A 57,671-nucleotide genomic window follows, 5' to 3' on the forward strand; every position below is an offset into this window, starting at 1 on the left:
TTATAAAACGTTTTTCAGTAACCTGTAAAGCGCTTTCTTTAACTTTCCTTGCCGTCTTTTTCGTTTAACCTTTCAGCTAACGACCCGTTTGCCTTAACGAGGAGGCGCATTCTACAGCTTTGATTCTAACCGTCAACACCTTTTTTAGACTTTTCTAATAAAAGTTTTTCACTCTTCTTTTCAATAACTTAGAAACACTATAAATAAAGCCTTATAAGTTCTTTCTAGTCGTATTTCCCATAATGACAATGCATCAGATAACAGGCCCTTAACCCATGCAATAACAGCAGCCATGACAGATATATCCATATCAACAGGAACAGCAGCGCACTAAACGAACCATATAATGTACTGTATGTTTCATTTAACACGGTATATTGCACAAACATCCATTTAGCTACATGCCAGACCAGTGAAACAACAAATGAGACCTTCAATGCTATACGTACATTTATCTGCATATTTGGCGAGACTTTGAATAACACGAAAAACAGCATCCAGATCATAAAATACGACAAAATAGCAAACTCACCCAAAACCGAATGACCTTCACCTGTTATCTGCTGAATATAATCTGACAGGTAAAATGACACTCCGAGAGTCGCAGGCATCAGGAAAGCCAGTATCAGATAGGTTGCAATGCTATGCAGAAAACTGTGATTAGGCACCAGAAAGATTTTATTAACTACATACTGGTAATTTCGATAGAATAAAACAGATGCAAAAACGATATATACCAGCCCCATACTACCCATGCGCCCGGCATTACTCATAAACCCCTCAAGATAATTAGTAATGGTTTCCGCATGCGAGGGAATCAGACTCTCAACCAGGAAGACCTTAACCAGGTCAAAGTATTCCTGAAAAACTCCTAATTGATGCAATATAAAAAATAACACCCATAACATAGGAATTATTGACAACACACTATAAAAACTCAGGCTAGCTGCAAAGAAACTAATATCATCATCAAGAATTGAAAATAACTTACCTAACCAGTACTGTATTTTACTTCTCATATCACTATAGAATTTATGTCATTATTATTTTAAGTCACAGTATAGTCATAACTCAGCCAGCGGACACCACAGATTAGACATGAACAACCCTGATAATAACCTTCAAAATGAAACCAGCCCATACCTCCTGCAACATGCAGACAACCCTGTTAACTGGTATCCGTGGAATAATCACTCTCTTGAATTAGCCAAAAGCCAAAATAAACCCATTTTACTTTCTATTGGGTATTCCGCCTGCCACTGGTGCCATGTAATGGCACATGAATCATTTGAAGACACTAAAACTGCCCGCATAATGAATCAAAATTTCATTAATATAAAAGTGGACCGTGAAGAACGACCTGATCTGGATAAGATATACCAGACTGCACATTCACTACTCACTTCTCGTGCGGGAGGCTGGCCATTAACTGTTTTTTTATCCCCTCAAAACCAGATGCCTTTTTTTGCAGGCACTTACTTTCCTGATAAACCCCGCTACAACATGCCAGCGTTTAGCGAAATCATGCACATGGTTACTGACGCCTATAAAAACAAACAGGATGAAATACAAAAACAGGATATTTCAATTCAGGATATTTTAAAAAATTCTTCTACGTACGCATCTACAAACGTTGTATTAAATTCTCTCCCGTTAGATCTTGCACGTAAACAACTGGAAAGCGCCTTTGACACTGAAACGGGAGGGTTCAGTGACGCCCCCAAATTTCCTCACCCTGACATGCTTGAACATTGCCTACGATATTATCTATTTCTAAAGTCTCAGGGAAAAAATGATTCTAAATCATTACATATGCTCGCCCTCTCATTGGACAAAATGGCACTCGGTGGTTTTCAGGATCAAATTGGAGGTGGATTTTTTCGTTATTCAACCGATGAATACTGGATGGTTCCTCATTTTGAAAAAATGCTTTACGACAATGCCCAGTTACTTAATTTATATACACAGGCATATCTGGTTACACACAATACGTTATACAAACAAACAATAGAATCAACAGCCGACTGGATAATACGTGAAATACAAACCAGTGAAGGCGGTTATTGCTCAGCTCTGGATGCAGACACGGAAAAAGTTGAAGGCAAAACTTATTTATGGACACCCCAACAAATTAAAGACGCATTAACTGATGAAGAATTTAACGTTTTCGAGAAAAAATATAACCTGGCTGAAAAACCCAATTTAGAAGACAGCTGGCATTTACACAGCAATATTGAAGACAAAACTTTAGCTGATGCCTTAAACATGGAGAAAACAAAAGTAGAGTTAACCCTTCAATCTGCGAGACAAAAATTACTATCCATTAGAAATACACGCTCCCAGCCGGGAAGAGATGACAAGATTTTGTGTGCATGGAACGCACTTATGGTTCGCGGCATGGCACAGGCCGGAAGAAGACTAAACAACCCGTCATATATATCTTCTGCCTTTACTTCAGCTGAATTCATTTACAACACTTTATGGAAAGACAAAAGACTGCTTGTTAGCTATAAAGATGGCAAAGCACATTTAAATGCATACCTTGATGACTATGCTTATTTATTACAGGGCATTCTCGAGCTACTTCAATGCCAATGGAGCAACAAATATTATGAATGGGCGATTGAAATAGCCGATAGCCTGCTCACTTATTTTGAAGATAACGAACAGGGCGGCTTTTTCTTTACCAGTCACGATCATGAGCAATTACTTTATCGCAGCAAGACATTTTCTGATGACGCTATGCCAAATGGAAATGCGGTTGCCGCTAGCGCCCTAATACAATTAGGCCTGCTAAGCGGCAATACAAAATACCTGCAGGCTGCAGAGCAAACCATCCGCAGCTGTTACTCAGCTCTCAGCGAACAGGCTATTTCTCACTGCAGTTTATTACATGCTCTGGAGCTTTACTTGAAACCCGGGCTGATTATTGTTCTACGAGGCACTGAAACCGGCTTGAAAAAATGGCAACAAATAACAAACCGTCAATTTATTCCTCAACTAACCTGCGTTGCAATTAATAACGATATTGCACCAAGCAACTCATTGAACGATAAAAAACCCAACGGTGATATCTGCGCCTATATATGCGAAGGCACATCGTGTTTACCCGTTATCACTCATATTGGTGATTTTAAAAATTACATTCAAGGACTGTCATGAACTTAATCAGTCATTATAAGAATATAAAAGCATACGTAACCCGGGACGGTTCGGAAATTCGTGAACTTATGCACCCGGACACACAGGGAAATAAATTACAAAGCCTTGCGGAAGCTATTGTCAAACCAGGGGAAATCACTTTATTACACAAGCATATTAAAAGTGAGGAAATCTACTTTATTCTTCAGGGAGAAGGCAGCATGACTCTGGGCAATGAAACCATACAGGTTAATAACGGAGACAGTATCTGTATAACACCGGGTACAAAACACAATATCAGAAACACAGGTAATGAAGATTTAAAAATCCTGTGCTGCTGCTCACCTGCTTACTCACATGATGATACAGAAATCGCACAGGGTGCCATATAAAATCGAATATACTACTCAACACTCTATAAACACTTTATAACAACCATAAAAAAAACCCCGAAAAACGGGGCTTTTTTATTTCACTTAACATGTCCCGAATTAATCAGAACTAATCCGGACAATAAAAGCTACTGACTCATCACTGCCTGAACCGAACCAACCGTTCTAATCCATGGCTGCGTTTCAAGCCCCTGTAAACTTTCAAGAGCCTGCTCAGCTTCAGCTTTAGATCCATACACACCAGACATCAAAACAAACCACACTTTTCCGTCGACTGTAGTTTCTGCAACCCATTCATCAGAAAGCTGATTTTGCTGTGCAAAATAGTTTAACTGATCCATAGAACTTGAAGCAACGACCTGCACTGCAAACATACCTGCAGGCTGCTCTGCCAGACTACCACTTACTGCAACAGCCTCTGGCTCTTCTTCTATAATTTCCAGTTCAGGCTCAGCCATTGGTTCTTCCATTGGCTCCTCAACAACCGCCTCTGATTCAACCATCGCCGTGTCTTCTTCAGCAGCAACGAAACCTACGGGCTCAATTGTTTCTTCTTCCTGATACGCTGGCTCAATTTGATCAATTGCCAGAGGTTCCGGCTCAGCATTCTGCTCAGCTCTGCTATCCCAGGGTGATGATGACTCACTCCATGGAGATGGCTTTGATGAACAGGCAGCTAGTGCCACAGTGCCCGCAAGCACAAGGGTAATCGGTAATATTTTTTTGCTTATTAGAGTCAATGTCCTATCCTCTGTCATTTTTTGTTGTTGCAAACCAGATAAAGCCCTTAAGTCACTAAATTGCTATTTAGCGTCTTTATTTAAATTTTAGCCTTAAAATATAGCTGTATCACATTATTTTACATACGAATATTAGGGAGTCTAGCTCATAAATGCCCGTTAAAAAAGCCGATTAGTTCAAATACTTCATTAAAATTACATTTTATAAAAAAATCCTCGAGATAACCTACACTCAATACTCAGAAAATTTTTCCAGGAGAATATAAATGAGCACCCCCGAATGCCCTCAAAAAAGCCCTTATTTTGTTGAATTAGAACCCGGCACTTCCTACTGGTGGTGCTCCTGTGGAAAATCAAAATCACAGCCCTTTTGCGATGGCTCGCACAAAGGCAGTGAGTTCGTGCCGGTAGAAGTCACCGTTACAGAAAAGAAAACGGTCAGTCTTTGTGGCTGCAAACAGAGTAAAAATACACCAATCTGCGATGGCTCCCATAACAAGATAAGTTAATATCATCTAACTCATCCCTGATATATACCCCTCATTACTATAAAAACAGGGCATAAAAAAGCCCCTTTGTATTTCTACAAAGGGGCTTTTTAAGTAACAATCATGAAGATCTATTTAGCGAACCAACTTCTGCACCGAACCCACACTTCTAATCCATGGAGCATCCTTCAGACTAGGTGCAATCTCATCACGTGCTGCAACTGCAGATGAATGATCAGGGTAAATATCAAGCAATAACACATGCCAGATAACACCGTCTCTCTCTGTTGCTACTATATATTGTGTAGAAACATGATTTTCCTCGGCAAAGCGAATCACACGATCAATATCAACCGATGCCATTAACTGCATCGTATAATAACTGGCCGGCTGATCCATGATAGAACCTTCTTCTGATACAGCTTCTGCAACCGCTTCAACAGGCTCAGGTTCTGCCGCAGCTTCTGGCGCAAAACTTTCTACCGACTCCGTCTGATAACTTAATTCCACTTCACTTGCTGAATCAGCTGGCATTTCAAGATCTGCTTTATACGTTTCAGCCGCAGGCGCTTCAGGCTCAGCATTTCGTCGCTGATCCCAGACTGACTCACTCTTCGTCCAGGGAGCCGGCTCACTAGAGCAGGCATTTAACGCAAAAGCCACGCCGACAAGACCCAGTAATTTGAATAATGGATTAATTCGCTTAATTTTCACTGTAGATCCTCGTTTTTAGTATTTATTATTAATAATAAGTTTAGCTGATTATAGACCATTCTTAAAGTATTACATTAACATCGCCCACGAGAACCAACTAAACAGTATGTTTTATAAATTTCAAACTTTAATTTTTTACCACTAATGGAGATAACCCGGAAGGCATAATTTAATGACACAAAACTAAGAACCAGCAAAAAAAACATGAAGCTAAAAATCTTAAAAATTAATAAAATAGCCCATTAAAGTGACTTATCTTGTTTCTGCGATTAAGCGAAAGCCTGTTACTTCATAAGCAACACCCGGTTTATTAGCAGCACGATATCCGGGTCGTATTAAATGAACAGGACAGTGATAAGATCCACCACGTCGAACTTTGGACAGGCCAGTATCTGGCCCTTTTGAATTCCGGGCTGTATATTTTTCATATGCATCCGGCGCATACCAGTCATCAACCCACTCCCAGACATTACCCAGCATATCGTACACACCATATGCATTGGGCTTACGTGATGCTACCGGTTGCTGAACATCGCCTGAGTTATGAATAAACCATGCATAGTCTTCAAGCACATCAATTGATACCGGCCTTAGCTCGTTACTACCTGCTCTGGCTACATATTCCCATTCAACTTCAGAAGGCAGACGATAGCGATACTGCTTATCCAGCTTGTTAATTTCTTCTACAAAACGCTCAGCCATAAACCAGTTAACTGAAACCACAGGCAGGTTTTTCCAGTTATCCTGATTCCAGAACTTTTCTGGGCCGGGTCTGTTTTCCATAACAGATAACCACTGCTGCTGCGTCACTTCTGTTTGCGCCATATAAAAATCATCACTTATTTTTATATTATGTCGTGGCAACTCATCCTTTAACTCATTCTCTTTTGGTTCAGGCACTTCCATTAATGCTGATGCGAAGTCATCCAGCCCCATATAAAAGCTTCCCGCGGGAATTTTTACAAATGTCATTCCCCACTGATTTACCCGCGTTTCCAAAGCGACTGCATTTGCCTGAAAGAAGCACATCAAAATCGCACTGCACAACAACAAGAGTCTTTTACACGTCATCTTCTGTAAACACATTTATCTGTACCTGTTGAGAGTCACCAACCATTATACGAACATTAATGGGCCTACAACATACCTGACAGTCTTCTATATATTGCTGATTTTCACCACAGTCATCTATACCTATTTCAATTAGCTCCCAGCAATACGGACACTGAACTTCCATGTATTCAGGGGAGCGCATTAACCTTTTGAAACGCCATCTGTTTCCAGGTCTGGTAATGCATCATCCGGATCACCCATACTTAAACTAGGCATACTTTCTTCATCTTCACCCTCTTCTTCTGGTTTTTCTTTTTCCATTAAGGACAAACCACCAAAAGAGTCCTCTTCATTCTGTTTCACCCTTTCCTCGGATCCCTCACCAAGTTCAATTTTGAGGCGTAAATTATTTTCAGAATCCGCATTTTTTAATGCTTCATCCATAGAAATTTTGCCCTTTTTATGAAGCTCCAGCAATGCACTATCAAAAGTACACATTCCCATACCTTCTGATTTTTCCATTACTTCCTTAATTTCAGAAACCTCCCCCCTCTTAATCAGCTCTTCTATTCTGGGCGAGTTCAATAAAACTTCAATTGCCGCACAACGCTTATTATCAACCGTTGGTATCAGACGCTGAGATACAAAAGCCTTCAGGTTTAATGATAAATCCTGTAACAATTGTGCATGGCGCTCTTCAGGAAAAAAGTTAATAATTCTATCCAGTGCCTGATTGGCATTATTCGCATGTAATGTAGAAATAGCCAGATGCCCTGTTTCGGCAAAGGCCAGCGCATGCTCCATGGTCTCCTGATCTCGAACCTCACCAATCAATATGACATCGGGTGCCTGACGCAGGGTATTTTTTAATGCATCTTCAAAACTATCCGTATCCACACCCACTTCTCGCTGATTAACAATACAACCTTTATGTGAGTGCACATATTCAATCGGATCTTCGATTGTGATGATATGACCTTTACTATGGGTATTTCGATGATCAATAAGCGCCGCTAAAGAAGTCGATTTACCAGAGCCTGTTCCACCAACAAACAGAATGATACCCCGCTTGACCATAATCACTTTTTTCAATATGTCCGGTAAACCAAGATCTTCACAATTAGGGATTTCCGCATTGATATAGCGAATAACCATTGATACTTCATTACGCTGCTTGAAGATATTGACACGAAAGCGCCCAACACCCGATTCAGATATAGCCAGGTTCATTTCAGGCTTATGCTCAAACTCTGCCTGCTGCTCTTCAGACATAATTTCCATTGCCAGAGACTTCACCCAACCCGGTGGTGCGGCCTTCTTGGATAATGGTGTCATCACACCATTGAACTTGGCGCTAGGCAGGGCTCCGGTTGACAGGTAGAGGTCTGAGCCATCTTTTTCTGCTAACACTTTAAGGTAAGGGCTGATTTTCATTGATGGGGTGTCCTTGGTTTAATTACAACACCTATTGATAATAGTCGATCTATATCAAAATTCACGATGAAACCAGCCTAATAATTGAAGAGATTTCAATATACCAAAATTTATAAAATTAAATTCCTTAATTAAAATATAAAAACTTAATTACTCGCAGGCAAACCCTGCAAAACATTACCTTTTACAGGTGCAGATAAAAAAGTTTTTTTCAATAAAAAGAATGTGAATTCTTCATTTCGATTCCACGCCATCAATGACATGCAACGAGCAAGGAAACAATATTCAAACAAAACCATTGCAGCCGTTCCAATTAACTGCCACCAGTACACCCAGAACATAAACGGTAATTGGGCAATAATTAATAATGAAAAATAAGTTAATCTCACCTGTACAGGGAAAGCAACAAGGCTCTTTTCCCGTAAAATAAAATGCAAAACCTGAATAAAGTTTAAAACAATAACGACATATAAACTTTGTTGATTTCCTGATACAACACCCATTAATAAAAGTGTTGTTACAGCCCAATACCACCAGACGATATTATTAGAAAATTTCATATTATTCTCCTGTTACATCTTACGTCACACCTAAAATTCAGGCATGACGTAATAAACCTTAAAAAGAAAAGGTCTGTCGACCCGCTGTTTGCTCTAGCATGGCTACAGCCCCCATCAATTCTACCTGCTGTAAAATATTATCTTCCGTTAAACCATGTGTTTTGGCACACGGAGGGCAAACACCTATTTTTCCACCATTTTCAATATATGTTTCCAGTAGCTCACTCACGGGCGCAAAACTTTTAGGCACTAATGATCCTGCTGCCCCCTGCTTTGCCAGCTCAACACCTTCCATCGTTAACCAGATTAATACATCTTTTCCTGCAACCAGTGCGCTATTCGCCAAAACCAGCGGGGTCGCCACTCGATCTGTATCACTGCCAAAAGAAGTCAATGTAAACAGATAGTTATTTGATTGTGTATTTTGAGTCGTCATGATTTTATTCCTTTTAATGTATTAATTTATTTTTAAACTTCAGAAAAAATACTATCCGGTTTACGCGCCAGGACAGAAATGCTTTTAACACCATATGTCTCTGTCGCCCCCTGCGCATTATCGGAAATAAAATGATATTCAGGGTTATCTATAACTGTTTCTATAATTAAACCTGCAGATCGAATGGCATCCAGATAATTCTCAACCTGCAATGCACCTCCTATGCATGCTGCCCATAAAGTTGCATCACAGGTAATACCTTCTGGTAACTGCACTTCCGTTACAATGTCCGACAATGCCAGACGGCCACCCGGCTTTAACAGGCGATTAACTTCCATAAACACCTTGTTTTTATTAGGTGCAAGATTAACAACACCATTACTGATAACGACATCGAAACTTTCATCTTCACAGGGTGCAGCCTGTATATAACCTTTCAGATATTTAATATTTTTAAAACCGGATTCTGTTCTTAATGAGTCCGATTTTTTAAGCTGGGCATCTGTCATATCTATACCAACAACTTCACCGTTCTGCCCAACCTGAGTCGCGGCATAAAAAGTATCCATACCCGCTCCACTACCCAGGTCGACCACTTTTTCGCCTGCTTTTATATTCGCCAGGCCAAAGTAATAACCTACCCCAGCAAACGACTCTATCGCCGCTGAGGGAATCATACCCAGATACCTGGCCGGGTAACCCAGACGCTCTGCCATCTGATAGCCCATTTCAAAATGAAAATCACCCTGTGGATTTTCAGCCACATCCTGATACATTTGTTTTACTTTCATCTCAAGATCACTCGCATTAACGTCTGTATTATTTGCCAGGTCTAGTTTTTCTGCTATTGCACTCATTATTGAGTCCTCCATATTGATTTCAAAAATGAATCTACTTAAGACCCTTGTAAAAAATTAACTTACCGGGACCTGCTGTAGAGACTGAGTACAGAATAAGGTTGCAATGAATTTAAAACGCGGAACAAAAGGGAATAAAAAAAAGGACATATGTCCTTTTTTAAAAATCATACAAATAAAATTAATTACACCGTTGGTGTTATATTTAAATCTAGAATATTATCCAGATCCTATCTTTATTAACATCAACCCGTTCTGACATGTTTTCCTTTATGTTTATTACTAATATCTACACTACTTTGTTTTGGGTTCCATCTATATTCAACAAACTCTTCATCAAGAGGAATCTGAATAAGATTATTAGTTAAGTTACTGAATGTTTTTACGCATACCCCCAAAATAACTTCCAGTGCCTGCTCTGCTGTATAACCTGCCGATAAAAAATCCTGTAAATGATCTTTATTGATAACGCCTTTACTATTTGACAGTACACTTGAAAATGTCTGCAATGCTTCAAGTCGCACATCATTAATTCTATCTCTATCTCTAACCGCATTAATCGTATTGGTATCAACTCCCTGCATTTCTGCAAATGCACTATGACCTGCCACACAATAACTGCATTCATTTTCAACACTCACAGCGGCTTGTATAACCTCACGTTCGGTCGGAGTAAAATGTGTTTCACTCATTTGTGTATTAAGCTGCATAAATGCACGTAAAGCCGGTTCTGACTCCGCTAAAGTTGCAAACACATTGGGAACAAAACCCAACATATTTTCAACAGATAGAAGCAATTTGTCAGCGGGAAATTTTGCAGTTTCAGCGGTATAAAGTGGATATGGTTTCATAAGTCACCTGTTCTTTGTATTATTAATAAAAATGTCTTTGTTTTGCTGTAATCAATACTAAGAATTGATGGTATGTACCTCTACTGCAGGAGTTGTAGTGGAGCACTACATTTTATGTAGTAACTCACTAGCATTATTAGAGTTACTAATTTGTTATACTATAACTCCCCCCAAATAAGGAATGCCTTATGGAATATGGTCAGTTTTGCCCTATCGCCAAAGCAACTGAAGTATTAGGAGAGAAGTGGACTATTTTAATCGTTCGTGAAATTCTCATGGGTGGCACACGCTTTAATATGTTACAACGTGGCTTAAGCCTGATATCCCCTACCATGCTTTCAAAGCGACTGGATTCTCTGGAGGAAGCAGGTCTCATTTTAAAACGCAAGATTCCTAATCAGAAGGGTTATGAATACTTTCCAACCAAATCCTGTGAAGAATTGTTACCTATTATCAAAACATTAGGTGATTGGGGAATGCGCTGGGCCAGAGAGAACCTGCCCGACAAAGACTGCGATGTGGAGTTATTAATGCTGTATTTAAAACGCAGCATCAATATCGATAATCTGATAGGCAATCAAACGGTTATCCGGTTTAAATTCACCAACCTAACGGAACATGCCACCTGGTGGATTACAGTTGAAGGTGAAGAGGTTGATATTTGCGACACAGACCCAGGCAAAGATATTGATATTTATTTTACAACCGATGTCAGAACCATGGTAAAAATCTGGATGGGAGATACAACTTACAAACGTGAAATGAAAAACGACACCCTAAAAGTAGTAGGCCATACAGCCCTTGTAAACACCATCAGTTCGTGGATGGCGGATAGCATGTACGCAGATTTGCAACCTGCCAGTGAAATTTAATCCATTCAAGAGACTAACTTTTCAGCTCCAAAACATTATTTTAACTAACTCCATAAAGTGTAGTTAGTTACTACATTTTATGATGTATCCGTTCTATCCGTCTCACTGTATTATTTTTTTAAACAAACTAACGGAGAAATGATCATGAAAAAACTAATGGTTTTACTTTACGGCATCACAAACTACAATCTCGGCTCAGCATCACTTGTTTGCCTGATTGCCTTTCTATTTAATTTCATACCTGAAAACCCCTATCTGAATAGTATTGATTATGGTAATCCGGGTAATACGGCCACCACTATCATAGTTAATCTGTTACTGATCACCCTGTTTGGTTTACAACATAGCATCATGGCCAGACCAAACTTTAAAAAGAAACTGATAAAATTCATTCCCGAACCTGCTGAACGCAGTACATTTATGTTAGTAACTGCGATTGCTGTTTTCATTTTATGCATATTTTGGCAACCCATGACAGGTATTGTATGGCAGGTACAAAATGCTAATCTATATAATGCCATATTAATTACAGGGTTACTTGGGTGGGGCATGGTATTTTACGCCACATTTATTATTAATCATTTTGATTTATTTGGTTTACGTCAGGTCTGGTTATATTTTAAGGGGCAGGAGTACACTCACCTACCATTCACCCAAAGTTCATTGTACAAATATATACGCCACCCCATAATGAGTGGTGTTTTTATAGGTATCTGGCTCACCCCTACAATGACAACAGGTCACTTACTGTTCGCATTAGGTATGTCGGTTTATATTGTTATCGGGGTTTATCATGAAGAAAAAGATCTGGTTAAGATAATCGGCAATCGGTATTTACGTTATATTGATTCAACAGGAAAATTTTTCCCCAAAATGAATACCGATAAAAAAGACCTTACATATAAGCAAGAATTATAATTTCATTAGAACACCATAATTCGACTTAATATAATATCGGATTATGGTGTTAACTTTTTTCATAAAGCATTCTCAGGTGATTTCTATCAAGTAGTATTTGTTGAGGTAACAGTTTTTATCTCGCAAAGTCCGAGATATGATAATTTCATCACCAGGCGGCAGGTAAACTTCGCTCAATTATCATTTGTTTAGCCTGTTTACGAATATAACCACCTTTTTTCAGGTCTTGCATGATTCGACTCACCATCTTACTTGATGCACCGACACGACTAGCCAAATCATTATAGGTCACTGGTTGATCGATTAACCAAATACCATTTTCCTGCTCAACAGCCATTTCCATTAGCGTTCTTGCCACTCGTCCATATACATCCATTAACGCCAGACTGCGTACATTTTCACTTAATGCCCTACAGCGCTGAGTCAATCCCCTGATAATTGCCAATGAAATCTCAGGGTTATCTGTAATAGCCTTTATTAAATCTTTTTTTAATAAAACAGCAAACTGGCAATCTTCAAGTGCCAATACAGAAGCAGATCTTGGCCCATCATCAAAAAGTGATACCTCTCCAAAATACTCACCTTTTGACTGCGTATTTAAAACCACTTCTTTACCCGCATCGTCATTAAGATAAACCTTCACTCGACCTTCGAGAATGATATAGAGTGAATTAGTTTCATCGCCTTCATTTATTAAAATCGTATTCTTAGGATGACGACGAACTGTAAAATGCTTTCCCAGTGAATGAAGCTGCTCCGAGCTTAAAGCAGAAAACAACTGTATATTGTCAAATAAGTCCGTGTCCATTCTTATCCTATTAGTAAAAATTGAAGAAAGGCATATCAAGCAAATAATATTTTTATAGAATACTATGATTTATAATACGTGACACCCCCCTGATTAAAAATATGGATATATCGAGAATTTAAATGAAAAAATGGTTTTTAAACTTTGCCAATGCTGGTTGCCTTGAAACTGATACCGAATCAGAACGCCTTAAAAAGGCTATTCTGGTCACCATACCGACCGGTATTAGTATTGCTGCTATGCTCTGGTCTCTTGCTTATCTATACCTTGAGCGGCCTATTTCAGCGGCAATCCCTGGTGGTTATTCTCTTATCTCTATGATGAGCATTCTGTTATTCATCAAAACTAAATATTATTCTTTTTTTAGATTCAGCCAATTATTTCTTATTTTATGGTTACCGTTCTTATTGCAATGGAGTCTTGGCGGCTTTCATGCTGGAAGTTCGGTTATGGTGTGGGCAATTCTGTCACCCGTAGGTGCACTGATGTTTCACGGAGTTAGACCTGCTATTCCCTGGTTTATTGCTTATCTTTTGCTGACTGTTATCTCGGGTGTTTTTGATAGTTATTTCAAGACCTTAATTGAACCACTATCTACTACAATCATTACTACCTTTTATGTCATGAATCTGGGTACTGCTACATTATTAATGTATGCCGTTGTCAATTATTTTGTAATTGACAACAATCGAATCATTTCTGATGTTTCACGTGAAAAAGAAAAAGCGGAAAATTCAAAAGCAGTTATTGAAGAACAGGCGATAAAACTGATTGAAATGGATCAAATTCGAAGTCGATTCCTTGCTAATGTATCCCATGAATTTAGAACACCTCTTGCATTAACTATCGGCCCTTTGGAGGACGCATTAGAAGGACGCTTCGGTGAGTTCGACAAAATTTTGAATAAACAGTTACAGGTTATATTACGAAATAGTCGACGCTTACTAAGGCTGGTTAATCAGTTACTGGATATAAGTAAAGTTGAAGCCGGCGAAATGAAAGTTAATCTCCAGAACATTGATATCAATCATTTTATCAGGGAAATATCTTTAGCTTTTACACCTTATGCAGAAAGAAAAAACATAGGATTCACAACTGATTTAGGTAACCATCCTATAAATATAAAATTTGATCCGGATAAAATTGAAAAAGTAATCAATAATCTGTTATCTAATGCTGTTAAGTTTACACCCGACAATGGCCGTGTAAGGTTAACACTCAAAGAAAACAATGAAGGCATTGAGATTACACTACGCGACTCAGGCCCGGGCATCGCCAAAAAAGATATTTCTCACATCTTTGATAGATTCTATCAAGTTGACGGATCATCAACACGAGAGCATGAAGGCACTGGAATAGGACTCTCTCTGGTAAAAGAACTTATTGAACTACATCAGGGTACTACCGAAGTAACAAGTGAAACGGGCTTTGGTTCTGAATTTAAAATAACGCTACCATTTAACACAGGTCATAGTACATCAAGCCATAACCCAAATGATGACACTTATAATTTAGACATTGAAATGGCATCTATGGATATCGAATCCATGACAGACATTAAAGCCAATGCTAACCTGGATAAAAAATTAAAGGATACGTACAGCATATTAATTGTCGATGACAATAAAGACATTAGAGATTATTTAAACTCATGCCTTAAGAGCCAATACCATGTAGTTCAAGCTGAAGATGGCATTGAAGGGCTAAAAACGGCTAAACAGTATAATCCTGATTTAATTATCAGCGATATTATGATGCCACGAATGGACGGTTACGAATTCTGCAAATCAATTAAATCAGACATTCAACTAAACCATACTCCTCTTATATTTTTAACCGCTAAAGCATCTGAAGACATGAAAATACAGGGGCTGGAAGTCGGTGCCGATGATTACTTGTCGAAACCATTCAGCGCTAAAGAACTGTTAGCACGTGTCAGTAATCTAATTACCTTACGACAACAGGAAAAACAATTAAAACAGTTAAATCTTGAACTAGAAGGTAAAGTTAAAGATCAACTTGACGAACTAATAACTAACAAACGTCTAAACAGTTATTTTTCTGGAAAAATGCTTCAGCAACTACTTAACAATGAAGAAGCAGCTGCCTTAATTACACGCAGAAAAAAAGTCACTATATTGTTCAGTGACTTATGCAACTTCACTGATCTAACAGACCGCCTTGAATCGGAGCAGACAACTTTAATTCTTAATCAGTATCTAACAGAGATGACTGCATTAGTAGAAAAAAACGGGGGGACTGTAATACAGATAATAGGTGATGCTATTATGGCATTCTTTGGTGCCCCAGAAGAAATGGACGATAAAGTTCAGGCAATTAATGCAATGAATCTTGGAATAGACATGCAAGCTAAAATAAAAAACCTGTCTAACAACTGGTTGTCACAGGGCATTGAATATTCCGCAAATATTCGTATAGGTATTCACCAGGATTTTGTAACTGTAGGTAATTTTGGTTCCAGTCACTTTATGGAATACACAGCTGTAGGCAAGGGCGTCAACCTGGCTAGTCGTTTAGAGACCAGCTGTAACCCTGGAAAGATAAAAGTTAGTTACCCTGTTTACCTGCTCGCCAGAGATGATTTTTCTTTTGGTGAATTATCTGAAGAAATATTTAAAGGTTTCTCGCGAAAAATTAAAGTGTGTGAATACACCCCAAGCCTGATAAATTCATAATACTATCTCTATGCACAAAGCTTTTTTACTAACTCGTCAGGCCTACGACACAAAACACGGCATTCAATTAGAACTCTGGTTTAACTCTGATTCTGGTCCTGTTCAGGTTTTTATAAACCAACAACAAGCTGTCTTTTTTATACAACAATCAAACATTGATCGAGTAGCTCCGTTGCTTTCGAAAAACAGGGCTTATATAAAAAACATTAACCTGTTAGATTTTAAACGCCAACCCATGGCCGCTGTATATTGCAACTCCTTACAGTATTTTTATCGAATAAGAGACCAGCTAAAAGAAAATAACATCCCTGCATTTGAAACAGATATACGGCCGACTGAACGTTTTCTAACTGAACGTTTTATTACAGGGCCTGTAACGCTAAATAACCCGGACAAGTTATCAACACTTACCAACCCTGCAATCAAGGCTGATGACTACAACCCTGTACTGAAGCTAATGTCTTTAGATATTGAGACTTCATATGATACCGACGAATTATTTTCTATTGCTTATATTTGTGACAACATTAAAAAGGTTTTAATAGTCGGCAACAATCAACTCAATAACGATTTAATTCAAACCGTAACTGATGAAAAACAATTACTCACTTTATTCATTCAACATATACATAAATTTGACCCAGATGTATTTATTGGCTGGAATGTTATAAATTTTGATTTTCGCTTTCTACAGAAGAAGGCAGATCAACTTAATGTGCCTTTAAAAATAGGCCGTAATCACTCACTCGTAAAATGGCGCCAACATCATGCTGAAGCAAATCATTATTTCTTACATATCCCGGGAAGAGTGGTACTTGATGGCATAGACACATTAAAAAGTGCAACCTGGCAATTCTCAAGCTTTTCACTTGATAATGTTTCTAATGAATTATTAAACCGCGGAAAACTCATTCAACAACACAACAGTCATGACCCATTATTTAAAGCCAAAGAAATCAAACGTCAATTTTATAAAGACAAAACATCACTGGCAAAATATAACCTCGAAGATTGCCAGCTTGTACTCGATATTTTTAATAAAGCAGAATTAATTCATTTTGCTATTGAACGCGCCCGCTTAACCGGCCTCGAAATGGACAGAGTAGGTGGCTCTGTTGCTGCTTTTGATAATTTATACCTACCACGTTTACACAGAAAAGGTTTTACCGCACCTAACACAGGTGACTATGGGAGCGGCAATACCGCTCCTGGTGGTTACGTAATGAATTCTAAACCGGGGTTATTCAATAGCGTTCTTGTTCTAGATTATAAGAGTCTGTATCCGAGTATTATACGCACATTCAAAGTCGATCCTTATGCGCGAATTGCGGCTAAACAACAAATAGATGATGACATTATTCCCGGTTATGACGGTGCCAGCTTTTCCAAGCAAGAGCATATACTTCCTGAAATCATTGCTGATTTATGGCAGGCAAGAGACAAAGCTAAGCGTGAGAAAAACAAAGCTTTATCTCAGGCAATAAAAATCATTATGAATTCATTCTATGGCGTATTGGGAACTGCTGGTTGTCGCATTCATGATGCACGCCTTACCAGCTCAATCACCAAACGTAGTCACGACATTATTAAACAGTCTGTTAAGTTAATTAATACTCAGGGATATGAGGTTATCTACGGTGATACAGATTCAGTTTTTGTATCATTAGACAAAAGCGTAAAAAACAATGAAGCAAATAAGATTGGCCAGCATCTAATCGATATAATAAATAGCTATTGGAAACAACATTTAAATGAAGATTTCGGTATTGAATCATATCTTGAAATGGAATATGAAACACACTTCAAACGCTTTTTTATGCCGACAATCAGAGGTTCAGAAAAAGGAAGCAAAAAGCGTTATGCCGGTGTTATCAGTACAGATAATGGTGATAAGATTATTTTTAAAGGACTCGAAAATGTTCGCACTGACTGGACACAATTAGCCCGTGATTTTCAGCAGACATTATATTATAAAGTTTTTAATGACGAAGCATACGCTGACTTTATTCGACAAGTCGTCAAACAGTTATCTAATGGCGAATTAGACCATCAGCTCACATATAGAAAACGACTACGACAAAAACTTGATCTCTATCAGAAGAATATACCTCCACATGCTCGTGCGGCTATAAATTCTGAAGCTATATTTAAGCGGGAGGGGAAACCTTCACGTTACCAGAACAAGGGATGGATTGAGTATGTTATGACCTTAAACGGCCCGGAAACACTGGAATGCCAGTCTTCTAAATTAGACTATGAACATTATATTGAAAAACAGCTAACGCCAATAGCGGACAGTATTCTTGCTGCATTAAATGACTCAATGGATAACATACTCAATCGTCAATTTAATTTATTTTAATATTACTCACATCATCCATAAAAAAGGCCGACAACTAATTCGTTATCGGCCTTTTGTTAGAACAATAATTAAACCTTAATATCTACGCGGTCCATAATATGGAGCTGGTTGATAATAAGGATTAGGATTGTAATAAACAGGCGCTCTGGTTGCAGGTTGAGGCATATTCATATTTGGCCCACGATTCCATTGCTGTGATTTAAGCCATTGTTGCTGTTGAGCTTGCATCTGCTTCTTCCATTGAGCCTGTTGAGCTTTCTGCTTCTCAAGCATAGCCTGTTGCTGCTCAAGCATTTGTGCCTGCTGCTTATCACGCATAGCCTGATGTTCTTTAAACCAGGCGGGTTGCTTTGCTTTATCCAGACCAGGGTGATTTTCACTCATTGGAATAGACTGTCTTGATTCCTGCATAGCTTTACGGCGTTCTGCCATCATATCAGCCATTGAATTCTGATTTATCGCCATTGCACTATTTTCAACTGGTGTAACACTCTCAATCGCTGGTGCTGTTGCAACAGCATCAACATCTGAACTTCCAGATGATAAAACAATACCCACTATACCTGTTGCAAACATTGCAACGGTTAGTATTAATGCATATGGTGTTTTATTAGACTGATCTTTTTCAACTACTGTTTCTTCTGATTTACTTTCTTCTTCTGACGGCATAAGTCCCATCTCCTCTAGTTTTTTAGCCACTTTTTCATTACTTTTATCTTTAGCTTTTTTTGTCATAATTTATATCCTCTAAAATATGTAATCATTTAACTTCAATATGGTTAGTTGTTTACCTCTTAAATATCCGCATTAGACGACACGGACATGCTTTCTACTTCTTTATCTACATTCTTTGTATCCATTTTTCCGGATGGCATCGCAAACTGGTCATTTAATTTTTGAATAAATAGATCAGCCTGATTTTTAACTTTCTTTAATGTGTTTTTCGAAAAATAACCCCAACCAATTACCTGCGGCCTGATTATGCTATGAAAGAACTGCGTGTTTTTTATAAATGCTCTTTTAATGCTCGCTTTATATGCATCCGAATATTTACCCGTCATTAATTTTTTAAGCTGCTTAATACCTGCATATTTTCGAGATGTAAAATGTATTACCAGAAGCAGGGAAAAAGCAACTAACGCCCCTGTTAACTGACCACCTGTTGATGAACTCGCCCAATCGACAAGAGACAACAGCACCTCAGTAACCGATATGCTCGCCATCATAAGAGCACCGATAATTAACGTTATTGCAGCAATAACAAAAGCATCACGACGTAAAACACTTCTGCGCCAATCCGATAACATTGAGATTAATTTAGGTAGTTTTTCGTGCTCAATTTCTCGTGCTGTTTTATCTAACGCACCTATAATCCGATACACTCTATCAATATCTATCTGCGCTATTAGATCATTTATTTTATTTAAATCAGTATCACGTTTTTGCTCAAAACGCTTGCGTACAACTTCATCTTCAATAACGACTGCTGCATCCGGATTATAAATTGTATAAAACTTCCCTGCGGTCAGACCTTCTGCAGACAATGCTCTTTGCCATGAGGCGATTACGTCTTCAGGATTATCCTCTCTAACTGTGGCATCAATCTGGTTTAATATATAAACAAACTTATCCGCATTTTTCTGATAAATTTTATCCGCTACCAGATGTTTCAGAGTATCACGCATAGCACCCGGTTCAGGATGGCGAGCATCAAAAAAGATCAGAACCAGATCAGATAAATCAATTATATAATCTGTGATTTTTAATGTTTCAGTTCGTTGATCGTCCGCATCAAAACCTGGTGAATCTATAAAAATCCGACCTTTTGATTTGATATCCGGACAGGTCTTCATTTGCATATAAGTATTAATTCGATCACTTGCACCGGGACAGACTTTCTCAAGCACATCAGCCATGTGATAAAAAGGAAAACGTGGATCCGCTTCCAGTGAAATACCTGGTAATACCCGTGCCTGTTTTTCTGCCGAATAACAAATCACTGTAAATTTATCATCTACAGCCTGTGTACCTGTTTCCTGCAAAGGCGTATTGAGATAGTGATTAATAAAGGTAGATTTACCCGCAGAGAAAGTCCCAAGAACTGAAATCAGCGGCCACCAGGGTATCTGGTTCGCATAAGATTCATCTCGGGCTAACAAACCCATTCGATAACCCACTTTATCAAGCTTTCTAAATTCCTGAACAGCGTTAACCAAAAGAGGGTTTTCAGTAGCCAGATGATTTTCCAGCTGCTCCAGACGTTGCTTTATCTGACTATCCGCTCCAAACATGAACGATTCCAATTTAAATGATTAAAATTAATTGCAGGCTTGAACACGGACACTAAAACAACTGTCTCGCCCTGCATCAATAAATAAATAAAGAACTTTAGTGGATTTTACCCCATAAAAGTTCATTCCCTTTGCTTTATAACAACAGATTCTAATATTAATAGATATTTATAGAGTTTTTAACAAACTATGTTAATTATCTTCAAATAACAGACGAATGACATATATACATGAGATCACTAAGCAATTAAAAATGCTCTATCTACCCCAAATACAGCTTTATACGGCAAAGTGAGGCGGCTTAAACCCTTTGTTGATAATTATGTGCTAAAATACTAATTCAATACTTAGAATAGTTTCCACGGCCTTCCACAGTTAGCATACCCTAAGCAGTAAGCCTGTTGTTTTATTTGTGAACATATTCATGGTATATCGATAGCTCCCCTTAAAAGTGGACTATGCTCACTAATACTGTGTACATGGCTTTCTATTGCCATTACACGCCCTATCATATAGGCAAAACACATGACTACCGACACGGTAACCTCATTCAGTGATTTATCACTGGATAAATCACTTCTTAAATCGATAAAAGACCTGGGTTATGAGACACCTTCAGCTATTCAGGCAGAAGCTATTCCCTTATTAATAGATGGACGAGACATCATTGGTCAGGCACAAACGGGCACGGGTAAGACAGCCGCTTTCGCTCTGCCAATTCTGTCTAATCTCGATTTAAAGCAGAAAGATCCACAGGTTTTAGTTTTAGCACCTACTCGTGAACTTGCTATACAGGTCGCTGAAGCATTCCAGAAATATGCCAAAAATCTGAAAGGCTTCCATGTTCTGCCTGTATACGGCGGACAGGACTACAGAGGTCAGATCAGCGCTCTTAAAAGAGGAGTGCATGTTGTTGTGGGTACACCAGGTCGTGTAATGGATCACATGCGCCGTGGCACAATGAATTTAGAAAATCTCAAAGTACTCGTATTAGATGAAGCCGATGAAATGTTACGCATGGGTTTTATCGATGATGTCGAGTGGGTACTGGAACAAACGCCGAATAGCAGACAAATTGCCCTGTTTTCAGCCACCATGCCACAGCAGATACGTCGAATAGCAACCAAATATCTGAATAACCCAGAACAGGTTACTATCAAACAAAAAACCGCTACTGCCAGCACCATTCGCCAGCGTTTCTGGCCCGTTAGTGGTGTGCACAAACTGGATGCATTAACCCGTATTCTTGAAGCCGAAGAATTTGATGCCATGATTATTTTTGTGCGCACTAAAAATTCAACAGTAGAATTAGCAGACAAACTCGAAGCTCGAGGTTATGCCGCTGCAGCAATCAATGGTGACATTCAACAAAAGCAACGTGAACGCTCTGTTCAAAGCTTAAAAAACGGCAAACTGGATATTCTAGTCGCAACAGACGTTGCAGCCCGCGGACTTGATGTGCCACGCATTAGCCATGTATTAAACTATGACATTCCCCACGATACCGAATCCTATATTCACCGAATTGGCCGTACAGGCCGTGCAGGCCGTGAAGGTGATGCCATTCTTTTCGTAGCTCCTCGCGAAAAACGCTTACTAAGTGCAATCGAACGCGCAACCAAGAAAAGCATCGAGATGATGGAACTACCATCAACTGAACTTATAAATGAGCAGCGTATAGATAAGTTCAAACAACGTATCAGCGAAACACTGGAATCACAGAAGCTGGATGTTTTCCGTAAAATGATTGAAGACTATCAGAAGGAACATGATACACCCGAGCTTGAAATTGCTGCGGCTCTTGCTCACCTTTTACAGGGTCAATCTCCTTTTCTTTTACAGAACAAACCACAAAAGAAAATGGATAAAAGCTGGAAAGACAGCGATCGCTCATCAGACAGAAAACCCTCTCGCCGGGATCGTGAGCGCGACCGGGGTAGAGACCGTGGTGAACGTAATCAGGAAAGAGGCCGTGATCGGTCATCCAGAAGAGATAATCCACCCGCAGAAGACATGGCAAGTTACCGCATAGAAGTCGGTAACAACCACGACGTTAAACCCGGCAATATTGTCGGCGCTATTGCAAATGAAGCCAATCTGGACAGTAAAAATATTGGCCACATAAAAATATATGACGATTACAGTCTGGTAGACCTGCCCGATGGCATGCCGAAAGAAGTTTTTAATGATCTGAAAAAAGTATGGGTCTCGGGACAACAGTTAAAAATTTCACGACTGGTAACAGGTGATGAAAAAAGAACCTTAAAAATTGACAAGAAAAAATCCAAGAACCGAAAACGTGATAAGAAAAATGTCGGTAAGCGTCGTAAGACCAAAAAATAACAGGTTTTAAATCTATTGATCTAAACTATACTAATAACCTGCATTACTTTAGGTTATTAGGATAGATGACTGATAAAAACACTTCTGTTGGTGTAACACGCCGAGAGTACAACCAGTATGTAGCAACTGAGTCTATTGAAGACTACGCTTTGCGTTATACACCCGCCAGCCACCGTAAATGGTCTGAATTTATGGTGGCGAATACGGCATTCGGCAATACCTCTTTCCTGGCGCTGGAAGCAATAGGCGCCAGCATTGCCATTAGTTATGGCTTTCAAAATGCCTTCTGGGGAATTCTTTCTGCCTCGATTATTATTTTTCTAATGGGTTTACCCATTTGTTATCAGGCCGCTAAAAATAATATTGATATTGATCTGTTAACCCGAGCTGCAGGTTTTGGGTATTTTGGCTCAACTATCACATCCCTTATCTACGCTACTTTCTGTTTCATTTTCTTTGCACTGGAAGCCGCCATTATGGCTCAGGCAATATACCTTTACACCGGTTTACCTCTGGCTATTGGTTACGCTCTTTGTTCAATCATTATAATTCCCATTGTATTTTATGGTATGAGCGCAATCAGTCGCTTACAGTTTTTAACACAACCAGTCTGGTTCGTATTGATGGTTTTACCCTTTATTGTTGTGCTCAATAAAGAACCAGAATTACTCACTCACTTTTTTGAATTTACCGGAAACATATCTAACAGCTCTGAATTTTCAACTTACTATTTTGGTTTTTCCATGGGCATCTCTCTCGCACTAATAGCGCAGATTGGAGAACAGGTAGATTACCTGCGTTTTATGCCTGATAAAACCAGTAATAACAGAATAAAATGGTGGGCATCCGTTATTCTGGCAGGCCCTGGATGGATCATTATTGGTTTTTTAAAACAGATTGGTGGCATCCTGCTTGCGGCTCTTTTAATTATTGCAGGCGCTTCAGATTTTGAAATAAGAGAACCAATACATATGTATAACACTGCTTACACATATGTATTTGATAATCCGTCTACCGCATTAACCATTAGTTTAATTTTCGTTATCATTTCACAAATTAAAATTAATGTAACCAATGCTTATGCCGGATCATTAGCATGGTCTAATTTCTTCTCACGCATAACTCATGCTCACCCCGGTCGTGTTGTCTGGCTTATATTTAATATATCAATTGCATTATTATTAATGGAAATGGGTGTTTTTGATGTACTCGAAAAAATACTTGGCCTTTACTCAACTATTGCCATTGCCTGGATATCTGCAATAGTTGCCGACCTTGTTATTAATAAACCTCTTGGACTAAGCCCTCCAGTCATTGAGTTTAAACGTGCGCATTTATTCAATATAAACCCGGTAGGCGTATTCAGCACACTCATAGCATCGGTTTCGGCTATTTTATGTTTTGCCGGTTTTTTTGGTTATGAACTTCAGGCATTTTCCTCAATCGTTGCATTAGTTTTAGCTTTTATTTTATCTCCTTTTATTGCCTTTATTACAAAAGGAAAATACTACATCGCAAGAGAGTCACTGATTCTTGACAAGACTAAATTACATAAATGTGGTGTTTGTGGAATTCAGTACCATGCCATAGACATGGCCAGCTGCACGATGTATGACACTAACATATGTTCTCTTTGCTGCTCTCTGGAATCTCGCTGCCACGACGAATGCAAACCAGCAACCGAATTTAAACTCAGTAAAAAAATATCCTCAAGACTAGACGATTTTTTCAGCTCTTATCTACAATCAAATTCTACACATCGAATAATCAGTTTCGCTTTAACATTTATCGGTTTATTAGGCTTAATCGGTTTTATTCTTTTGACCACCTACACTGTAAGAGCAATCGACCTGGATGCAGCTTCATTACAAATCATAAAAAACACATATATTAATTTATTTTATATACTTTCTTTGATTTCATTAGTTGCTGCATGGTTAATAGTGTTAATGCACGAAGATCGTGAGTTTGTTGAAAGCGAATTGAAATATAAAAACCAGGAACTAATTAACAGTAAAACACGTTACCACCAGATTTTTGAAGATAACTCCCTAATCAAAATAATTATCGACCCTGCCTCAGGAAAACTTGTAGAAACTAATAATGCTGCAGTCAAATTTTATGGTTACGATTCTGATACACTTTCAAATCTGCTTATTTTTGACCTCAACACAACCCCCAAAGACCAGGTAAAAACACTTATAAATAAAGTAAAAAACAAAGAGATAAACAGCTTCACGACACAACACAAATTAGCTTCTGGTGAATTACGTGATGTAGAAATATTCCCCTGCCTTATACATACCGATGAAGGTGAATTTATTTACTCTGTAGTCATCGACATTACTAACCGTTTACTCGTTGAGCAAAAATTAATTCAAAGCGAAAACCGTCTTGATCTTGCAATGTCAGTTGCTAATGATGGCATCTGGGACTGGAACATGGAAACCAATGAGGTTTTATTTGACGACCGTTATTACACCATGGCGGGCTATCAGGTCAGGGAGTTCCCTCAAACATTTGAAGAATGGAATAAACGCGTTCATAAATATGATATTGAAAAAGTAATGAATTCAATTCTGCAATACACGTCTGGTGAAATTAATATATTTGATGTTAATTTTAGATTTTTATGTAAAAACAATCATTATATGTGGATACGCGGACGAGGAAAAATAGTTGAAGTTAACTCACAGGGAAAACCATCACGCTTTATAGGCACTCACTCTGATATTTCACAACAAAAAATTGCTGAAGAAGCCTTAACTCAATCAACAAAAATGAAAGCGGTTGGCCAGCTCACAGGTGGCATAGCGCATGACTTCAATAATATTCTGGCTATTATTCTAGGTAACATTGAATTAATGGAAGATGATATCAACTTCACGGATAAACTCAGAAAGAGATTCGACTCTATAACACACGCCACTCAGAGAGCTATTGACTTAACAAAAAATCTACTCACCTACTCACGTATTGAAGAAACCAATACTCAGGTTATCAATATTAATTCGTCGATAAACAAATTACTCAGCCTGATTGATCAATCATTAACCCCTATGATTAAAGTCATTTTTTTACCAGTAAAAGATGCCTGGATGACTGAAATCAACCCATCTGATTTTGAAAACTCATTATTAAACCTTGCCATCAATGCGCGTGATGCAATGCAGGGCGAAGGTATATTAACAATCAGTACTTTCAACACATATATCGAAAACCATAAAGGTTTAAAATCGGGTGATTATATAGAAATTGATATATCAGATACCGGATCAGGCATTAATGAACAGGCGCTTAAACATATCTTCGAGCCGTTCTTTACAACTAAAGAGCAGGGGAAAGGCACAGGACTTGGCCTTTCTATGGTTCACGGCTTTGTTAATCGCTCCAGAGGTTTAATCACAGCTGAATCTGAAATGGGCACAGGCACCACATTTAAATTATATCTACCTAGACATACTGGTAATAAGTTAACTGAGCCCTCCCCCGAGACGGCGTTATCAGAAAATATAACCGGAAAAGAGACATTACTACTTGTCGATGATGAAATTCAACTACTGGAATTAGCAGAAGAATCACTATCTGACTCAGGTTATCAGATACTAACAACAGATAATGCAAAAAGTGCTTTAGAAATTTTAAAGCATAATCCCGATATCAAGCTGTTATTTAGCGATATTGTAATGCCAGATATGAATGGTTACGAACTAGCTGAGCGAGCACACAAACTATATCCACATTTAAAGATATTACTTACTTCAGGTGATACAAGTAAAGTCGTTATAAATAACAGTTATCAACATACACCTGAAGATCTACTAAATAAGCCTTACTCTCAATTAATGTTACATAAATCAATTAGAGATTTACTGGATAGCTAAATCATTAACTATAAAATAGACAAAGTGCTATTTATACCCTTTATTATTAGCTCTAATTGAGATGCAATACTAAAAAATGCTTCAACCAGTCATCCAATCAGTCACTCATGACTCACATTCCATGGTACTATGAGTGGCATTTTTCAATGCAGACAGATTTTTTAAATATGAAATTTAATAAAAGTTTCGACTCCTCGAACACCATCCCCCCTAATGCGATAGAAAATGCTATCTCGCAAATGGAAAACGGCATGCTATATCGATATGGACATATCGATGGTGATAGTGAAGTTTCCAAACTGGAAGCCGCTTTCGGTGAGTACACCGGGCATAAATACGTTGTTGCCGTTAATTCCTGTGGAAGCGCGATGTTTATTGCCCTCAAAGCCATGGGCATTAAACCGGGCGAAGGTGTTTTTACCAATGCTTTTACCTTTACAGCCGTACCTAGCAGTATCGTTCATGCTAATGCTGTACCCGTTTATGTTGAATGCAATGATCAATATGTTATTGATTTAAAAGACTTTAAAAAACAGATTGCTGACAATCCAGACGTTAAATACTTCATTCTTTCTCATATGCGCGGCCACATTGCTGAACTGGACAAGATCAAGGCTCTTTGCGATGAGAACGGCATCAGACTGATAGAAGATTGCGCACATGGCCTTGGCAAACGCTGGAATGCAGAAGACATGGATAAAAGTCATTTTGTAGGCCACCACTGCGAAGTAGCCTGTTACAGCACACAAAGCCATAAAATACTCAATTCAGGTGAAGGTGGCTTTATAGCAACAAACGATGAAAAACTGGCCGCTTACTGCATTCTTGCCGCCGGTTCATATGAAGGCCTGTATAAAAAACACCTGGCTCGCCCTATGGATGACAATCTGTTTGAAAGCATCAAATTTGATGTACCAAACTTTAGCCTGCGTATGAATAACCTGACAGCTTCCATATTACGTCCACAGGTAGAATTAATTGATGAACGCATCGCATCGTATAAGGAAAAATACGAACGCATAATCGACATTCTTTCACCCGTAGAACACATTCATATTCCCGCCCCTGTAGACAACGCTGAAAATGTGGGAGATAGCCTGCAATTTAATCTGATTGATTTTGATGAATCCGACGTGGCAAATTTCATAGATAATGCAGCTGAAAAAGGCGTTATAATTCAAGTATTTGGAAGAAATAACAATGCTCGTGATTTTCGTAACTGGCAATATTCCTTTAAAGATATGCCTGCCTGCGATAAAACGGCAAAACTGATTTCCTTTGCCTGCGATCTACGCTTACCCATGTCTTTCACACTGGAAGATATAGAGATAATAGGCACTATCATTACAGAGGTTATGGCTGAAACCACTGCTGCCATACCTTCATCTAAAATGACAGCTGCTGCAGGTTAACTACTTTTCTGGTTGGAGTCAGTAGTGACTCCAACCAGACTTCTGTTATTTCTCGCTTATTTCAAACAACTCAAGATATTTACCATAACCACTATCAACTAACTGCTCTCGTGGTATAAAACGCATCGCTGCTGAATTCATACAGTATCTCAGACCTGTCGGAGCCGGCCCATCAGTAAACACATGGCCTAAATGCGAATCCGCATATTTGCTTCTGATTTCTACACGTTTATAAAACAATAGAGAGTCTTCCCGCTCTACTATATTCTCCTTCACAAGCGGACGGACAAAGCTAGGCCAACCGGTACCTGATTTATATTTATCTTTAGAAGAAAAAAGAGGTTCCCCACTGGCGATATCAACATAAATTCCGTCCCGTTTTTCATCCCAGTATTCATTATCAAACGGTGTTTCTGTTGATTCATGCTGGGTAACCGAATATTGCAATCGGCTCAGTCGTTTCTTTAACTCATCATCAGATGGCTTATTATATGGCTGCGCGGAAGTAGTGCTATTACTTGCCGCAACAGAATGGGGAGTTTCCTGTATCTTATTGTATTCACTAGCAAAAACAGCTATTGAGGCTGTTACAAATATAGTTAAAAGCAGTATTTTCTTCATTAAAAACATCCTAATATTTAACACTCTTATTACGTCAAATTAAGACTACTAAACTCACTTTTTGTTCATATATTAATACGCTTTCAGGGCTCAAACTCCACTTTTTCGACTATGCAGGCAGCTTTTAACAGACAATAAAAAAGGGTAACCCCGTAGAGTTACCCTTTTCAGCTTCAAGCCCTCAATTAAGAGGGCATGCGAGTGTTTAATTTAAATTAAACAGCTACGATGTTTTCAGCTTGAGGACCTTTCTGGCCTTGAGTTACAGTGAACTCAACTTTTTGACCTTCAGTCAAAGTTTTGAAACCTGAACCCTGAATTGCACTGAAATGTGCAAAAACGTCAGGACCATTTTCCTGCTCGATGAAACCAAAACCTTTAGATTCGTTGAACCATTTAACAGTACCAGTTGTAGTAGACATAATTTTCTATCCTATATTTCTTAAGTAATTAATGCCCATTCGCAATAAAGCTTCAGGGCGGTTGTGCTGGAAGTGTTTACATATGAGAACAGGACGGAGTACTACAGTTGGAACTTCGAAATGTGTTTGTGCATAAGTATTAACGGCACTTTCTAGCTAAGTGAAGTATATACCGCTTTATATCGTAGTCAACGATATTGGCAATTAATATTGACTGATTTACCGCTTATTCAGCAAAAATCGACTTATTTGCTTTCTAATTGTTGAGTTGAGCTGTTTTGACTAAAAAAAGCCTTCATTTTTTCGAATAAAGAAAGTTTTACTGACTTTTTATGAATTGCCGATAACCTGATTTTATGTGATTTTCTGTATTCTATTAATTCTTCCTGACGACGCTCAAAAGATTCATTCGCTCGATGCACCATCTCACTATATTCATCAGACGACATGTCCCCTGATGTGCTATCAACGTTACTGCTTAATAATGGCTTAGTGCTGCCGCCTTTAGGTGAGCTACACATGAAAAACTCCAGTCAGTATCAACGGATAGAACCGTTTAAATATAATTATTAACAAAATAGACCTTAATTATGACTAATAGTTGCACAATAACTAGGTAATAAAAAAATATAATGGCGCGTAATAAAATAAATTAATAGAAGCAGCTTACTCAGGAATTAAAATTGCGTTATAACCTTCTTTATCTATAACCCGCGATATTTCCTCCGCTGAAAGTTCACTTTTAATAAATGCCATTTCCGATTCAAAATCGATTTCAAAAGATTCTACTCCCGACTTTGCCTGTAGTGCTTTTTCAATTTTTAAAACACAACTTTCATCATTTAATCCATTAATTCTAAAATAGTGCTGTTCAGACATGTAAACCTCAAAAACTAATTTATATTATAAATTTTTTAATACTAGAAAAATGTTTTACGTTTCATTAATAAAAAAATTGAAGGCAAAACAACCAGTGTAAGAATGGTTGCACTAACCATGCCTCCCACCATAGGAGCTGCAATTCTTCGCATAACTTCTGAACCTGTTCCACTTCCCAGCATAATGGGTAACAAACCTGCAATAATGGCCGCTACTGTCATCATAATAGGTCGTACACGTAATAATGCTCCTTCAGTGACGGCCGTTCGTAAATCATGTTCCGTAATCTGACGATTTTCTGCTTTCGCTAAATCAATATATTTTTGCAATGCCTGATTTAAATACACCAGCATCACAACACCAATTTCAACCGACACACCGGCCAGTGCAATAAAACCGACACCAACTGCGACTGACAAATTATAACCCAGTAAATATAATAACCAGAAACCACCTATCAAAGCCATGGGTAAAGTTCCCATAATTAATGCAACCTCTGAAATTTTGCGAAAGTTCATATACAGAAGTAATACAATTATTCCCAACGTAATAGGCACAACAGCTGATAATCTTTCTTTAGCCCGCACCATATATTCATATTGCCCTGACCAGGCAATTGAATAACCTGCAGGCAATTTAACCTGTTGTGCAACTACGCGCTGTGCTTCTGCTACATACGAGCCAAGATCTCGCCCTTCAATATCAACAAACGTCCAACCATTAGGTCTTGCATTTTCACTTTTAATCACTGCAGGCCCGTCATCTACTTTTATATCGGCTACTTCACCTAATGTAATTCGCGCACCGGATGGTGTAATCATCGGTAAGTTTTTAAGCATATGAATAGAGTCACGCATATCTCTCGGATAACGTAGATTAATCGGATATCGCTCAAGACCTTCGACAGATTCGGAAACCTTCATCCCTCCTAACGCGGTACTCACCACATCATGTACATCAGCAATGTTTAGCCCAAATCGAGCAGAGGCCAGTCTTTTAACATCAACAGTTACATAACGCCCTCCGGCAACACGTTCTGAATAAGCTGAAGCTGTTCCTGGCACTTGCAATACTGCTTTTTCAATTTCTTTACCAATCTCTTCTATTATTTTTAAATCTGCACCCGCAACTTTTATTCCAACAGGTGTTTTAATTCCAGTTGCAAGCATGTCTATACGGGTTTTTATTGGCATCACCCATGCGTTAGTTAAACCCGGAAATTTAATTAAATTCGTTAGCTCCCGTTTTAGTTTTTCCGTTGTCATTCCTTCACGCCACTGATCACGTGGCTTCAACTGCACAGTTGTTTCTATCATAGTTAAAGGCGCAGGATCAGTGGCCGTTTCAGCACGACCAATTTTCCCAAATACGGATTTAACTTCTGGCACTGTTTTAATTAATTTATCCGTTTGTTGTAATAACTCCTGTGCTTTACCAATTGAAATTCCGGGAAAAGTCGTAGGCATATACATTAAATCACCTTCATCCAGATCCGGCATAAATTCTGATCCTAATTGCGTTGCAGGCCACAAACCAGCAATAACAATTATAAAAGATCCACTCAACACTGTTTTGGGTGAATGTAAAACGAGATTTATGAATGGTTTGTAAGCAGCCATTAAAACACGATTAACTGGATTCTTATTTTCAGGCGTTATGTGACCTCTAATAAAATATCCCATTAAAACGGGCACCAGCGTAATAGACAAACCAGAAGCCACTGCCATCGCAAATGTTTTAGTGTAAGCAAGGGGAGAAAACAGTTTTCCCTCCTGCGCTTCAAGCGTAAATACAGGCATAAAACTTAAGGTAATTATGATCAATGAAAAAAACAATGCGGGTCCAACTTCGGATGCAGATTTTGAAACCAGTTGCCAGCGTCTTGTTTCACTTATTTCATCACCTCCCTGCTTTTCATTTTCAATATGTTTGTGCATGTTTTCAATCATTACAATTGCTGCATCGACCATGGCGCCAATAGCAATTGCAATACCACCCAAAGACATTATATTTGCATTCATACCCTGTGAATGCATGATAATAAAAGCACCTAGAATACCGACAGGCAAAGATAAAATTACTACTAGGGCTGAACGCATATGAAATAAAAATACTGCACACACCAATGCAACAACCAGAAACTCTTCAATCAGTTTTGTATTTAAATTATTTACAGCCCGGTTAATTAATTCAGATCGATTATATGTTTCAACTATTTCTACTCCATCAGGCAGGCCCTTTTCCAGTTCTGCCAGTTTTTTCTTAACGCCTTTGATTGTAGTTAATGCATTTTCTCCAAACCGCATAACAACCACGGCACCGACAACCTCTCCCTCACCGTCGAGTTCAGCAATACCCCGACGCATTTGTGGCCCTTTTCTAACTTCTGCCACATCTTTCAATAAAATAGGTGAGCCATTTTCATTTATTCCCAGCGGGATTTCACGTAAGTCCTGTTGACTGTCGATATAACCTGTAGCTCGAACCATGTATTCAGCTTCAGCCATCTCTATAACAGAACCACCGATTTCCTGATTAGCCCGTTTTATTGCTGATTTTATTTTTGAAATCGGCAGGTTATAAGCTCGTAAACGATTAGGATCGAGCACGACCTGATACTGTTTCACCATCCCCCCGATCGTCGCAACCTCAGAAACTCCCGCAACAGTCTGCAATTCATACTTTAGAAACCAGTCCTGTAATGATCGCAACTGAGAGAGATCATTTTTACCTGTACGATCGACCAGTGCATATTCATATACCCAACCAACACCTGTTGCATCTGGCCCTAAAGTTGGTCTGGCAGATTCAGGCAATTTACTGGTTACCTGATTTAAATATTCAAGCACCCGTGATCTTGCCCAGTATGGATCAGTGCCATCTTCAAATATTACATAAACATATGAATCACCAAAAAAAGAATAGCCCCTGACATTCTCTGCTTTTGGTACAGATAACATAGCTGTGGTTAATGGATAGGTCACCTGATCTTCCACAACTCGTGGAGCCTGACCGGGAAAAGATGTTTTGATAATAACCTGTACATCTGACAAATCAGGAATCGCATCTAATGGTGTGTTTTTAATTGCATAAATTCCCCAACCGGTAATAATTAATGTAATCAGTAGAACCATAAAACGATTATGAATAGACCAGTTTATAATGCCGGTAATCATTTTATTTCTCCATATCCATATCACTCATTCTCAACAGGCTTGCTTTCATACTGGCTTCTGAGTCAATTAAAAACTGTGCCGATATTACTATTTTTTCACCTCCCTCTATTCCTGATTTAATTTCGACTTGATCTCCCGATTCCATACCAGCCACTACTTCACGTTGTTCAAATTTACCATTCCCTTTAGCTACAATTAACCGCTGATTTTTCCCCGTTCTAATCAAAGCTTCACGTGGCACACTTAATACATTATTTTTTGCATTACCATTTATTAAAACACTTGCATACATATTTGGTTTTAAAACCTCATCTGCATTATCAAACTGCAAACGCACTCTAAGCGTTCTATTTTTGACATCTAAACTCGGGTATACATAATCCACTTTTCCATTCCATACCCGACCCGGAACGAATGAAAGCCCAACATCTGCAGCCTGGCCTAACGCCACCCACTGACTCTGACTTTCAAACACTTCGGCAAGCACCCAGACACTGGATAAGTCAGCCAGTGTCATTACGCGGTTTGCAGGTTTCACATACATCCCTTCCCGTACACTTAACATAGATACAATTCCATCCTGAGGCGCATATACTTTAATCACACGAGGAGCCTTACGATTACTGGCTAACCTGATTATCTGCTTATGTCCTACTCCCAGTGAAATTAACTTCTCTTTAGATGCAGAGATTAATCGTTTATTTTTTGATTTAAGTGCCTGCACATATTCTTCCATTGAATTAACCAGCTTAGGAGAATATAAATCAAATAACCGCTGGCCTTTTTTTACCCGATCACCCTCTATTTTTATTGCCATATTTTCTATCCATCCATCAACTCTCAAATGAACATGACTCACTCTTGATTCATCCAGACCAACATAACCAACGGTTTCTATTTTTCGTGACAACTTACCTTCTATCACATCAGCAGTGCGTACTCCCATATTATTCTCTACCGAAGGCGATATTTTTACGACGTTTCCTCTATCTGTTATATCAATATCACCTTCATCATACACAGGCACTAAATCCATACCCATTGGTGACTTTCCCGGTTTATCACGACGATAATTAGCATCCATTGGCGCCACCCAGTAAAGTAGTTTTCTTTCTGCTTTTTCCTGTTTTTGCTCCTGATCAATCAAAACTAGCTTCATTCCACAGATAGGACAGCTACCCTCTTTATCTTTTATAATATTTGTATGCATCGGACACTGATACTTTGGATCCAGGTGTTTAACGCTATGCTCAATAGCCGTTTCAATATCTGTATTTTCAATTCGTTGTTTTGACAAATAACCTACCGATATAAAAACCACCATCGTCAGCATAATCATGCCACTTACTTTTTTATGCTGTTTCATTTTTCGTCTCCCACCAGATACTCAAGATCTGACATGGTTTTATTAAATTGATATTTAAGTTTTAACTCGGCAAGACTGGTATTAAATTCTGTAACCTGAGCTTTAGATAAAGTAATGAAATCGACAACACCACTTTGATAACCACGCATAGCTACTTCAGCATTCTGTTTCGCCTGTGGATTTATTTTTTCACTATACAAGGCAAGACGCTGCTTAAATTTTAATAATCTTACATGCGTTTGCTTTAACTGTTTTAACAACTCTCGCTCAACATCAATCTTCTGGTATCGAGCGCTGTGCATTTCACTTCTGCTTGCTGCCACCTGCCGATCCTGTCGCTGCTCTGTAAAGACAGGCAGGTCTACTGTCACCATTGCTGTTAGAAAATCAGCCCGATCCGAGCCGTCATTATTTTCACCCTGACGATAACCGTATCGAACATCCATCCCCCATTGGACACTATATTTATCCTGAGTTAGTGCAAGCTCACTTTTCCGTTTATTCAGCTTTTCATTTGCCTGTTTAATCAAAGGATGATTTTTTAGCCCTGACTGCAATATTTCTACAGATTGAGTTAAATTAGAGCTTTCTTCCGGTAGGCTTTCATTCACCGTAACCCGCTCAATACCAAGCCATTTAATTAACGACTCCTGAGATACCATCAGTTCACTTTGCATTGTCTGTAACTTATCGTCTAAGAGTGATATATCCAGCTCAGCCTGCACAACACTTTGCTGGTCTGTACGGCCAGAGGCATAAAATGACTGATTAATATCCAGCATCTCTTCAAAAATTTTACGGTTCGACTGAATTATTTTTAATGCCTGCTGGCGATACCAGACTTCATACCAGCTTTTTTTAACATCCCTGACAACCTGACGTTTACGCAACTCAACCTTACCTGCTTCTACCCCGGCATTAGCCTGCATTATGTCTGCGTTATTTTTAAGTTTTTCACCCCGCGGAAACATTTGTTGATAACCCACAACCAGTTGCGTCATCGGCTCCTGATCTAAGTCAAAAGTATCAACCGGCACAGCCTGAGCACCAAACCGTAACGTCGGATCTTCCCAGGTTTGCGATGCATAACTTAACTGATGCCATGCATCCTGTTGTGCTACAAATCCGGACACCAGAGAGTCATTTTTCAATGCCAGTTCCAGAGCCTGATTGAGATCCAGTGACTCTCCAGCATTAACCGTAAAAACAGTTGCAAAAAGCGCTATAACCGATAGTTCTCTTAAGGCCTTCATGCCTTATCCCTCATTAATATATTTAATACGTGTGCGTATGCGAATTAGTTGTGTCTATAGACACAACACATATAGATAAACGAGATGAAAAGCTTAAATCAGAAGAAGAGTTTTAATGAGTAAGGGAGGGGGTGAAACCTGTGCAACATTTAGAAAAAACGTTTTACTATATTGTTTCCTGTTTAACTGGCCTGCATTTTGATCCAGCATTTCAAGCAATACAACAGAGCGATTTGTAAATTCAGGTAGTGAAACTACACCATCAAAAGACTGGTTATTCAGCGCCAAAACACTATCACATACAGCTGGAGGACAATGGCAGCCCTCCATTTCAACCATAGTAGATTGCTGCATTTGCACTTTCATAGCAGCATGAGCCGGTAATTGCATACTCAAATTCAATACAGACAGCACAAACATTGCCAGTACAAGTCTGGCATATCGTTTGATTAAGGCTGGCTGATGTCTTTTATGTAACATATCTAAATTTGAGCTTAATTTCGTGTCTTATAGACAGTATAGCTGTAAATAAATTCATATGAAATTTAAAATCCCTATAAATATCTTTACGTTACCTGATAGATCATATTTCACTAATATTCCTCAATTGCTTCATATGAATGGTTACCTTTTGTTTTAATTCATTATAATAGGGGGAGCCAAAATATATTATGGCTATATATGTGTCTTTTATCACATACAAGGGTTAGAGATCTTCTCTAATATTCAGACAGGCAAGGATATGCCATATTATTTCAAATATACTAATTTTTATCCCCAGGTGGTTGCATGCAGTTATACAATACCCAGACGTCCTTATCGGACGCTACTGAGCTTAGTCGTTTTCAAAAAATCAATTCCACCTATACTGAACTTGCAGATATCAGAAATAAGACATGGATAGACACTATTGATAATGCTCGTCTTCTGGAAGCCGCTCCTGATACGACTTTATTCAGTGGAAATGCCACCTGTAACAATTTCATGTTAATTCTTGAAGGCACTATTAGAATATATCAGACAGCAGAAGATGGAAGAGAAATCACTCTGTACCGTGTCGAAGCAGGTGACCTTTGCATACTCAGCTTAAACAGCCTACTTAAGAACAAATCGTTCAATGCTATTGCAGTTACCGAATCCAATGTTAGAGCACTCGTTATAAGCTCTAACAGTTTCAAAACCATGATGAATGAAATCGAACCTTTTCGTGATTATGTTATTTCAACACTAACAGAAAGACTTTGCGAAACTATCTATCTAATACAGGACACTGCCTTTAATCATTTAAATATGCGCCTTGCCTGTATGTTAGGTAGTCTGTTTGAAAGAAACCAGGGTCCTACTCTGAAAATAACACATCAGGAACTGGCTTTTGAACTTGGCACAACCCGCGAAGTAATTAGCCGGATACTAAAAGAGTTTGAAAGACAGGACTGCGTTAAACTTTCTCGTGGTTATATTGAGTTATCATCAGCAGAGGGACTACAGTGGTTTTCCGAGCCTGCATAAAATTTAAATTATTTTTTCTATTTGTATGTTTTGTTACATACGTGCCATCAAATTTTATCTATATTTAATCCACGATCTTTGAGACAAAAGATAGTATATTGACAGCATAAGGACGTGCTGTATTTTTAATTCCTAAAGTTGTAGAAAACCTAAATGAATACAATCAGCGAATATAACTGGCATGGGCATGATATAAAAATTCAGGCAAACGCAAGTCCTAAATATTTATGGTTGGATTACAGGTTAAATCTACAAATAGATAATAGAAAGATAAATTCCTCCAATAAATGTTCCTTAATTCGCTCACAGACTTCTTTCTTACTAAAGCATAACGGTCGAAATTTAAAAGGAAAGATAATTTCAGCAGGCTTTCCTCTTACCCCTGTTATCTCTCAGTTAACAATTGTAGATGACTCCATTCTGGGTAAGTCAAAAATATTAATTGGTAAAAGAATTTTCACCTACCTTCTATTATTTATAGCGATTCTAAGTTTAAATATGTTATAAATATTTTCGTTACTTCCAGAAATACACTGACATCCTCTTAATAACTATCCATATCATAAATAAAATTAAAAACTAATCGACCAGTGTCATGCCATCCGTATTAGGTGGTGGTGGATCATCATCCTTTTTTATCTGGCCAAGATCACTTCCTACTGGAGACATCCCCATTCCACTGATATCCAGTTCAGGCTCATCAACTTCTTTTATTTCATCCTGCATATCACTTCCCAATGGAGCAATGCCAGCAGACAAATCTGATATATCACCTGCATTAATTCCCAGCGGATCCGTTTGTGGTGCGGCAGGCGCATCAACATTTAAACCTGCAGATGTAGCAACTGTCACCGGTGCAGCTGTAGCCACTTTAACTTCAGGTTCTGCTGGTTTTGTCCGGGCCGCTTCATTTAAGGATTTAATTTCACAAACCGCCCCCGCATTATCAAGTGCCTTGTGATATTTGTTTGCTGTTGCCTGATCAATATTCTTTTTAATGACCATGCGTTTACCTGAAAACAGATGTTCCAGTTTTGTAGCATCGGCCTTAAACATCGTTCCAACTTTAGCTTTTACCTGCTCAAGATCAGCACCGTCTTTGATCTGCCCTGAAAAAGCCACTTCAAATAATTCATCGCTCATCTTTTATTACCTTCACGATTTTTTCCAATAACATAAATTTAACACTATACTTTTAGCATAACCATAATAATTGAGTCTAAGAACTCAGATATAATATCGTTGTTATCACATTTTATTACTCTATACATTACTTATAGAATATTTTGGGACAAATATCCCCCCTGAGTCGATGGAAAAATTATGAGCAAGCACAGTGAATTATCACGCATAACGCCCCATGGACGTATGGCAACCCTATCTCAAATAGAGGTGAATCAGTTAAAAAATGATAGCGAATCCGCAAGTTATGATATTTACCGACGTTGTTCACTGGCCGTATTAAACGTAGGCAGTGAAGTTGATGACACTAAAAAGGTACTTGAAGAGTATTCAGATTTTGATATCCGCGTTATTCAGCAGGAACGAGGAATCAAGCTTGAAGTAGAGAATGCACCCGCCCGTGCATTTGTTGATGGCAACATGATTACCGGTATTCAGGAACATCTGTTTTCTGTATTACGTGACATAGTTTATGCTAGAAATGAACTGGAAACCCGCTCAAAATTTGATCTTACATCACAGCACGGTATCACCAACGCCGTATTTCATATATTACGAAATGCCAATGTTTTAGAGCCAAACAAAGACCCTAATCTTGTGGTTTGCTGGGGCGGTCACTCTATCAAACGAGTTGAATATGACTACACCAAAGAAGTAGGGCACGAACTGGGCTTAAGGGGGCTGGACATTTGTACCGGCTGTGGCCCTGGTGCAATGAAAGGCCCAATGAAAGGCGCAACCATAGGCCATAATAAACAACGTATTTATAATGGTCGTTATATCGGCATGACTGAACCAGGAATCATAGCGGCAGAGTCACCTAATCCGATAGTGAATGAGCTGGTTATTTTACCGGATATAGAAAAACGCCTGGAAAGTTTTGTACGCACAGGACATGGCATTATTATCTTCCCTGGCGGCGCTGGCACCGCTGAGGAAATTCTATACATACTGGGTGTATTATTACACCCTGCAAACAAGGAGCTACCTTTTCCACTTATTTTGACCGGGCCCAAAAGCTCTGAAGAGTACTTTAAAAAGATCCACCACTTTATTGAGAACACTTTAGGTTTTGAAGCGCAGCAACGTTACAAAATTATCATAGATGATCCGGCACTGGTTGCACGCGAAATGAAAAATGGCATGGAGGCCGTGAAAGATTTCAGACGATACAATAGTGACGCTTATTATTATAACTGGATTCTTGAAATAGATAATGAGTTTCAGAACCCGTTTGTTCCCAACCATGAAAATATGTCAAAACTGGAAATTAATACCGATATGGAAACCCATCATCTGGCGGCTAACTTACGCAGGGCATTCTCAGGTATCGTCGCAGGAAACGTGAAAGAGGAAGGCATCAAAGCAATAGAGGAAAATGGTTTATTTGAAATTCGTGGTGATAAAAAGATCATGAAACCACTGGATGACTTACTTGAATCATTTGTACAACAAAATAGAATGAAACTACCCGGTACAAAATATACACCCTGTTACAAAATCATTACCTGATTCTTTTAGGTTCTTCTTATACCCTGTTGTCATACTATCGAGAATTTAACAGAGTCTACTACCTACACTGTCAACTTTTGGTGGCATGGGTTATGGGGACAGAGCGCAAAAAGCAGCGTTCTTTCCCCGCGGGTGATGTTTCATAGCAACGTATACATTCACCAGTAATTTAATCTGATTCATACCCATTTCTGACCATTACACCCAATTACTATACCTTTGATTTAACTAATATTTTTCTAATTTTGAACTATACTTAACGTATAACCATCAATTAGAAACACTCATGGGGAGATGTTTTTTATGTTATCAGGGGAGATCACACCTTTAATTCTAACGCTGGATAAAGCCGGGCGGCCTATTGACTGGATTAACTGGCAGGAGGCGGTAAATCTTTATATGCGTAAGCAGGTTGCGTGGACAGCCAGTGAAACGACTCTTCGTTTGTATGGCGGTACCTGCCAGCAAACAGGCCTGAGATCTTACCTGGATCTCAATACAATTATCGCAATACGCGGTGCACAACCTAAATACAATCATGACATCACTCCCCTGCTAACTAATCGCGCCCTGTTCGAACGCGATCGACATACCTGCCTGTATTGTGGCAATCACTTTAAGCTCTCCCTGTTAACACGAGACCACGTTAAACCCCGTGCGCAAGGGGGGAAAGATGTCTGGAGAAATGTGGTAACAGCTTGCAAGTCATGCAATGTAAGAAAAGCCTGCTTTACACCTGCACAGGCTCATATGCCTTTGTTAGCTCTACCCTATGCACCAAATAAAGCAGAAGCCATGATTCTGGCCAACCGAAAAATATTAACGGACCAGATGGATTTTTTGCGTAATCATGTACCCCATGAAAGACGAAGTGATTTTAATTAATTTGAATTAAATTTTTAAGGCCCGCATCCAGATCTGGATATTTCAAACGGGTTTCAAAATTATCCAATAATTTTTTATTTGAAATTCGTTTCGATTCGGCAAGATAAGATAACATTCCCGATGACAACTCCTGTTGAGCCTGTGACAAACTTATTTCTTCAGGTCGTGGTAGCTTCAATGCATCCGCCACCTTAGTAAAATAATCATTCATTGTAGATGGAGAACCATCACAACAATTATATATTCCCGAACTTACAGTCTTCAGTAAAGCTTCTACACAAAATGCTGAAAGGTCATCTGCATGTATTCGATTGGTAAGTCCCGAATCTTCTGCATTAACAATCGGCTCACCGGAGGTAATACGTTTTACTGGTAGTTTATCGGTGGCATATATTCCCGGCACTCGAAACACAATACATTCCACCTGAGTATCATCACAATATTTTTGCAACCGGGTTTCAGCACTTAATCGTCTGAATGCTCTATCTGCCTGAGGATTGGCTGGATGCAACTCATCTATCCACTCTCCCTTGCAGTTACCATAAACCCCTGTTGTGCTTATCAAAACTATTTTTAATGGTGGTACAGTTAATGATTTCAGTTTTAAAACAAAGTTTTTCATTCTGGTGTCAGTGTCACCTTTTCGCTGAGGTGGAACCAGATAAACCATAATACTATTTTGAAACCCTGATATTGTCTCTTCGTTCAGTCCTAGATCTGAATCACCCAGATCCATTAATATTGTTTGCAAGCCCTGTGAATCACAGTCACTTTTTGAATTTCTGCTATTCACAAAACAACACGGCTCTACATCCATGCTTTTTAAAAGATGTGCAATCTTTTTACCGATGTAACCACAACCAATAATATTTATCTTTTTCAACATAAAGTTATTCTACCCCAAATAAAAAGCCCCGGCTAAACCGGGGCTTTTTTTAAAACTTATTCGTAAGTTTTATTTAGAACTTTTCATCACAATGGCTCACGCGCGCATCATAATACCGCTCACAGGTATATGCATCACCACCTCGAGCATAACACTGGCCACGCTGCTTATAAGAAAACTCGCGACAATGGCCCCAGGTATTACTCAATTGCAACATTTTTTCATTATGCTGCTGCTTTTTCGCTTTTTTAGCTTTCCATGGGTTACTACCCAACTTGGTATGCTCGCCGGGACGTGATGGGCTAAATTTATTTTTAAATTCAGCTGTCATTTTTTTCTTTTCCCACTCTGTCAGATTATGCTGTGATACTGATTTACCACTAAATACACCTCTGTCGGCAGCAACTGCTACATTTATAGGAAGGATGATCGCCAGTGCAATTGCACATATACCTGTAATTCGGCTTCCAGTCATAATTGAACCTGTTTAATAGTTAAAATTGAATTTTTATTTCCGGTTAATACCGAAGAAATATTTTAAATCAGAGAACTCTGATCAACATTAATCATTTGCCATAAACACCGAGTAAACTCGAGGTGCTAAACGGGTTCCCGTTGCTTTTACGCTAATAAGAACAGACGGAATATTACCAAAACTTGTGAAGTGTTTCAATATTTTTGCACATGAAGCCTTTGATTTCATTATAAATACACCCAAATGGGTGGTTTAATAGATCAATATTACTCTCTATATTATTGCGGAATAATGTCCTCAAAGGAGTCGAGCAGATGATAAAGATCATGCTCCTTATCAGGCTCAGTACTATCTGGCTGTTTTATCGCCAGTAAATGGCCGATACCATATTCAGCGGCAGCATCCAGCACACTAAAGTTATCATCAATAAACAGGGTTGATGCCTTATCGACATCTTCGACTTTTTCAAGCGCTAACCAGAACGCCTGCTCCTCTTTCGCATGGTGTAATTCGTGTGAGGTAATAATATGATGAAAATAATGACCAAGTCCGGTTTTCTGAAATTTAACCTGAAAACTCAAAGGATGCGCATTAGTTACCAGCACAACGCGCTTACCATGCATATGTAAAGCTTCCAGAAACTCCACCACATAAGGCCTGATTGAAATTTTATCGCGTATATTGTGTTTTAACGCAGCAATATCTAAGCCTAGTTCCTTGCTCCAGTACTCCACACAATACCAGTTAAGACTGCCATAAACCTCTGTATACTTCTTATTCAACAGACTATGAGACTCTTCAATGGAAAGCTGATAATGTTCAGCGTATTGTTCAGGCACATATTTTAGCCAGAAATGGTTATCAAAATGCAAGTCCAGTAATGTGCCGTCCAGATCAAGGAAGACGGTTTTAATTTTTGACCAGTCAATCATAAGAATTTCAGGTATCCGTTAGAGCTTCCTATAATACAAAAAAAGATACATTATATCGAATATGAATACTAAACCTAAGATCCTGAATCGTAAAATACACAGTCAAAGTCGATTATTTACCATAGAAAAAATCGATCTTCAATTTAGTAATGGCCAGTTACATCAGTATGAACGCATACGTGCTCCAGGCGCAGGTGCCGTTTTAATCATCCCTGTCATCGACGAAGAACACGTTATTATGATTCGAGAGTATTCAGTTGGTACTGAACGATATGAACTGGTTTTTCCAAAAGGTAAGATTGATGATAATGAAGACATTCTTCAGGCTGCAAACAGGGAATGTATGGAAGAAATTGGCTATCGTGCAAACAAATTAACTCCACTGGGTCAAATGACAATCGCACCGGGTTATCTGGGTTTTATAACGCACATAATACTAGCCGAAGACTTACAGGCAGAAAAACGCCAGGGCGATGAACCTGAAGAGTTACAGCAGGTAATCTGCAATATAAACAAGATTGATGAAATTATAAATAATGAAAATCTCAGTGAAGCGCGAAGTATTGCAGCGCTTTATCAGGTGCGTGATATTTTAAAAACTCGTTCAGGTGAATAGACAACATGAATAATCAGGATGACCTTAACCTTGAATACCTGTGTCAAAACGCACTTAGCATTGCACGAATTGCGGGTAAAAAAATTCTTGAGATATATGATTCAAAATTCACCATAGAACATAAATCAGATAACACCCCTCTTACAACTGCAGATCTGGCCGCAGATAGAATAATACAAACTGCATTAAAAGAATTAACACCTGACATTCCTGTTTTAACAGAAGAATCTGATTCCGTTCCATTTGAAATTCGTAAACAGTGGAATCGTTACTGGCTGGTTGACCCCCTTGATGGCACGCGTGAATTCATCAAACGCAATGGTGAATTCACCGTTAATATAGCACTGATTGAAAACCACCGAAGCATTATAGGTGTTATTAATGCACCTGTTTTACAAACTGATTATTTCGCCTGGAAAGAAGGGCATGCCTTCAAAAAAACATTGGGGCAACCCATAGAGCAAATTTACTGCCGAAAGGCAAACCCTGAAAAACTGGTTATCGCAGGTAGTCGATCTCACCCATCTGATAACCTACAGGCTTATCTTGAGAAACTGGGGAACGTTGAACTCTTAAGTGTTGGTAGCTCTTTAAAATCCTGCATGGTCGCAGAAGGTAGTGTCGATTTATATCCCCGCTTAGGTTTAACATCTGAATGGGATACCGCTGCCGCTCACTGCATTGTTGAAGAGGCTGGTGGCATGATGACACAAACTGATTCAAGCGATTTACTCTACAACACTAAAGATAGTTTACTCAATCCTGAATTTTTTGTGTTTGGTGATAACACGATTAAATGGAAATCATTTTTATAAAAAACTAACGGAGCCACTTTTCTAACCTTAATGGTAATGGTAGCTGGATTGGTTAGAAAGACCATAAACAGCGCAATACGGAATTTTAATTGACTACTTTCCACTGGTTATCAATGGAACAGAAATTAAAGTAACTTACAGCTGACTGCTTTTTTGACTGATTTCTCAATTTAAGTCGTTTGCATATTGAGTCTTTCTGCTTGTATTGTTTTATCACGGTAATTTCACCACGATTACCTGTTTCAGCATTAAACCAGTTATGCCTGTCTCCAGGCTTATTATTTTTTAAAACCTGTGTATATTCTTTCTGCAGTTTCAAAATATCACTCTCAGTAAAATCAGTAATCACTGCATACTTTAAAAAACCAACATTGGATGCATTTAGCTGAAATGGCGTTAGAAGTGTTACAGCAATTAATAATAACTTTCGATTTATATTTAGATCGTACATCTGCTCTCTCTAAAACGATTGATTCGGACTAATGGTATGACATATATGCCTTGAGGTCGAGAATACCACTGATTACTGGGGTTAATTAATTCACTAAATATGCTAAATTTCTCCCTATGAATACCGTAACACAAACCAAAAAATCACCTGATATTAGTATACAGTCCGGGCGTCCGTCTGGTGAAATAAAACTAAGTCCGGAGGCACAACAGGATGTACATCAGGCCTATCTTGTCACGATGCGCCAACGATTCAAGACAGAAATAAACCGGCTTACCCGTGGCGACATGAATGATTTACTAGAAGCCGAATCTGCAGATGCCAGCAATCTCAGTTTTATCATGACCTATATCTATGGCTTGAACTGGTTACAACAGAATATACATAGCCTGTTTCAAGAGGAAGTACTCGCTGCATTTGCAAATGGTCCTCAGGCTTTTTTAATGCAACTTATTATTCAAAGCGACAATACTGCGGAGTTTATTGACGCTTATATTAATTATTGGCAGCACTATCAGGGTGAACCGCAATTACAGCAACAACAAATTCTACAGTTGTTACAGGATTCGAACAGTCCGCAAGAACTAAGTAGCACAATTGAAGCCACCTGGAATAGTTTACATTTATTCAGTAAAAGCTTCGCCATAGGATATAAAGACATTGCCAGACAGGAAAAAGACCGCTACGCAGGAATGCTGGCAGAAGAAGATAAAGAACGTTTAAAACTGGTAGATCAATTACCCGATGTACCCTCGTTAAATTTATTCAGCAAACTCGGTATCATTCCTGCAATGGGCTGTCCACAAACCTGTCGTCATTGCATGTTTATTTTTCGTCCATTAATGAAGAACACCGATGATCCAGAACTATTATTTCAAATATTGAACAAGTTAACGACTTCTATACTGTTTACCGGCGGTGACCTGACAAAGCATCTGGAACATTTTTATAACGCTATCACCAATATGCAACATGTCACAACTTTTGCTATTTTGTTAAATGGTGACTTCGCGAATAGCCGTAAGGTTACCGAAGAAATTATTGGAAATATGGCTAAAGCGATTCGTCGTCGACCAATCACCTGGCCACGAGCTAAAGTAAATCTGCAAATCAGTTTCGATGAGTTTCATCAGGAAGTTATTGTTAATAAGCAAGGGCAGTTAAAAGAGCGCATTCCCGTTGTCAAAATAGCTAATATCGTTGAAGCAGCACCTAAATTTATCGATGAAATTCAACTTTGCTTATGCCATAAACAAAGTCATTTGAATTTTTCCATGGATGTTTTCAAAAAAGGTGTATTTGCCCGACTTGCAAAAGAACTGGGCAGACGCGGGCATCAAATTCAGATTTTATCAACGGGACCGTCCGCACGACTAAAACGTAACCCTCATGCACCAGACATACCTGCACAGGTCATCAAAGACGCAACGTTTGTTTTAAGCAAATACCCGCAAGCACCTTTAATGTTAACCAGCTCGACAATAGATGCATATGGACGAGCTGAAATGATGGAGTTACATGAATCTGTAAATGAGCGAGACCTGTTGAAACAAATGCTTGATGGAAAAGGAACGAGTGGAGAGACATTTGATAAAGATTTGATGTTCTGGTTTAACGGCTGGGCGACTCTGTTCTCTGCTGTTCATATGTGTCTGGGTAATGTATTTGAGGATGGTATTGAAACCATTAGACAACGACAGGCTAAAGATCCATTAAGCAATGCAATGTTTCGTTTTGATATTCGTTTATTAGATTATTACCGCGAGCATCATAATGATCTGGACAGTATTGTTGAGAAATCTACCGGACCTCATCATCTATTTCACTGCATAACTGAAGATGCTGCAATGCGGTTGCATATGACTAAACGTCTAATCGAGTCAGATTTTTAACAGCCTATAATGATGACCACATTAGTGTATTACTAACAACAATGTAAGCGTATAAATATTTATTGTCTATTCGGCTTTTTTATTTTAATTTCACTAGTTTCAACATAATAAAGACTGTCACATAATTCTCTACCCCCTGCCCTGACCGGGCCTTCACGCACTTTTTATTTCAGTCACCCCCTCTCTGCTTTATTACTCCTTTTGCTTCTGAACTTCTTATACAGGTAAACGACAGAGTCAGGTGTTAGCGACTCCATCGAAACCGGCTAATATACATAATAGACCCGCCTTAAGAATCTTACATATAACATTCATTTTACAAAAGCGGATATTAATGAGCTATTTATAAATGGACATGATGTGTCCATACATAAGCCTTGATTAATCCACTTTATGTCCCGCATGCGGCCGGAAACAAAAACTAATTAATACCCTGTAGTTTTATAAAACATCCAATTTAACAGGTAGATTCATGTTTTTTGATACCTGTCATAAACAAAAACGACACCTTTAATTATCATTACTGTTTAAGCTCAATAGAAATGATAATAATCTAACTATATTTAAAATGACCTATACTCAAGAAAAACATAAATTCATATTTCATTATCTATGTAAACACACACTATTTTCGGGATGTCCTTAAATTAGATGACTGATTTCAATATCATCAATAAAATATCAATTAAAAACAAAACCTACCTACTGGTTTTACTGAGCGTCGTCGTTGCTCTGATTTTATTATTTGTATCTAATAATGGGCTTAAAGCTATTCTTATTGAACAGGAAAATCTAACATACTCAACAAGCATAGAACGATACACTAATAAACTAATACTTGAAGAGCAGCGATACCGGTTAAATACAAATGGCTCAATATATGATTTCAAAGCAGCCAATAGAGCCTATGACAACGCCATATCCTATATGGACAAGTTACATCAAATACTCAGTGAAGTAGATAAGCTAAACAACAGCAGTCTTTTACTGGAAAATTCTAAAAGAACTCGCCAGTCAACAAATCAGTATAAAAACCTGTACTTGAGAGGCGTATCACTATTAACAGAATTAAAAAAACAGGCCACCATTCTGGAAACTGAAGGCGAATACATTACTCTAATAATTCAGGAATATGTAGAATCAAAAAGAACTGAGATTAAACAGGATTTATCCAAGGAAACCATCGAAAAAATCAACAACGGGTCCAATATCTGGCAATACACCTACGTCACAAGACTGCATGAAAAAAAATATCGACTAAGCCCGGACAACGTCGTGCTTGATGCATTCAATAATGATTACCAGTTTATGATGGCAGAATGGAAGCGCCTTAAAAAAATGTCTAACCAGTCATTTGAAATCAATAAACTGAACGACTTCAATGCATCTTCTAAAAAATACAAAAACGCCATGCGGTTATGGGTTGATTTCAATAAACAACTGGTTACAGAAGTCTTACCAAAAATGAAAGAACTGGGAAATAATGTTATTGCCAGCGCAATTCAATCTGCAAATCTATCTGTTAAGCACATGTCAGATAAGCGCAACAATATTGCTCTAACATTACTCACCGTCAGTATTTTTACCATTTTACTGGGAATACTAATTGGTTCAATGATTGCAAAATCAATTTCACAACCACTGGGCAAACTGAAAGAGCATGCCCTTGCCATTAGTGACGGTAAATATGAAACCAGAATAAAAGTCATCTCAAAAGATGAAATTGGGCAATTAGCAGATGCCTTCAACCATATGACTACAACCATTGCAAAAGAAATGGCTAGAAGAGAACAGGCAGAAAAGGCACAAAGACGCTCTCAAAAAATGGATGCTGTCGGCCAGCTTACCGGCGGCATTGCACACGACTTTAATAATATTCTTGGCATCATTCTGGGTAATCTTGAGTTACTTGAAATTTACGCGAACAACAATGAAGACATCATCACACGAGTACACATTATAGAAAAAGCCGGTTTACGCGCCGCAGATCTCACTCGTCAATTACTCAGTTTTTCTCGTCGTGAAGCTAAACAGATATCAACCGTTAATATTAATCAGGCAATCAGTGAAATGACTGAAATAATTTCACGCTCACTCACGCCTGAAATTGAAGTTAAATATATATTAACAGAAGATCTGTGGCTAACCGAAATCGACAAAGGCGACTTTAGCGACACTTTACTCAACTTATGCATTAATGCACGCGACAGCATAAAAGATCACGGTTACTTAACAGTTGAAACCGGTAACGTAACGATTGACACCCCCCCTGCTGAGACTGCCAACTTAAATACAGGTCAGTATATAAAGCTATCTATAAGTGACTCCGGAGAAGGTATTTCAGATGAATTTAAAGAACGCATTTATGAGCCTTTTTTTACAACCAAAGAACAGGGGAAAGGAACAGGACTGGGACTGTCCATGGTTTACGCATTTGTTAATCGATCCAACGGTTTTATAACTTGCGACTCTAAAACAGGAGTAGGCACCACCTTCAACATTTACCTGCCCAAAGCAAATATAGAAGCACCATTAACAATGACACAAAATAAAAACCCGGTTGACCCTCTACCTGCTGGTAATGAAACTATTTTAATTGTAGACGATGAAGAGGCTTTAATAGAATTAGCTAAAGATATGCTTGAAAATAAGGGCTACCACATACTCACAGCCAGCGATGGAAAACAGGCATTAGAACAACTCGCTAAATCACCTGAAATTAAGCTACTGTTTAGCGATATTGTAATGCCCAACGGGATTAATGGTTACGAGTTAGCTGAGCAGGCCACCTTAAATCGAAACGACCTTAAAGTATTACTGACATCTGGTTTTTCCGAAAAGGATGAACCTCGGGATAACAAAATACGCTTCAATAAAAACCGCCTTAATAAACCCTACAGTCAGGCAGAACTTTTAACAAAAATTCGCTCCACATTAGATGAAACCGAAACACATTAAAGCCATCTGTTTTTAAGAAATATAAAAAATAGTTGCCGAGCCATAACTAAAATTTTACGAAAGAAATTCACTCTATAAGCCGAAGCCAGAATCACAGTAGGCGAAGCAATTAAATCAGGATCTGGTTCAATCCTTTTACAAAGTCATACATGCCTATGAGTATTTTAGATATAGCATTATTCTTGCGAGTTACCTAATCGTTCTATCCCCGACATTACAGGTGATAGCTCTGCTAAAGCAGCATCAAGTGATTTTTCTAGATTTTCAGTATCAGTATTACAACAAGCCTCTTCTAAGGCTTTAGCCGCTTCCTGTAGAGCCGATGCACCAACCGTACCTGCAAGCCCTTTAAGACTATGAGACAGACGCATTGTCGCATCCGGGTCGCTCTCATCCAATTGAGCTTTCCTGAACTTCAATTCAAAATCATGATAATTATTATAGAAATTGATTAGTAGTTTACGGTAGATAGAAGCATCATCCATCGCATGACCAAGACCTATTTTAATATTTATACCCGCGAGCTCTGAAAATTTATTATTTATCGTAACAGGCTCTAACTTAGGGATTACCGCATCATCATGATTTACGGCCGGGAGTGATGTGGGTGAAATCCATTTAGCCATTGTAATGAACATCTGATAAACATTGATAGGTTTACCAATAAAATCATTCATTCCAGATGCCAGCGTTTTTTCACGATCCCCTGTCATCACATTAGCCGTCATCGCAATCACAGGTAATTTTTTTAATTCTTCCTTTTCTCGAATCCTTCGAGTCGTCTCATAACCATCCATAACTGGCATCTGACAATCCATGAGAACGCCATCAAAGCTTTCTTTTTCAAGAACATCCAGTGCCTCTTGACCGTTACAGACTGCTTCAGCAGTGAGGCCATTTATTTGTAGAAGTTCAAGTGCTAAATCCTGATTAACCTCATTGTCATCGACTAATAGAATTTTACAACCCTTAAGGCTGATGATAGCTTTTTCAAATTCATCACTGTGTGAAATATCAGATGAATGACGTGAAGATAATTTTCCCTGCTGTTTATTAAAATGCGCAGTAAAATGAAAGGTGCTGCCAATATCAGGCTGGCTCTCTACCCAGATTTTACCATTCATCATTTCCACCAAATTTTTACTGATCGCGAGCCCAAGGCCAGTACCACCATATTGACGTGTAGTCGATGCATCAGCCTGTGTGAAAGATTGAAAAAGGTTGCGCTGTTGCTTCTCTGTCATCCCAATACCAGTATCGTGTACCCAAAAATGAATCAGTGCCTCTTCATGTTTATCATTTTCAACCTTGGCACCAATCGTAATCGTCCCTGTTTCGTGACTAAATTTAATGGCATTATTACCAAGATTGAGTAGAATTTGTCCAAGTCTTAAAGGGTCACCTATGAGGGCAACCGGTGTATCTGGGGCGATATCATATTTAAGAGAAATTCCGTGTTCTTCACACTTGTGCCCTATTATATTGGTCATATTGTCGATCACATCTTCAAGACGAAAATCAATCACTTCCATCTCTAATTTGCCTGACTCAATCTTGGAGAAATCAAGAATATCATTGAGAATATGCAGCAGGTTTTCAGAGGATGAATTAACTTTCTTAATATAATTTCTTTGTTTTGAATTCAAATCTGTTTGAAGAGCTAAATTAGACATGCCGATAATGGCATTCATTGGGGTGCGTATCTCATGACTCATATTGGCGAGAAAGACTCCTTTGGCAGTATTGGCTCTCTCAAGCTCATCTTGCGAACTATGTAAATGGTTTAACATAATTTGAAATGAGTTTGCCAATGTGCCGATTTCATCACCACTATCAATAGATGGTACGTTTATTCTATCGCCAGCAGCTATCCTGTTAGCCGCTGTGGTGAGACTTTTAACTGGCCGTGTAATCATCCGGCTCACCATAAAACCAAATAATATGCATAATAACAGGGCGACGACCAACACTATCCATTCAACAGATATCACCATATTGACTTTGTCATACGAGGTTGTGGCCATCAATCCTACTGCCTCATGCATGTCCTGAAGCAAATGATTACTCATACTTGTCAGTTGATTTAATAATGTGAAGTATTCAAATGTATTAACTTCTATGACTCTAATCTTTTCTGATATGGATCGTAAGATATGCCAGTCTTTTTCAATATGCGCCAATAACTTGTCGATATGAGGCGCCTTATTGCCGGGTATCTCAATTTTTTGAGTCATTGCAAAATCGGTGAAAGTAGCCCCACCATAACGCAGTGCTTTATGTGAAATTTCAAATAATTCAGCTGTTATGTCTGCATTTTGTGCATTGTCATCCTTTAGTAACGTATTCGCTAACATTGGGTCTTTTGTAATATTTGCCGAAACAGACAGAATCCCCATTAAATCATTTACGATAAAATCACGTTTAGGGCTGTCAGGATGTTTATTATGACATTCCACACAAGTTGAATGTGCAATATCAGCTGTGGCGTATTGAAGTATTGCACCACCTTCAAACGGCGCTTTCTCAAAATAAAAAGTACCTGGATCTTTTTTTAGTGCATTCCAGGCGCGAATTTCAAAGTCGCTTACAATGCCTTTGTCGGGGTGTATATTCCATTTACTTAATAACTGGTATGAATAGCCAGCGTCACTCTCAAGTAATGCAGATACTTCCTGAATAAATGTAACTGGTAAAGGAATCTGGTTTGTTTGTGAATGATAATTGCTTGAAGCACTGATATTAAGCTCTGTACGTGCTATTTTTTTAACGATGTTGTTAGTGTAATATTCGCGATCGGCCATAATCTGTCTGGATGCAGCACTGGCCAGTTGCTTAGCCGCTGCTACAGCCTGGTGGTTCTCTAGCTCTTTTAAGACCTCCATCGTATATTTCTGGCTTAACATACGTTGTCGACCAGCAATATCGATGATTGTTGAATCTTTTGCCTGCTGTAGCAGACTGGTAACAGTATAAATAACAATCGATATTAGAATGACACAGAAAAAGAGAGTAATTGAAAGTAGCTTGTTGCTAACTGACAATTTTTTAAAATCAAACATTTTTTTAAACACTTTCCCTTTTAGAAGAAGCCTGTATCCCAGAATCTTTTTCCAAACATATAACTATTTTTAGGCAATGACATCAATTATAGCAGAATGGAACAGGGGGGCATCAGGGCTCGAAAGTATGTTTAATATTAAAGAAGTATCGATAGTATCCAGAGTGTTACCTTACTTCAGCTATTGAATCGTCAGCTTCGAAATGAATCTCCTTATATTTCTATATTAGGGCTATGTGAGAATTCAAAATAAAAATTGAAATACCTGTTCTTCTATAGAACAAAAGTTGAATACCGTCTTTTGAAGTGCTACTTCAGTGAGCAGCAGCCTGTTAATAACTCGCCACCAAGCTACTGTTTCTGACCGTTAGCAAACTGATAAATTAAGAATACTATCTAAGCCCTAAAACTACTCAGTCGGCCTGATATGAACATAGAAATACGCCTTTAGAAAAGCTAATAAAACTTAATAGGTTTATAACTAATTGAATACATAAATTAAGTTGTGGTCGAACCTGAAATTGAACCAGGGATACGCGAATTTTCAATCGCCCGCACTTACCAGCCACCTTTTTAAAAATCCTATATAAACAAGCGCTTACGGCACTCGCAATTTGCTTAATAAACCTGAAAAGCCTATATCCATCTTATTTCGACACATTTTTTAACACAAAATCTTTGTGCATTAATCAAGAGAAGCTAACCAAGCACATGCAACAAGCGAGGATATATAATCCCCGCGCAAATAACTAGAACACCCCATATAACAGGATACTTAACTATTTACATTATAAAAGGCGCACTTAAAGCGCATAAGACAGCCAAAATTAGTGAATTAATTCATACCCCAACAACTTTAGCTCATTTTAAAAAGCAGCCACTCCCGACCACCACCTCATAACAAGCACACATTATGTTGACTCGAAATGACTGCTGTTAGCCATAAGCGGAACTGCACTAATAATGACCTGACTTCACCATACGACCCAAAGCTGACGCTCATCTTTTAGAAAAACTCATTTGTCGTAGTCCTTTACAGTAATCAACCTTCAATAATTACAGATTGAGTAAATTTCTTTTAAAACAGTAGGCTACGAATTTGGCTTAAATATTGCACATTCGTTTGAAGGATTAATAAAAATGACTAAATGTGTAAAGGAAAATGACAAATGAAATTCTTAAAAATAGTAATAACTATTATCGCTATAGCACTATCTACTAGTCCCAAAGCCGCGTTAATTAGCCAAGATTTAAATACGCTAGGTGATGGTCTCTTAACTTACGATGATGAAACCGGATTGCAGTGGCTAGATCTAAGTGAAACTTACATTAACGGGTATCATAATTCTTATTTTTCATACGAAGAGATAGTAACTGGGTTTTCAACAGGAGGAGCCTTTGAAGGTTATAGATATGCTACCGTTGCTGAAACTCAAGATCTTTTGATTAAATTTGGTCTACCACAAATTGATTATAGAAACGAAAGCCCTAATGAGGCTTACAGAAATGCTATCACGTATATGAGTGAAACTATGGGCGTAACAGATAATCAACCATATCTTAATGGAACTCAAGGCATAGCTGTTGATAGTGATGAGAACATTAGTATATTTGGTGGCACTAGTTCAGATTTAGAGCAATGTGCAGCTGATAACGCGAATTGTACAGACTGGCAATATATTCTTGCAGATCAAGGCTCGCTGATTAATAATCCAACCCAAACATATGCAGTTGGGCACTTTCTTGTTGTCAGCGCAGTTCCTGTACCAGCTGCAATTTGGTTGTTCGGCTCTGGTCTTATTGGTTTAGTTGGATTTGCTAGACGTAAGAAGGCATAAAATTTAAATCAAAACTGACATTAGAAAGCCTGCTAAATTTCAGCGGGCTTTTTTGTTTTATGAAGCGCAGCTTTTAATGACTCTAAAAAAGATAAAATAATTCACTCAAGTTCTGCATTAGGGTGCGGATTCAACCGGTCAATGCAACATATTGGTTAAATTGTTCTGCTGGTGTTTCATAGTTTAACGTTTTTCTGGATCGTTCGTTGAGTCTTCTTGCTACCGCATTTAACTTAGCTTGTGAGTGTGCTGATAAGTCTGTCCCTTTAGGAAAATATTGTCTCAACAGTCCATTTGTATTTTCATTGGAGCCTCGTTGCCAGGGAGTCTGTGGGTCACAAAAATAAACTTTAATGTCCGTCGACAAAGTAAAACGTTTGTGTTCTGCCATTTCTTTACCACGATCCCAGGTTAATGATTTATATAATTCACGTGGTAACTTATGTGCCTGTTTAATTAATACATCAACAACCGTCTTGCTATCTTTAGCATCAACTTTAGCTAATAAAACATAACGTGTATTTCGTTCGACCAGTGTGGCGATCTGACTATTATGACTTCCTATTATCAAGTCGCCTTCCCAGTGACCAGGAACAGCACGATCTTCAACTGATGAAGGCCTTTCACTAATTGAGATTGCATCAGTAATTTGTCCGTGATCAGGTGTTTTCTGTGTATGATGACGTGAACGACGCATAACTCGAGCTCGTCTTAAATACTGCAATAACTCTTTCTTCAAAGCACCTCGGGCTTGTATATAAAGACTGCGATAGATTGTTTCGTGTGACACCTGATAGTTCTCATCATTTGGATAGACTTGTTTAAGCCATCCAGCAATCTGTTCTGGTGACCATTCTAATCGAAGCTTGCTTGTCACGATGCGTGCTAATGATCGGTTCTCTGCCAGTTTACAGATTTTAGGTCGATGTGCACGATCCCACGCTGATTTATCTGCAAGACTTGCTCGATATTTTTTCAATCCATTATTACGATTAATTTCACGACTCACTGTTGAGGGTGCTCGATTTAGTGAAGCCGCGATTGTTCGGATAGACTGACCCGTTGCTATGCCACGGGATATTTCTTCTCGTTCAGCTAAAGACAGGTGGTGAGATGAGCGATGACGTGAATCTGGCCGTATACCGCCAGATTCTGCAAGGATGCGTTCGATAGAACCATGGTGACGATCAAATAATCGAGCAATAGAACCTAAAGTTTCTCCTTTTTGCCAACGATCCCACATTAAGGCTTTTTGTGTTTCGGTGTAATAAAATCTTTTTCGATATTTCATTTTCAACATCCTCCTCTCTGTATTTAGAGAATAGATGTTGCATTGACCGGTTGAATCCGCAGGTGAAAGCAGCCAATCGACAGCTTAATGTTGAGTGCTAATTTTAGCCCACTTAAACATACTAAAAGATCATAACTGTACATCCGATTCCACTGACGTAACCAAATGTTATATATAATGAATTGTTGCAGAGAATTGCGCCGCCAGTGCGCCATTAGTATTACATCGAAATACACTGAATTTTATAACTTATTGAATATATAAAGAAAAAGTGGTGGCCGAACCTGGAATTGAACCAGGGACACGCGGATTTTCAATCCGCTGCTCTACCGACTGAGCTATTCGGCCATTTTTAACCTTTTTCATCTGCTTTTAGAGAGCTCTAAATCGCAGAGAGCGCGTATTAAAACGGCTAACCCTCTTTTAGTCAAGTTTTAATTAATATTCTTAAAAAAACCCTCAATACAATTATTCTTTAAATTCCATAAAAACAACATATTTAGCACACTCTTCTAATCAAAAAACAAAAACAATCGCTCGAAATAAATAACTTAATATCTTTATGTTTGGCGAAAAACAAAAAAACATGCATTTTAACCTGCAACATATCATAACAAATGATAAACCCTTTAAATACAATTAGATAGACAGTACGAATAATCGGAAATCTCACTTCACTTGACAATTAACGCATTAAAATGCAAGTATCGATAGACTATTTATACAATAAATAGATAAAAATAAGAAAATAATAATATTAAAGCATATTTTTACATTAAATGATTTTAGGAGTTTACTTATGTTCAGCAAAACACTGGTTGCAACTGCCGTTGCTGCCACCCTTACCTCCGCCTACTGGCTTCAATCAGAAACACAACCATCAGTAGAATCTGCAACAGAAAATACAGGTCGAACGACCGAGCTCAGAAAAATACCCTCGCGGCATCTAACCACAAATAATTCGCTCCCACCACCAGCGCCAATACCCAACCAGCTTGTAGCAAACCTATCTTCTTCCAGCACCGTAAATAGCCAGGCTCAACGAAATACAGGCAGCCATCAGTCCCGCTTTCCTCAACAAAGAGCCAGTGACGACGATAATATTTTTATTTCACACTCCCAAAAGCAGCCTCTTTTTGCGACCACTGCAGACGACGCTAGAAAGCTGATTTTGCAATCCGGTAATCAACACCTGCAGATACAGCAGGGGGACGATTTATTACTTAAAACCAGTAAACGAGACCAGAAAGGAAATGTGATTTATAAGTATGGTCAAACCTATGAGGGGATTCCTGTTTTTGGCCGTGAGCTTGTCGTACAGATTACGCCCAGCGATGAAGTCGGCTTAATTGCCGGGCAGTTTGAATCAAATATCAAACTCGATACCTCTCCATCAATGACA

The 57,671-nt window shown here is 38.6% G+C and carries 47 protein-coding genes, 1 tRNA gene and 1 pseudogene (1 of these 49 running past the window's edge); 20 read left to right on the plus strand and 29 right to left on the minus strand.

Features of this window, described 5'->3' with window-relative positions; translation table 11 throughout:
* Positions 1–224 precede the first annotated feature (224 nt).
* Positions 225–1,019 (minus strand): hypothetical protein, encoded by a 795-nt coding sequence (locus DIZ80_08270; GenBank protein ID RDH82285.1) that lies wholly within the window; start codon positions 1,017–1,019, stop codon positions 225–227.
* A 79-nt stretch (positions 1,020–1,098) separates the two neighbouring features.
* Here DIZ80_08270 and DIZ80_08275 point away from each other — a divergent pair, with 79 nt between their 5' ends.
* Both DIZ80_08275 and DIZ80_08280 read left to right on the plus strand, forming a co-directional pair.
* Entirely contained in the window at positions 1,099–3,162 is a 2,064-nt protein-coding gene (locus DIZ80_08275) for a thioredoxin domain-containing protein (GenBank protein ID RDH82286.1), read from the plus strand.
* A complete protein-coding gene (locus DIZ80_08280; GenBank protein ID RDH82287.1) occupies positions 3,159–3,533 on the plus strand; it encodes a hypothetical protein in 375 nt (124 codons plus the stop codon). The genes DIZ80_08275 and DIZ80_08280 overlap by 4 nt, the downstream gene beginning before the upstream one ends.
* Before the next feature lie 128 nt (positions 3,534–3,661).
* On the opposite strand, the gene DIZ80_08285 is transcribed toward DIZ80_08280, so the two are convergent.
* Complete coding sequence (locus DIZ80_08285; GenBank protein ID RDH82288.1) at positions 3,662–4,291, minus strand: hypothetical protein; 630 nt, start codon at positions 4,289–4,291, stop codon at positions 3,662–3,664.
* A gap of 248 nt (positions 4,292–4,539) precedes the next feature.
* Between DIZ80_08285 and DIZ80_08290 the strand changes: the two genes are divergently transcribed.
* Positions 4,540–4,782 carry a hypothetical protein gene (locus tag DIZ80_08290; protein ID RDH82289.1) on the plus strand — a complete coding sequence of 81 codons (243 nt, stop codon included), beginning with the start codon at positions 4,540–4,542 and terminating at the stop codon, positions 4,780–4,782.
* A 114-nt stretch (positions 4,783–4,896) separates the two neighbouring features.
* On the opposite strand, the gene DIZ80_08295 is transcribed toward DIZ80_08290, so the two are convergent.
* The 8 genes from DIZ80_08295 to DIZ80_08330 all read right to left on the minus strand — a co-directional run bounded on the left by DIZ80_08295 (position 4,897) and on the right by DIZ80_08330 (position 10,666).
* Positions 4,897–5,475: a hypothetical protein gene (locus DIZ80_08295; protein RDH82290.1), complete on the minus strand. Its 579-nt coding sequence runs from the start codon at positions 5,473–5,475 to the stop codon at positions 4,897–4,899.
* A gap of 252 nt (positions 5,476–5,727) precedes the next feature.
* Positions 5,728–6,561: a hypothetical protein gene (locus DIZ80_08300; GenBank protein RDH82291.1), complete on the minus strand. Its 834-nt coding sequence runs from the start codon at positions 6,559–6,561 to the stop codon at positions 5,728–5,730.
* Positions 6,536–6,730: a CPXCG motif-containing cysteine-rich protein gene (locus tag DIZ80_08305; protein ID RDH82292.1), complete on the minus strand. Its 195-nt coding sequence runs from the start codon at positions 6,728–6,730 to the stop codon at positions 6,536–6,538. The genes DIZ80_08300 and DIZ80_08305 overlap by 26 nt, the downstream gene beginning before the upstream one ends.
* The gene (locus tag DIZ80_08310) at positions 6,730–7,962 is read right to left on the minus strand and encodes a type IV pili twitching motility protein PilT (GenBank protein RDH82293.1); all 1,233 of its coding nucleotides are present in this window, start codon (positions 7,960–7,962) and stop codon (positions 6,730–6,732) included. Before DIZ80_08310 ends, DIZ80_08305 begins: the two co-directional genes overlap by 1 nt.
* A 146-nt stretch (positions 7,963–8,108) precedes the next feature.
* Complete coding sequence (locus DIZ80_08315) at positions 8,109–8,522, minus strand: hypothetical protein (protein RDH82294.1); 414 nt, start codon at positions 8,520–8,522, stop codon at positions 8,109–8,111.
* A gap of 58 nt (positions 8,523–8,580) precedes the next feature.
* Entirely contained in the window at positions 8,581–8,958 is a 378-nt protein-coding gene (locus tag DIZ80_08320; GenBank protein RDH82295.1) for a hypothetical protein, read from the minus strand.
* Positions 8,959–8,990: 32 nt separating this feature from the next.
* Positions 8,991–9,815: a methyltransferase type 11 gene (locus DIZ80_08325; GenBank protein RDH82296.1), complete on the minus strand. Its 825-nt coding sequence runs from the start codon at positions 9,813–9,815 to the stop codon at positions 8,991–8,993.
* Positions 9,816–10,060: 245 nt separating this feature from the next.
* A complete protein-coding gene (locus DIZ80_08330) occupies positions 10,061–10,666 on the minus strand; it encodes a carboxymuconolactone decarboxylase (protein ID RDH82297.1) in 606 nt (201 codons plus the stop codon).
* A gap of 188 nt (positions 10,667–10,854) precedes the next feature.
* Between DIZ80_08330 and DIZ80_08335 the strand changes: the two genes are divergently transcribed.
* Both DIZ80_08335 and DIZ80_08340 read left to right on the plus strand, forming a co-directional pair.
* Entirely contained in the window at positions 10,855–11,538 is a 684-nt protein-coding gene (locus DIZ80_08335) for a transcriptional regulator (protein RDH82298.1), read from the plus strand.
* Positions 11,539–11,676: 138 nt separating this feature from the next.
* On the plus strand, positions 11,677–12,456 hold the full coding sequence (locus DIZ80_08340; protein ID RDH82299.1) for a hypothetical protein: 780 nt from the start codon (positions 11,677–11,679) through the stop codon (positions 12,454–12,456).
* A 148-nt stretch (positions 12,457–12,604) separates the two neighbouring features.
* Here DIZ80_08340 and DIZ80_08345 read toward each other — a convergent pair whose 3' ends face one another.
* Entirely contained in the window at positions 12,605–13,264 is a 660-nt protein-coding gene (locus DIZ80_08345; GenBank protein RDH82300.1) for a Crp/Fnr family transcriptional regulator, read from the minus strand.
* A gap of 122 nt (positions 13,265–13,386) precedes the next feature.
* On the opposite strand from DIZ80_08345, the gene DIZ80_08350 reads away from it, so the two are divergent.
* On the plus strand, positions 13,387–15,960 hold the full coding sequence (locus DIZ80_08350; protein ID RDH82301.1) for a hypothetical protein: 2,574 nt from the start codon (positions 13,387–13,389) through the stop codon (positions 15,958–15,960).
* Positions 15,961–15,970: 10 nt separating this feature from the next.
* On the plus strand, positions 15,971–18,322 hold the full coding sequence (locus tag DIZ80_08355; protein ID RDH82302.1) for a DNA polymerase II: 2,352 nt from the start codon (positions 15,971–15,973) through the stop codon (positions 18,320–18,322).
* A 75-nt stretch (positions 18,323–18,397) separates the two neighbouring features.
* On the opposite strand, the gene DIZ80_08360 is transcribed toward DIZ80_08355, so the two are convergent.
* Together DIZ80_08360 and DIZ80_08365 are read right to left on the minus strand one after the other, a co-directional pair.
* Positions 18,398–19,057, minus strand: coding sequence for a hypothetical protein (locus tag DIZ80_08360; GenBank protein ID RDH82303.1), 660 nt, complete (start codon positions 19,055–19,057; stop codon positions 18,398–18,400).
* 59 nt (positions 19,058–19,116) lie between these two features.
* Positions 19,117–20,613, minus strand: a complete 1,497-nt coding sequence (locus DIZ80_08365) for a dynamin family protein (GenBank protein ID RDH82304.1) — start codon at positions 20,611–20,613, stop codon at positions 19,117–19,119.
* A 525-nt stretch (positions 20,614–21,138) separates the two neighbouring features.
* On the opposite strand from DIZ80_08365, the gene DIZ80_08370 reads away from it, so the two are divergent.
* The 3 genes from DIZ80_08370 to DIZ80_08380 all read left to right on the plus strand — a co-directional run bounded on the left by DIZ80_08370 (position 21,139) and on the right by DIZ80_08380 (position 28,252).
* The gene (locus DIZ80_08370; protein ID RDH82305.1) at positions 21,139–22,956 is read left to right on the plus strand and encodes an ATP-dependent RNA helicase; all 1,818 of its coding nucleotides are present in this window, start codon (positions 21,139–21,141) and stop codon (positions 22,954–22,956) included.
* Between the two features lie 65 nt (positions 22,957–23,021).
* Positions 23,022–26,840, plus strand: a complete 3,819-nt coding sequence (locus tag DIZ80_08375) for a hypothetical protein (protein ID RDH82306.1) — start codon at positions 23,022–23,024, stop codon at positions 26,838–26,840.
* Positions 26,841–26,947: 107 nt separating this feature from the next.
* Positions 26,948–28,252: an aminotransferase gene (locus DIZ80_08380; protein ID RDH82307.1), complete on the plus strand. Its 1,305-nt coding sequence runs from the start codon at positions 26,948–26,950 to the stop codon at positions 28,250–28,252.
* Positions 28,253–28,297: 45 nt separating this feature from the next.
* Here DIZ80_08380 and msrB read toward each other — a convergent pair whose 3' ends face one another.
* The 8 genes from msrB to DIZ80_08420 form a co-directional block, all read right to left on the minus strand.
* A complete protein-coding gene (gene msrB, locus DIZ80_08385) occupies positions 28,298–28,873 on the minus strand; it encodes a peptide-methionine (R)-S-oxide reductase (protein RDH82308.1) in 576 nt (191 codons plus the stop codon).
* 215 nt (positions 28,874–29,088) lie between these two features.
* Positions 29,089–29,295 carry a cold-shock protein gene (locus DIZ80_08390; protein ID RDH82309.1) on the minus strand — a complete coding sequence of 69 codons (207 nt, stop codon included), beginning with the start codon at positions 29,293–29,295 and terminating at the stop codon, positions 29,089–29,091.
* Positions 29,296–29,540: 245 nt separating this feature from the next.
* Positions 29,541–29,816: a hypothetical protein gene (locus DIZ80_08395; protein ID RDH82310.1), complete on the minus strand. Its 276-nt coding sequence runs from the start codon at positions 29,814–29,816 to the stop codon at positions 29,541–29,543.
* A gap of 145 nt (positions 29,817–29,961) precedes the next feature.
* Complete coding sequence (locus DIZ80_08400; protein RDH82311.1) at positions 29,962–30,174, minus strand: hypothetical protein; 213 nt, start codon at positions 30,172–30,174, stop codon at positions 29,962–29,964.
* Positions 30,175–30,215: 41 nt separating this feature from the next.
* Positions 30,216–33,350 carry a CusA/CzcA family heavy metal efflux RND transporter gene (locus tag DIZ80_08405; GenBank protein RDH82312.1) on the minus strand — a complete coding sequence of 1,045 codons (3,135 nt, stop codon included), beginning with the start codon at positions 33,348–33,350 and terminating at the stop codon, positions 30,216–30,218.
* 1 nt (position 33,351) lies between these two features.
* The gene (locus tag DIZ80_08410) at positions 33,352–34,716 is read right to left on the minus strand and encodes an efflux RND transporter periplasmic adaptor subunit (GenBank protein ID RDH82313.1); all 1,365 of its coding nucleotides are present in this window, start codon (positions 34,714–34,716) and stop codon (positions 33,352–33,354) included.
* On the minus strand, positions 34,713–35,969 hold the full coding sequence (locus DIZ80_08415) for a hypothetical protein (protein ID RDH82314.1): 1,257 nt from the start codon (positions 35,967–35,969) through the stop codon (positions 34,713–34,715). Before DIZ80_08415 ends, DIZ80_08410 begins: the two co-directional genes overlap by 4 nt.
* Positions 35,970–36,062: 93 nt before the next feature.
* The gene (locus DIZ80_08420; protein RDH82315.1) at positions 36,063–36,449 is read right to left on the minus strand and encodes a hypothetical protein; all 387 of its coding nucleotides are present in this window, start codon (positions 36,447–36,449) and stop codon (positions 36,063–36,065) included.
* Positions 36,450–36,758: 309 nt separating this feature from the next.
* Between DIZ80_08420 and DIZ80_08425 the strand changes: the two genes are divergently transcribed.
* Both DIZ80_08425 and DIZ80_08430 read left to right on the plus strand, forming a co-directional pair.
* Entirely contained in the window at positions 36,759–37,478 is a 720-nt protein-coding gene (locus DIZ80_08425) for a Crp/Fnr family transcriptional regulator (protein ID RDH82316.1), read from the plus strand.
* Between the two features lie 153 nt (positions 37,479–37,631).
* The gene (locus DIZ80_08430) at positions 37,632–37,985 is read left to right on the plus strand and encodes a hypothetical protein (GenBank protein ID RDH82317.1); all 354 of its coding nucleotides are present in this window, start codon (positions 37,632–37,634) and stop codon (positions 37,983–37,985) included.
* A 72-nt stretch (positions 37,986–38,057) separates the two neighbouring features.
* On the opposite strand, the gene DIZ80_08435 is transcribed toward DIZ80_08430, so the two are convergent.
* On the minus strand, positions 38,058–38,621 hold the full coding sequence (locus tag DIZ80_08435; GenBank protein ID RDH82318.1) for a hypothetical protein: 564 nt from the start codon (positions 38,619–38,621) through the stop codon (positions 38,058–38,060).
* Between the two features lie 180 nt (positions 38,622–38,801).
* On the opposite strand from DIZ80_08435, the gene DIZ80_08440 reads away from it, so the two are divergent.
* A complete protein-coding gene (locus DIZ80_08440) occupies positions 38,802–40,172 on the plus strand; it encodes an LOG family protein (GenBank protein ID RDH82319.1) in 1,371 nt (456 codons plus the stop codon).
* Positions 40,173–40,475: 303 nt separating this feature from the next.
* Positions 40,476–41,057, plus strand: coding sequence for a hypothetical protein (locus tag DIZ80_08445; GenBank protein ID RDH82320.1), 582 nt, complete (start codon positions 40,476–40,478; stop codon positions 41,055–41,057).
* Here DIZ80_08445 and DIZ80_08450 read toward each other — a convergent pair.
* The 3 genes from DIZ80_08450 to DIZ80_08460 form a co-directional block, all read right to left on the minus strand.
* Positions 41,050–41,943, minus strand: a complete 894-nt coding sequence (locus tag DIZ80_08450; GenBank protein ID RDH82321.1) for an NAD(P)-dependent oxidoreductase — start codon at positions 41,941–41,943, stop codon at positions 41,050–41,052. The two genes, DIZ80_08445 and DIZ80_08450, sit on opposite strands and share 8 nt — an antisense overlap.
* Before the next feature lie 73 nt (positions 41,944–42,016).
* On the minus strand, positions 42,017–42,418 hold the full coding sequence (locus DIZ80_08455) for a hypothetical protein (protein ID RDH82322.1): 402 nt from the start codon (positions 42,416–42,418) through the stop codon (positions 42,017–42,019).
* Between the two features lie 278 nt (positions 42,419–42,696).
* Positions 42,697–43,350: a GMP/IMP nucleotidase gene (locus DIZ80_08460; protein RDH82323.1), complete on the minus strand. Its 654-nt coding sequence runs from the start codon at positions 43,348–43,350 to the stop codon at positions 42,697–42,699.
* Positions 43,351–43,411: 61 nt separating this feature from the next.
* On the opposite strand from DIZ80_08460, the gene DIZ80_08465 reads away from it, so the two are divergent.
* Together DIZ80_08465 and cysQ are read left to right on the plus strand one after the other, a co-directional pair.
* Positions 43,412–43,966: an ADP compounds hydrolase NudE gene (locus DIZ80_08465; protein ID RDH82324.1), complete on the plus strand. Its 555-nt coding sequence runs from the start codon at positions 43,412–43,414 to the stop codon at positions 43,964–43,966.
* Positions 43,967–43,971: 5 nt separating this feature from the next.
* The gene (gene cysQ / locus DIZ80_08470; GenBank protein RDH82325.1) at positions 43,972–44,781 is read left to right on the plus strand and encodes a 3'(2'),5'-bisphosphate nucleotidase; all 810 of its coding nucleotides are present in this window, start codon (positions 43,972–43,974) and stop codon (positions 44,779–44,781) included.
* An 85-nt stretch (positions 44,782–44,866) separates the two neighbouring features.
* On the opposite strand, the gene DIZ80_08475 is transcribed toward cysQ, so the two are convergent.
* Positions 44,867–45,232, minus strand: coding sequence for a hypothetical protein (locus tag DIZ80_08475; protein ID RDH82326.1), 366 nt, complete (start codon positions 45,230–45,232; stop codon positions 44,867–44,869).
* Positions 45,233–45,417: 185 nt separating this feature from the next.
* Between DIZ80_08475 and DIZ80_08480 the strand changes: the two genes are divergently transcribed.
* Positions 45,418–47,124, plus strand: a complete 1,707-nt coding sequence (locus tag DIZ80_08480; GenBank protein ID RDH83129.1) for a hypothetical protein — start codon at positions 45,418–45,420, stop codon at positions 47,122–47,124.
* 651 nt (positions 47,125–47,775) lie between these two features.
* The gene (locus DIZ80_08485; protein RDH82327.1) at positions 47,776–50,082 is read left to right on the plus strand and encodes a hypothetical protein; all 2,307 of its coding nucleotides are present in this window, start codon (positions 47,776–47,778) and stop codon (positions 50,080–50,082) included.
* 176 nt (positions 50,083–50,258) lie between these two features.
* On the opposite strand, the gene DIZ80_08490 is transcribed toward DIZ80_08485, so the two are convergent.
* Positions 50,259–53,141: a hypothetical protein gene (locus DIZ80_08490; protein ID RDH82328.1), complete on the minus strand. Its 2,883-nt coding sequence runs from the start codon at positions 53,139–53,141 to the stop codon at positions 50,259–50,261.
* Positions 53,142–54,891: 1,750 nt separating this feature from the next.
* On the opposite strand from DIZ80_08490, the pseudogene DIZ80_08495 reads away from it, so the two are divergent.
* Positions 54,892–54,978: pseudogene (locus DIZ80_08495) on the plus strand (VPLPA-CTERM sorting domain-containing protein).
* A 130-nt stretch (positions 54,979–55,108) separates the two neighbouring features.
* Here the strand turns inward: DIZ80_08495 and DIZ80_08500 are convergent.
* Complete coding sequence (locus DIZ80_08500; GenBank protein RDH82329.1) at positions 55,109–56,269, minus strand: IS30 family transposase; 1,161 nt, start codon at positions 56,267–56,269, stop codon at positions 55,109–55,111.
* Between the two features lie 272 nt (positions 56,270–56,541).
* A tRNA-Phe gene (locus DIZ80_08505) sits at positions 56,542–56,617 on the minus strand.
* Positions 56,618–57,068: 451 nt separating this feature from the next.
* Between DIZ80_08505 and DIZ80_08510 the strand changes: the two genes are divergently transcribed.
* On the plus strand, positions 57,069–57,671 hold the beginning of the coding sequence (locus DIZ80_08510; GenBank protein RDH82330.1) for a zinc metalloprotease. 1,641 nt of this gene lie beyond the right edge of the window; the window shows 603 of its 2,244 coding nt (coding positions 1–603); its start codon is at positions 57,069–57,071; its stop codon lies beyond the right edge, outside the window.

The organism is endosymbiont of Galathealinum brachiosum (assembly GCA_003349885.1).
Taxonomy (GTDB): domain Bacteria; phylum Pseudomonadota; class Gammaproteobacteria; order SZUA-229; family SZUA-229; genus SZUA-229.

Bases quoted from the DNA above. Each gene is read 5' to 3' on its own strand.
- DIZ80_08400 (RDH82311.1), bottom strand. From the start codon at position 30,174: ATGTCTGAACAGCACTATTTTAGAATTAATGGATTAAATGATGAAAGT.
- DIZ80_08375 (RDH82306.1), top strand. From the start codon at position 23,022: ATGACTGATAAAAACACTTCTGTTGGTGTAACACGCCGAGAGTACAAC.
- DIZ80_08285 (RDH82288.1), bottom strand. From the start codon at position 4,291: ATGACAGAGGATAGGACATTGACTCTAATAAGCAAAAAAATATTACCG.
- DIZ80_08445 (RDH82320.1), top strand. From the start codon at position 40,476: ATGTTATCAGGGGAGATCACACCTTTAATTCTAACGCTGGATAAAGCC.
- DIZ80_08330 (RDH82297.1), bottom strand. From the start codon at position 10,666: ATGAAACCATATCCACTTTATACCGCTGAAACTGCAAAATTTCCCGCT.
- DIZ80_08485 (RDH82327.1), top strand. From the start codon at position 47,776: ATGACTGATTTCAATATCATCAATAAAATATCAATTAAAAACAAAACC.
- DIZ80_08340 (RDH82299.1), top strand. From the start codon at position 11,677: ATGATCATGAAAAAACTAATGGTTTTACTTTACGGCATCACAAACTAC.
- DIZ80_08390 (RDH82309.1), bottom strand. From the start codon at position 29,295: ATGTCTACTACAACTGGTACTGTTAAATGGTTCAACGAATCTAAAGGT.
- DIZ80_08280 (RDH82287.1), top strand. From the start codon at position 3,159: ATGAACTTAATCAGTCATTATAAGAATATAAAAGCATACGTAACCCGG.
- DIZ80_08315 (RDH82294.1), bottom strand. From the start codon at position 8,522: ATGAAATTTTCTAATAATATCGTCTGGTGGTATTGGGCTGTAACAACA.
- DIZ80_08275 (RDH82286.1), top strand. From the start codon at position 1,099: ATGAACAACCCTGATAATAACCTTCAAAATGAAACCAGCCCATACCTC.
- DIZ80_08410 (RDH82313.1), bottom strand. From the start codon at position 34,716: ATGAAACAGCATAAAAAAGTAAGTGGCATGATTATGCTGACGATGGTG.
- DIZ80_08290 (RDH82289.1), top strand. From the start codon at position 4,540: ATGAGCACCCCCGAATGCCCTCAAAAAAGCCCTTATTTTGTTGAATTA.
- cysQ (RDH82325.1), top strand. From the start codon at position 43,972: ATGAATAATCAGGATGACCTTAACCTTGAATACCTGTGTCAAAACGCA.
- DIZ80_08395 (RDH82310.1), bottom strand. From the start codon at position 29,816: ATGTGTAGCTCACCTAAAGGCGGCAGCACTAAGCCATTATTAAGCAGT.
- DIZ80_08360 (RDH82303.1), bottom strand. From the start codon at position 19,057: ATGACAAAAAAAGCTAAAGATAAAAGTAATGAAAAAGTGGCTAAAAAA.
- DIZ80_08460 (RDH82323.1), bottom strand. From the start codon at position 43,350: ATGATTGACTGGTCAAAAATTAAAACCGTCTTCCTTGATCTGGACGGC.
- DIZ80_08500 (RDH82329.1), bottom strand. From the start codon at position 56,269: ATGAAATATCGAAAAAGATTTTATTACACCGAAACACAAAAAGCCTTA.
- DIZ80_08405 (RDH82312.1), bottom strand. From the start codon at position 33,350: ATGATTACCGGCATTATAAACTGGTCTATTCATAATCGTTTTATGGTT.
- DIZ80_08465 (RDH82324.1), top strand. From the start codon at position 43,412: ATGAATACTAAACCTAAGATCCTGAATCGTAAAATACACAGTCAAAGT.
- DIZ80_08365 (RDH82304.1), bottom strand. From the start codon at position 20,613: ATGTTTGGAGCGGATAGTCAGATAAAGCAACGTCTGGAGCAGCTGGAA.
- DIZ80_08350 (RDH82301.1), top strand. From the start codon at position 13,387: ATGAAAAAATGGTTTTTAAACTTTGCCAATGCTGGTTGCCTTGAAACT.
- DIZ80_08310 (RDH82293.1), bottom strand. From the start codon at position 7,962: ATGAAAATCAGCCCTTACCTTAAAGTGTTAGCAGAAAAAGATGGCTCA.
- DIZ80_08430 (RDH82317.1), top strand. From the start codon at position 37,632: ATGAATACAATCAGCGAATATAACTGGCATGGGCATGATATAAAAATT.
- DIZ80_08305 (RDH82292.1), bottom strand. From the start codon at position 6,730: ATGCGCTCCCCTGAATACATGGAAGTTCAGTGTCCGTATTGCTGGGAG.
- DIZ80_08300 (RDH82291.1), bottom strand. From the start codon at position 6,561: ATGTGTTTACAGAAGATGACGTGTAAAAGACTCTTGTTGTTGTGCAGT.
- DIZ80_08450 (RDH82321.1), bottom strand. From the start codon at position 41,943: ATGTTGAAAAAGATAAATATTATTGGTTGTGGTTACATCGGTAAAAAG.
- DIZ80_08475 (RDH82326.1), bottom strand. From the start codon at position 45,232: ATGTACGATCTAAATATAAATCGAAAGTTATTATTAATTGCTGTAACA.
- DIZ80_08435 (RDH82318.1), bottom strand. From the start codon at position 38,621: ATGAGCGATGAATTATTTGAAGTGGCTTTTTCAGGGCAGATCAAAGAC.
- DIZ80_08345 (RDH82300.1), bottom strand. From the start codon at position 13,264: ATGGACACGGACTTATTTGACAATATACAGTTGTTTTCTGCTTTAAGC.
- DIZ80_08415 (RDH82314.1), bottom strand. From the start codon at position 35,969: ATGAAGGCCTTAAGAGAACTATCGGTTATAGCGCTTTTTGCAACTGTT.
- DIZ80_08325 (RDH82296.1), bottom strand. From the start codon at position 9,815: ATGAGTGCAATAGCAGAAAAACTAGACCTGGCAAATAATACAGACGTT.
- DIZ80_08320 (RDH82295.1), bottom strand. From the start codon at position 8,958: ATGACGACTCAAAATACACAATCAAATAACTATCTGTTTACATTGACT.
- DIZ80_08425 (RDH82316.1), top strand. From the start codon at position 36,759: ATGCAGTTATACAATACCCAGACGTCCTTATCGGACGCTACTGAGCTT.
- DIZ80_08440 (RDH82319.1), top strand. From the start codon at position 38,802: ATGAGCAAGCACAGTGAATTATCACGCATAACGCCCCATGGACGTATG.
- DIZ80_08380 (RDH82307.1), top strand. From the start codon at position 26,948: ATGACTCACATTCCATGGTACTATGAGTGGCATTTTTCAATGCAGACA.
- msrB (RDH82308.1), bottom strand. From the start codon at position 28,873: ATGAAGAAAATACTGCTTTTAACTATATTTGTAACAGCCTCAATAGCT.
- DIZ80_08270 (RDH82285.1), bottom strand. From the start codon at position 1,019: ATGAGAAGTAAAATACAGTACTGGTTAGGTAAGTTATTTTCAATTCTT.
- DIZ80_08335 (RDH82298.1), top strand. From the start codon at position 10,855: ATGGAATATGGTCAGTTTTGCCCTATCGCCAAAGCAACTGAAGTATTA.
- DIZ80_08420 (RDH82315.1), bottom strand. From the start codon at position 36,449: ATGTTACATAAAAGACATCAGCCAGCCTTAATCAAACGATATGCCAGA.
- DIZ80_08370 (RDH82305.1), top strand. From the start codon at position 21,139: ATGACTACCGACACGGTAACCTCATTCAGTGATTTATCACTGGATAAA.
- DIZ80_08455 (RDH82322.1), bottom strand. From the start codon at position 42,418: ATGACTGGAAGCCGAATTACAGGTATATGTGCAATTGCACTGGCGATC.
- DIZ80_08490 (RDH82328.1), bottom strand. From the start codon at position 53,141: ATGTTTGATTTTAAAAAATTGTCAGTTAGCAACAAGCTACTTTCAATT.
- DIZ80_08355 (RDH82302.1), top strand. From the start codon at position 15,971: ATGCACAAAGCTTTTTTACTAACTCGTCAGGCCTACGACACAAAACAC.